Origin of the sequence: Corynebacterium halotolerans, assembly GCF_050107895.1 — a bacterium.
Taxonomy (GTDB): domain Bacteria; phylum Actinomycetota; class Actinomycetes; order Mycobacteriales; family Mycobacteriaceae; genus Corynebacterium; species Corynebacterium halotolerans_B.
On record NZ_JBNILW010000013.1, the window covers coordinates 57,672 to 106,193 of the forward strand.

The 48,522-nt window shown below is 67.2% G+C and carries 44 protein-coding genes and 6 tRNA genes (1 of these 50 cut by a window edge); 18 read left to right on the forward strand and 32 right to left on the reverse strand.

Annotated elements, in window-relative coordinates:
- On the reverse strand, window positions 1–989 hold the 5' portion of the coding sequence (rpsA, locus tag ACQCVD_RS12335; RefSeq protein ID WP_426824066.1) for a 30S ribosomal protein S1. Its footprint begins 475 nt before the window's first position; 989 of the gene's 1,464 nt are visible here — the first part of the coding sequence; it begins with the start codon at window positions 987–989; the stop codon falls past the left edge of the window.
- Window positions 990–1,189: 200 nt separating this feature from the next.
- Between rpsA and ACQCVD_RS12340 the strand changes: the two genes are divergently transcribed.
- Genes ACQCVD_RS12340 through ACQCVD_RS12350 form a run of 3 tightly spaced genes read left to right on the forward strand, consistent with a single transcriptional unit; the run spans window position 1,190 to window position 3,161 of the window.
- A complete protein-coding gene (locus ACQCVD_RS12340; RefSeq protein WP_426824067.1) occupies window positions 1,190–1,945 on the forward strand; it encodes a class I SAM-dependent methyltransferase in 756 nt (251 codons plus the stop codon).
- Window positions 1,946–1,964: 19 nt separating this feature from the next.
- Window positions 1,965–2,783, forward strand: a complete 819-nt coding sequence (locus ACQCVD_RS12345; protein ID WP_426824068.1) for a hypothetical protein — start codon at window positions 1,965–1,967, stop codon at window positions 2,781–2,783.
- A gap of 18 nt (window positions 2,784–2,801) precedes the next feature.
- Complete coding sequence (locus ACQCVD_RS12350) at window positions 2,802–3,161, forward strand: hypothetical protein (protein ID WP_426824069.1); 360 nt, start codon at window positions 2,802–2,804, stop codon at window positions 3,159–3,161.
- Between the two features lies 1 nt (window position 3,162).
- Here ACQCVD_RS12350 and ACQCVD_RS12355 read toward each other — a convergent pair whose 3' ends face one another.
- From ACQCVD_RS12355 to ACQCVD_RS12365, 3 genes are all read right to left on the reverse strand, one after another.
- A complete protein-coding gene (locus ACQCVD_RS12355) occupies window positions 3,163–4,206 on the reverse strand; it encodes a winged helix DNA-binding domain-containing protein (RefSeq protein WP_426824070.1) in 1,044 nt (347 codons plus the stop codon).
- Window positions 4,206–6,836: a DNA polymerase I gene (polA, locus tag ACQCVD_RS12360; protein ID WP_426824110.1), complete on the reverse strand. Its 2,631-nt coding sequence runs from the start codon at window positions 6,834–6,836 to the stop codon at window positions 4,206–4,208. Before polA ends, ACQCVD_RS12355 begins: the two co-directional genes overlap by 1 nt.
- 124 nt (window positions 6,837–6,960) lie before the next feature.
- Window positions 6,961–7,818, reverse strand: a complete 858-nt coding sequence (locus ACQCVD_RS12365) for an SDR family NAD(P)-dependent oxidoreductase (protein ID WP_426824071.1) — start codon at window positions 7,816–7,818, stop codon at window positions 6,961–6,963.
- A 127-nt stretch (window positions 7,819–7,945) separates the two neighbouring features.
- Between ACQCVD_RS12365 and ACQCVD_RS12370 the strand changes: the two genes are divergently transcribed.
- From ACQCVD_RS12370 to ACQCVD_RS12410, 9 genes are all read left to right on the forward strand, one after another.
- Window positions 7,946–8,019 (forward strand) — tRNA-Leu (locus tag ACQCVD_RS12370).
- 544 nt (window positions 8,020–8,563) lie between these two features.
- The gene (locus tag ACQCVD_RS12375) at window positions 8,564–9,574 is read left to right on the forward strand and encodes a pyridoxal-phosphate dependent enzyme (protein WP_426824072.1); all 1,011 of its coding nucleotides are present in this window, start codon (window positions 8,564–8,566) and stop codon (window positions 9,572–9,574) included.
- A gap of 63 nt (window positions 9,575–9,637) precedes the next feature.
- Window positions 9,638–12,577: an FAD/NAD(P)-binding protein gene (locus ACQCVD_RS12380; protein ID WP_426824073.1), complete on the forward strand. Its 2,940-nt coding sequence runs from the start codon at window positions 9,638–9,640 to the stop codon at window positions 12,575–12,577.
- Between the two features lie 102 nt (window positions 12,578–12,679).
- The gene (locus ACQCVD_RS12385) at window positions 12,680–12,940 is read left to right on the forward strand and encodes a hypothetical protein (RefSeq protein ID WP_426824074.1); all 261 of its coding nucleotides are present in this window, start codon (window positions 12,680–12,682) and stop codon (window positions 12,938–12,940) included.
- 203 nt (window positions 12,941–13,143) lie between these two features.
- Entirely contained in the window at window positions 13,144–14,109 is a 966-nt protein-coding gene (locus tag ACQCVD_RS12390) for a DUF368 domain-containing protein (protein WP_426824075.1), read from the forward strand.
- A gap of 83 nt (window positions 14,110–14,192) precedes the next feature.
- Window positions 14,193–15,143, forward strand: coding sequence for an ABC transporter substrate-binding protein (locus ACQCVD_RS12395; protein WP_426824076.1), 951 nt, complete (start codon window positions 14,193–14,195; stop codon window positions 15,141–15,143).
- Window positions 15,144–15,248: 105 nt separating this feature from the next.
- The gene (locus ACQCVD_RS12400; protein WP_426824077.1) at window positions 15,249–15,488 is read left to right on the forward strand and encodes a hypothetical protein; all 240 of its coding nucleotides are present in this window, start codon (window positions 15,249–15,251) and stop codon (window positions 15,486–15,488) included.
- A 193-nt stretch (window positions 15,489–15,681) separates the two neighbouring features.
- Window positions 15,682–16,605 (forward strand): amino acid ABC transporter permease, encoded by a 924-nt coding sequence (locus tag ACQCVD_RS12405; RefSeq protein ID WP_426824078.1) that lies wholly within the window; start codon window positions 15,682–15,684, stop codon window positions 16,603–16,605.
- 3 nt (window positions 16,606–16,608) lie between these two features.
- The gene (locus ACQCVD_RS12410) at window positions 16,609–17,376 is read left to right on the forward strand and encodes an amino acid ABC transporter ATP-binding protein (protein WP_426824079.1); all 768 of its coding nucleotides are present in this window, start codon (window positions 16,609–16,611) and stop codon (window positions 17,374–17,376) included.
- A gap of 87 nt (window positions 17,377–17,463) precedes the next feature.
- Here ACQCVD_RS12410 and ACQCVD_RS12415 read toward each other — a convergent pair whose 3' ends face one another.
- The gene (locus tag ACQCVD_RS12415; protein ID WP_426824080.1) at window positions 17,464–18,954 is read right to left on the reverse strand and encodes an MFS transporter; all 1,491 of its coding nucleotides are present in this window, start codon (window positions 18,952–18,954) and stop codon (window positions 17,464–17,466) included.
- A 54-nt stretch (window positions 18,955–19,008) separates the two neighbouring features.
- On the opposite strand from ACQCVD_RS12415, the gene ACQCVD_RS12420 reads away from it, so the two are divergent.
- A complete protein-coding gene (locus ACQCVD_RS12420) occupies window positions 19,009–19,482 on the forward strand; it encodes a MarR family winged helix-turn-helix transcriptional regulator (protein ID WP_426824081.1) in 474 nt (157 codons plus the stop codon).
- Between the two features lie 29 nt (window positions 19,483–19,511).
- Here ACQCVD_RS12420 and ACQCVD_RS12425 read toward each other — a convergent pair whose 3' ends face one another.
- The 11 genes from ACQCVD_RS12425 to ACQCVD_RS12475 form a co-directional block, all read right to left on the reverse strand.
- Window positions 19,512–20,261, reverse strand: a complete 750-nt coding sequence (locus ACQCVD_RS12425; protein WP_426824082.1) for a sulfite exporter TauE/SafE family protein — start codon at window positions 20,259–20,261, stop codon at window positions 19,512–19,514.
- A 46-nt stretch (window positions 20,262–20,307) separates the two neighbouring features.
- On the reverse strand, window positions 20,308–20,793 hold the full coding sequence (coaD, locus tag ACQCVD_RS12430; RefSeq protein WP_426824083.1) for a pantetheine-phosphate adenylyltransferase: 486 nt from the start codon (window positions 20,791–20,793) through the stop codon (window positions 20,308–20,310).
- Entirely contained in the window at window positions 20,790–21,377 is a 588-nt protein-coding gene (gene rsmD / locus ACQCVD_RS12435; protein ID WP_426824084.1) for a 16S rRNA (guanine(966)-N(2))-methyltransferase RsmD, read from the reverse strand. Before rsmD ends, coaD begins: the two co-directional genes overlap by 4 nt.
- A gap of 5 nt (window positions 21,378–21,382) precedes the next feature.
- Complete coding sequence (locus tag ACQCVD_RS12440; RefSeq protein ID WP_426824085.1) at window positions 21,383–21,595, reverse strand: acetyl-CoA carboxylase biotin carboxyl carrier protein subunit; 213 nt, start codon at window positions 21,593–21,595, stop codon at window positions 21,383–21,385.
- A gap of 43 nt (window positions 21,596–21,638) precedes the next feature.
- On the reverse strand, window positions 21,639–23,768 hold the full coding sequence (locus ACQCVD_RS12445) for an ATP-dependent DNA helicase RecG (protein WP_426824087.1): 2,130 nt from the start codon (window positions 23,766–23,768) through the stop codon (window positions 21,639–21,641).
- Between the two features lie 4 nt (window positions 23,769–23,772).
- Window positions 23,773–25,329 (reverse strand): DAK2 domain-containing protein, encoded by a 1,557-nt coding sequence (locus ACQCVD_RS12450; protein ID WP_426824088.1) that lies wholly within the window; start codon window positions 25,327–25,329, stop codon window positions 23,773–23,775.
- 11 nt (window positions 25,330–25,340) lie between these two features.
- Window positions 25,341–26,012 carry a uracil-DNA glycosylase gene (locus tag ACQCVD_RS12455; protein WP_426824089.1) on the reverse strand — a complete coding sequence of 224 codons (672 nt, stop codon included), beginning with the start codon at window positions 26,010–26,012 and terminating at the stop codon, window positions 25,341–25,343.
- Window positions 26,013–26,056: 44 nt separating this feature from the next.
- A complete protein-coding gene (locus ACQCVD_RS12460) occupies window positions 26,057–27,529 on the reverse strand; it encodes an alpha/beta fold hydrolase (protein WP_426824090.1) in 1,473 nt (490 codons plus the stop codon).
- Window positions 27,530–28,009: 480 nt separating this feature from the next.
- Entirely contained in the window at window positions 28,010–28,645 is a 636-nt protein-coding gene (locus ACQCVD_RS12465; protein ID WP_426824091.1) for a response regulator, read from the reverse strand.
- Window positions 28,646–28,660: 15 nt separating this feature from the next.
- Window positions 28,661–29,785 (reverse strand): sensor histidine kinase, encoded by a 1,125-nt coding sequence (locus ACQCVD_RS12470; RefSeq protein WP_426824092.1) that lies wholly within the window; start codon window positions 29,783–29,785, stop codon window positions 28,661–28,663.
- Window positions 29,786–29,940: 155 nt separating this feature from the next.
- Window positions 29,941–30,894 carry a thiamine-phosphate kinase gene (locus ACQCVD_RS12475; protein WP_426824093.1) on the reverse strand — a complete coding sequence of 318 codons (954 nt, stop codon included), beginning with the start codon at window positions 30,892–30,894 and terminating at the stop codon, window positions 29,941–29,943.
- Between the two features lie 41 nt (window positions 30,895–30,935).
- On the opposite strand from ACQCVD_RS12475, the gene ACQCVD_RS12480 reads away from it, so the two are divergent.
- Entirely contained in the window at window positions 30,936–31,901 is a 966-nt protein-coding gene (locus ACQCVD_RS12480; protein ID WP_426824094.1) for a DUF3515 domain-containing protein, read from the forward strand.
- 209 nt (window positions 31,902–32,110) lie between these two features.
- Here the strand turns inward: ACQCVD_RS12480 and ACQCVD_RS12485 are convergent, their stop codons facing one another.
- Window positions 32,111–33,193: a D-alanine--D-alanine ligase family protein gene (locus tag ACQCVD_RS12485; protein WP_426824095.1), complete on the reverse strand. Its 1,083-nt coding sequence runs from the start codon at window positions 33,191–33,193 to the stop codon at window positions 32,111–32,113.
- Window positions 33,194–33,251: 58 nt separating this feature from the next.
- Window positions 33,252–34,232 (reverse strand): NAD(P)H-dependent glycerol-3-phosphate dehydrogenase, encoded by a 981-nt coding sequence (locus tag ACQCVD_RS12490; RefSeq protein ID WP_426824111.1) that lies wholly within the window; start codon window positions 34,230–34,232, stop codon window positions 33,252–33,254.
- Between the two features lie 205 nt (window positions 34,233–34,437).
- On the opposite strand from ACQCVD_RS12490, the gene ACQCVD_RS12495 reads away from it, so the two are divergent.
- Window positions 34,438–35,436 (forward strand): bifunctional NUDIX hydrolase/histidine phosphatase family protein, encoded by a 999-nt coding sequence (locus tag ACQCVD_RS12495; protein ID WP_426824096.1) that lies wholly within the window; start codon window positions 34,438–34,440, stop codon window positions 35,434–35,436.
- A gap of 66 nt (window positions 35,437–35,502) precedes the next feature.
- On the opposite strand, the gene leuD is transcribed toward ACQCVD_RS12495, so the two are convergent.
- Window positions 35,503–36,102: a 3-isopropylmalate dehydratase small subunit gene (gene leuD, locus ACQCVD_RS12500; protein ID WP_426824097.1), complete on the reverse strand. Its 600-nt coding sequence runs from the start codon at window positions 36,100–36,102 to the stop codon at window positions 35,503–35,505.
- A gap of 13 nt (window positions 36,103–36,115) precedes the next feature.
- Window positions 36,116–37,561, reverse strand: a complete 1,446-nt coding sequence (gene leuC, locus ACQCVD_RS12505; RefSeq protein ID WP_426824098.1) for a 3-isopropylmalate dehydratase large subunit — start codon at window positions 37,559–37,561, stop codon at window positions 36,116–36,118.
- Window positions 37,562–37,638: 77 nt separating this feature from the next.
- On the opposite strand from leuC, the gene ACQCVD_RS12510 reads away from it, so the two are divergent.
- Window positions 37,639–38,352, forward strand: a complete 714-nt coding sequence (locus ACQCVD_RS12510; protein WP_426824099.1) for an IclR family transcriptional regulator — start codon at window positions 37,639–37,641, stop codon at window positions 38,350–38,352.
- 60 nt (window positions 38,353–38,412) lie between these two features.
- Here ACQCVD_RS12510 and ACQCVD_RS12515 read toward each other — a convergent pair whose 3' ends face one another.
- The 9 genes from ACQCVD_RS12515 to ACQCVD_RS12555 all read right to left on the reverse strand — a co-directional run bounded on the left by ACQCVD_RS12515 (window position 38,413) and on the right by ACQCVD_RS12555 (window position 44,134).
- Entirely contained in the window at window positions 38,413–39,246 is an 834-nt protein-coding gene (locus ACQCVD_RS12515; RefSeq protein ID WP_426824100.1) for a phosphosulfolactate synthase, read from the reverse strand.
- A gap of 14 nt (window positions 39,247–39,260) precedes the next feature.
- Window positions 39,261–40,640: an MmgE/PrpD family protein gene (locus ACQCVD_RS12520; protein WP_426824101.1), complete on the reverse strand. Its 1,380-nt coding sequence runs from the start codon at window positions 40,638–40,640 to the stop codon at window positions 39,261–39,263.
- A 244-nt stretch (window positions 40,641–40,884) separates the two neighbouring features.
- Window positions 40,885–40,957, reverse strand: a tRNA-Glu gene (locus tag ACQCVD_RS12525).
- Window positions 40,958–41,946: 989 nt separating this feature from the next.
- Complete coding sequence (locus tag ACQCVD_RS12530; RefSeq protein WP_426824102.1) at window positions 41,947–42,279, reverse strand: hypothetical protein; 333 nt, start codon at window positions 42,277–42,279, stop codon at window positions 41,947–41,949.
- Window positions 42,276–43,448 (reverse strand): TRAFAC clade GTPase domain-containing protein, encoded by a 1,173-nt coding sequence (locus ACQCVD_RS12535; protein ID WP_426824103.1) that lies wholly within the window; start codon window positions 43,446–43,448, stop codon window positions 42,276–42,278. The genes ACQCVD_RS12530 and ACQCVD_RS12535 overlap by 4 nt, the downstream gene beginning before the upstream one ends.
- 91 nt (window positions 43,449–43,539) lie before the next feature.
- Window positions 43,540–43,612 (reverse strand) — tRNA-Glu (locus tag ACQCVD_RS12540).
- A 20-nt stretch (window positions 43,613–43,632) separates the two neighbouring features.
- Window positions 43,633–43,704 (reverse strand) — tRNA-Gln (locus ACQCVD_RS12545).
- 265 nt (window positions 43,705–43,969) lie between these two features.
- Window positions 43,970–44,042: transfer RNA gene (locus tag ACQCVD_RS12550), tRNA-Glu, on the reverse strand.
- Between the two features lie 20 nt (window positions 44,043–44,062).
- Window positions 44,063–44,134: transfer RNA gene (locus tag ACQCVD_RS12555), tRNA-Gln, on the reverse strand.
- A gap of 291 nt (window positions 44,135–44,425) precedes the next feature.
- On the opposite strand from ACQCVD_RS12555, the gene ACQCVD_RS12560 reads away from it, so the two are divergent.
- Together ACQCVD_RS12560 and ACQCVD_RS12565 are read left to right on the forward strand one after the other, a co-directional pair.
- Window positions 44,426–44,890 carry a DUF2975 domain-containing protein gene (locus tag ACQCVD_RS12560; protein WP_426824104.1) on the forward strand — a complete coding sequence of 155 codons (465 nt, stop codon included), beginning with the start codon at window positions 44,426–44,428 and terminating at the stop codon, window positions 44,888–44,890.
- Window positions 44,891–45,106 carry a helix-turn-helix domain-containing protein gene (locus tag ACQCVD_RS12565; RefSeq protein ID WP_426824105.1) on the forward strand — a complete coding sequence of 72 codons (216 nt, stop codon included), beginning with the start codon at window positions 44,891–44,893 and terminating at the stop codon, window positions 45,104–45,106.
- Between the two features lie 80 nt (window positions 45,107–45,186).
- Here ACQCVD_RS12565 and gltX read toward each other — a convergent pair whose 3' ends face one another.
- The 3 genes from gltX to ACQCVD_RS12580 all read right to left on the reverse strand — a co-directional run bounded on the left by gltX (window position 45,187) and on the right by ACQCVD_RS12580 (window position 48,364).
- Entirely contained in the window at window positions 45,187–46,677 is a 1,491-nt protein-coding gene (gene gltX, locus ACQCVD_RS12570) for a glutamate--tRNA ligase (RefSeq protein WP_426824106.1), read from the reverse strand.
- A 25-nt stretch (window positions 46,678–46,702) separates the two neighbouring features.
- Complete coding sequence (locus tag ACQCVD_RS12575; protein ID WP_426824107.1) at window positions 46,703–47,752, reverse strand: alpha/beta hydrolase family esterase; 1,050 nt, start codon at window positions 47,750–47,752, stop codon at window positions 46,703–46,705.
- Between the two features lie 99 nt (window positions 47,753–47,851).
- Complete coding sequence (locus tag ACQCVD_RS12580; RefSeq protein ID WP_426824108.1) at window positions 47,852–48,364, reverse strand: alpha/beta hydrolase family esterase; 513 nt, start codon at window positions 48,362–48,364, stop codon at window positions 47,852–47,854.
- Window positions 48,365–48,522 lie beyond the last annotated feature (158 nt).

Genomic DNA, 48,522 nt, shown 5'->3' on the forward strand with positions numbered 1-48,522 from the left:
TCCACGTGGCGCTGAGCCAGCTCGGAGATGTGGACCAGGCCCTCGATGCCCTCCTCGACGCGGACGAAGGCGCCGAACGGGACGAGCTTGGTGACCTTGCCCGGGACGATCTGGCCCACAGCGTGGGTGCGGGCGAAGACGCGCCACGGATCCTCCTGGGTCGCCTTCAGCGACAGGGAGACACGCTCGCGGTCGAGATCGACGTCGAGCACCTCGACGGTGACCTCGTCACCGACGGTGACGACCTCAGACGGGTGATCGATGTGCTTCCAGGACAGCTCGGAGACGTGAACCAGTCCGTCGACACCGCCGAGATCGACGAAGGCGCCGAAGTTGACGATGGAGGACACGATGCCCTTGCGGACCTGGCCCTTCTGCAGCTGGTGCAGGAACTCGGAGCGGACCTCGGACTGGGTCTGCTCGAGGTGGGCACGGCGGGACAGCACGACGTTGTTGCGGTGCTTGTCCAGCTCGATGATCTTGGCCTCGAGCTCCTGGCCGATGTAGGGCTCCAGGTCGCGGACGCGGCGCATCTCGACCAGGGAAGCCGGCAGGAAGCCACGGAGACCGATGTCGAGGATGAGGCCGCCCTTGACGACCTCGATGACGGTACCGGTGACCGGCTCGTCGTTCTCCTTGAGCTGCTCGATGTGGCCCCAGGCGCGCTCGTACTGGGCGCGCTTCTTCGACAGGATCAGACGGCCTTCCTTGTCCTCCTTGGTGAGGACAAGCGCGTCGATCTCGTCGCCGACCTGGACGACCTCATCGGGGTCGACGTCGTGCTTGATGGAGAGCTCGCGGGAGGGGATGACACCCTCGGTCTTGTATCCGATGTCGAGCAGGACCTCGTCGCGGTCGACCTTGACGATGGTGCCTTCGACGATGTCGCCGTCGTTGAAGTACTTGATCGTCTGGTCAACTGCGGCGAGGAAGTCCTCAGCGGAGCCGATGTCATTGACGGCTACCTGAGGTGCGTTGTTGGTGGGCATATGTGTTTGTGCTCCGAAAAATGGGCTAGGAGGTCGAAAACGGACAGGAACGTATCTCTCGTGATCCCGACGTGGCTGGAAAACGATCTCACTCCGGTGCGGGCCGGTCCCTCCTATTTAGACCTGACTCACGCCAGCGCATAGACACGCTCCCCCAAGAGTAGTGTGTTTGCTCTCTCGCGGCAAATAGACTATCGCCCATGACCACATCAGAAACAGCAGTTTCCGTTTCCCGGGCCAACCGGGAGTTCTGGGACGGCGACGCCGAGCGCTACCACGCAGATCACCGCACCTATTTGGACGGCTTCCACTGGTGCCCGGAAATGCTGTCGGAGGGTGAGGCGAGGTTGCTCGGTGACGTCCGGGACGCCACCGTGCTGGAACTCGGTTGCGGTTCCGCGCCCTGCGCCCGCTGGTTGTCGGGCGACGGAGTGGGATATGTCTCGGCCTTCGACCTGTCGGCCGGCATGCTGCGGCGGGCCGGAACCGGGCACGACGTCGGGCTGGTGCAGGCGGACGCGATGGCGCTTCCCTACCGGGGCAGTGTCTTCGACGTCGCCTTCTCCGCGTTTGGCGCGATTCCTTTCGTCCGGGACATCGACGCCCTGTTCCGGGATGTGGCCCGGGTGCTGGCGCCCGGCGGCCGCTTCGTCTACTCCGTGAACCATCCCATGCGCTGGATCTTCGTGGATGACCCCGCGTCCTTCGCCGTGTTCACCAGCTACTTCGAGGAGGGGTACCTCGAATATGACGACGCCGGTGCCCCGACCTACGCCGAGTTCCAGCACAAGCTCGGCGATCACGTGCGTGCCTTGGTCGGGGCAGGCTTCACCCTCGATGACGTGCTGGAGCCGGAGTGGCCGGAGGATCTCACCGAAACCTGGGGCCAGTGGTCGCCGGAACGCGGCCGGATCTTCCCGGGAACGGCGATCTTCTCCGCGCACCTGCCCGCCTAGCTGCGCTATCCTTCCCACTATGCGCATGCTCACGGACGTCAGTCGGGGTCAGTGGCTCATTGACCGCGCGGGAAAGTGGGCCACGGTTTCCGGCGTCGCCGGCACCGGGTTCGAGGCTTATGCACGCATTCTGCATCCGATTCCGGTGAGCCGCTGGGACGAAGAAAACCGGCGCATCTCCGAGGAAGCCACCTGGTCATGGAAACAGGTGGCAGAAAGGCTCGGACGAAGGCTTCACTCGCGGACCGAATGGATGGAACTGACCGACGGGGAATCGCTGCTCAACAGGCCGGACGCTGACGGATGGCGGATCGGACAGTCACTGGAGGGCTGGTTCGACCCGGAACTGCTGGCCCGGCTCACAGTGCACCTGCGCGAAGCCACGGCCACCCCGGATGACCTGACCCTGGCGTTCTGGGAGGGCTTCGCACAGTTCTCCGGCGCGGTCACCTACCTCACCCTCACCGGCGATGACGGCGGCGCCGGTCGCCGCGACGCGCTGGCGCGGCTGTCCCCGGAATTCCGGGAGATCTACGACAGCCGTATCCGGATGCACTACCCCGGACGCGATTTCCTCTTGGCGGGCTCCGACCTCGACGAACTGAGTGACCCAGCATGGCCCTACGCGGCGGGGATCGGTTGGAGTGGCGGCCGCTTCCCCGGGCCTTCCCCGCAGCTGATCTGGCCGGCGGACCATGCCTGGGTGGTCGCCTCCGAGATCGACTGGGATTTCACGATTCTCGCGGGACCGCGGGAGCTTATCGACGCCGTCCTCGCCGACCCGGTCTTCGAGGTCTTCAGGGCCTACCCCAACCGCCACCCCACTGAGCCGCGCTGAGCACTACTGTCATGTTCCATGACCCGTATACCGGAACACTGGCTCCCCCACCGTCGGGAGGACGGTGAATTGATCGGCTGGATCGACCTGGACACCCGGGCCCCGATGATCCTGCCGATCAACCGTCTCGGCCGGGCGCTGCCACCCGTGGCGCACTGGCCGGAGGCCGAGGCTGCCCTCGAGGAGATCGGACTGCGCTTCCTGATGGAGAAATTCGACTACACCGATCCCGCTGGCGCGGTCCACGTGGTGCGCATCCGGCACATCTACGATGACCGGATCATCGTCACCACCGCACAGTCCGACGCCGTGGGCGACGTGGGCGAGGAATACGTTCTTCCCTTCCCCGCTCCGGATTCGCTGAGATCACGACGTTGATTCAGCTGTTGCGGTGGAAGGGGAAGTCCCGGAACCGCCGGCGGATCCCGGCCGCCGCGTAGTCGGGGACACCGCTGTAGTCATCGACAGTCAACCGGCCACCCGCCTGGCGCCAAGCGCCACGGACCACCCCGTCCACCACCACCGCCTTGCGGAAAACCCCCATGTTCTTGGGCACGAGCTGTTCGTGGACCACGCTGGTCATGGCGAACAGCCGGTCGCGGTAACCGAGGATGAATTCATCGAAGGCCGGCAACAGGTGCGGATGCCGGAGGGCGCGGCCCGCGGCGGCCACCTCCCCGGCCAGCCCCACCCGGGCCCACATCCCGTCACCGAGGTCCACCAGATCCTCCGGTAACCGCGTGAAGGCCCGTCGGATCTCCGCCTTGGGAAGCTTCGACCACCAGGCGAAATCCTCCGCCGTGGCCGGTCCCCGCGTGCGGAGATAACGGGTGGCCAATTCCGGGACGGCGGCGTCGCGGTCGCCGTTGAACCGCTCCGCGAGCCCCGGTCCGAGCAACCCGGCCGCCGGGGTGATCAACTGCCGGCTCCCCGCGTACACCGCCATTCCGGTGATCATCAGCAGATAGCGGACCCGGTAGAAGGTGGATGACGTCGCCCCCGGGACCACCCGCACCACCAGGTCGCGGAACTCCGCCTGGGTCAGTCCACCCGGGGCGTCGGCAAGCAGCTGGGCGATGGTGTCCACCGCCGCCGCATCGGCGCCTGCCGTGGCGCAGTTGCGCCGGGCGCGTTCCCGGACCTGGCCGGAGCATAGTTCGGTGAGCCAGGTCATGTCCGCCGCCGCGCCGAGGAAGACCGTCCCGCGCATCGGGTAGGCGCGCACCAGTTCGCCGTCCGCCAGCGACCGGTGCACGTCGGCCATCCGGTTCTGCTGCAGGCGCAGTGCCACCGAGGAGAACACGGTGGGTTCCTGCCCCTGCATCAGGCCGAAATCCCGGACCGTCTCAACTGCCGTGGCATAGGGCCTGGTCACCAGGCCCTGGGCGACCAGCCGGGCACGGGCCAGCGGCCGGTCCGGCATCAGTGTGCCGCCTCGTCCCAGTTCTGGCCGTCACCGGCGGAGACCTCCAGCGGAACGGCCAGGGTGATGGCGCCGTCCATCTCCCGTTCCACGATCTCGCGGACCTGTTCCAGCTCACCGGCGGCGATCTCGACGACGAGTTCATCGTGGACCTGCAGGAGAACGCGTGACTTCACCTTGGCTTTGCGTAGCTCGCGGTCGACGCGGATCATGGCGACCTTGATGATGTCCGCGGCCGTGCCCTGGATCGGGGCGTTGAGCGCGGCGCGCTCGGCGTTCTCGCGGGCGACCCGATTGTCCGAGGTCAGCTCCGGCAGGTAGCGGCGGCGGCCGAAGAGTGTGGCGGTGTAGCCGGCCTTGCGGGCCTCGTCCACGACCTCGGACAGGTAGCGCTTGACCCCGCCGAAGCGTTCAAAATAGCTCTCCATGGTCTCCTTGGCCTCCGCCGGGGAGATGTTGAGCTGCTGGGACAGGCCAAAGGCGGAGAGCCCGTAGACCAGGCCGTAGGACATGGCCTTGACGCGTCGACGCAATTCCGGGGTCACCCCGTCGATGGGGACGTCGAAGACCTTGGAGCCGACGTAGTTGTGCAGGTCCTCGCCCTCCTGGTACGCCTCGATCAGGCCGGGATCGCCGGACAGGTGCGCCATCACACGCATCTCGATCTGGGAGTAGTCGGCGGTCAGCAGGGTCTCATAGCCCTCACCGACGGTGAACGCCGAGCGGATCTTGCGGCCGGCGAGGGTGCGCACCGGGATGTTCTGCAGGTTCGGGTCAGTCGAGCTGAGCCGGCCGGTGGAGGCGACGGTCTGGTTAAAGGTGGTGTGGATGCGTCCGTCACCGTTGACCGTCTTGATCAGCCCCTCCAGCGTGGACTTCATCTTCTGGTACTCGCGGTGGGCCAGCAGGTGGTCGAGGAAGGGGTGCGGATTCTTCACCGCCAGCGCCTCGACCTCCTTGGCGGCCGTGGAGTAGCCGGTCTTGGTCTTCTTGGTCTTGGGCAGTCCCAGGGTCTCGAACAGCACCACCTGCAGTTGCTTGGGGCTGGAGAGGTTGAGCTCGGGATCTCCCGACAGTTCGCGGGCGGCCTCCTCCTCTTCTGCCACGGCGGCCACGAAGGCGGACAGCTGTTCCTCGAGGGTAGCCACGTCCACGTTGATGCCGGAGGCCTCCATGCGCGCGAGAATGCTGACCAGGGGCAGCTCCAGGTCGGCGTAGAGCTCGTAGCTGCTGATTTCCTGGAGCTGTTTCGTCAGTTCCTCGGCCAGTTCCAGGACGGCCACTGCCCGGTCGATCAGGTGGCGGGAGGTCTCGCCGCTGTCGAGCAGGGCGAGTTGGCCGGTGCCGGACTCGGTGGGGTCGGACAGCTGCCGCTGCAGGTGGCGCTGGTAGACGTCCTTGAGTTCATAGGTGCGCTGCCCGGGGCGGAGCAGGTAGGCGGCGATCGCGGTGTCGTGGGCGATGCCGTTGAGTTCGAAACCCCGCGCGCGGAGCATGTGGAAGGTGGCCTTGGCCTCGTGGAGGAATTTCGGATCCGCCGCTGCCAGCCACTCGGCGAGCACCTTTTCCTCCGCGGCGTCGATTTCCGCGAGGTCGAGGGCGAAGGCGTGGCGCTCGGGGTCAACCAGGGCAATGGCCTCCGCGTCGCCGGTGGCGGGCGTGCCGACGCCGTCCACGGCCACCGCCAGGCCGGCGGCCCGGCGCGGGGCCAGCCAGTCGGCCAGCGCGCCGGTGTCCACGGTGACCTCGGCTGCGGGCTCCGGGACGGCGGACGCGCCGGTGTCGTCGGTGCGGACGGCCGCCAGGACGCGTTCGCGCAGGTTCGTCCCGAACTGCAGATCATCGAAACGCTCGGCGATGCCCGGAACGTCGGCTTCGCGGAAGGTCAGTTCGTCCGGGCCGACGGGCAGCTCCATGTCGGTGACCATCTGGGTCAGTTCACGGTTGAGTTTGACCTGGTCCAGCCGTTCCCGGAAGTTGTTGCCGGCCTTGCCCTTGATCTCGTCGGCGTGGGCCAGCAGGTTGTCCAGACTGCCGTACTGGACGATCCACTTGGTGGCGGTCTTCTCGCCGACGCCGGGGATGTTGGGCAGGTTGTCCGAGGGGTCTCCACGCAGGGCCGCGAAGTCGGGGTACTGCTCCGGGGTCAGTCCGTACTTCTCCTCCACGGCCGCCGGGGTGAAGCGGTGCAGGGTGGACACGCCGCGCATCGGGTAGAGCACGGTGGTGTGGGCGTCGACCAGCTGGAGGTAGTCACGGTCGCCGGTGACGATGACCGTCTCGTAGCGCAGGGGGCGGGCGGCTGTGGTCAGGGTGGCGATGATGTCATCGGCCTCGTAGTTCTCCTGCTCCAGGGTGGTGATGCCGAGGGTGTGCAGCACTTCCTTGATCAGGCCGACCTGGCCCTTGAATTCCTCCGGGGTGGCCTCCCGTTGCGCCTTGTAGTCCGGAAACATCTCCGTGCGGAAGGTCTTGCGGCCGACATCGAAGGCGACGGCAACGTGGCTGGGCTGCTGCTCACTGATGATGTTCGCCAGCATGGACAGGAAGCCGTAGACGGCGTTGGTGTGCTGTCCGCCGGTCGTGGAGAAGTTCTCGGCCGGCAGGGCGAAGAAGGCTCGGAAGGCCATCGAGTGGCCGTCGATCAGCAGGAGACGGTCCCGCTGTCCGGCGTCGCTGTCGGTCTGGGTCTGATCGGTTTTCTCACTCACACTGCAGAGTCTAGGTGACCGCTCTCGGCCGTCGGAGGCGGACTCAGTGGTCCCGGGGCGTTTCGCCGTGATCGGGCCACCGGACCGCGAGCATCTGGGCGGAAAGCTCCCAGTGCCGCTCGGCGAACCGGCGGTCCCGGGTCTGTGGGTGACTGTCGGCGGGCTTGAGGTTGTCGCCGTAGAAGTGGCCGGACTCCCAGTCCTGCCCGGGCTGTCCGGTGATGAAGTGGAACAGTCTGGCTCCGCCGGTTTCCGGGGAGGCAAGCAGGCGGGACAGGGGTCCCTGGTAAAGCCGGTGCATCATGCCGCTGGTCTGGGTGGCGAAGCTGGTGGCGAGCACGCCCGGGTGGAAGGCCACGGCGTTGAGGCCCCGGTGGTGGAAGCGGGCGTGGAGCTGCTTGGCGAAGACGATGTTGGCCAGCTTGGCGTTGCCGTAGGCCCGGTTGGGGGTGTAGGCACCCCAGGTGTTCAGGTCGTTGAGGTCGACGTCGCTGAAGATTCTGGCGGCGATGCTGGCGGTGTTGACGACGGTTGCTCCGCTGGCCAGGAGGGGTTCGATGAGCAGGTTCGTCAGGAGGTAGGGGGCGAGGTGGTTGACCTGGAAGGTCTTTTCGAATCCGTCCTCGGTGCGGATGGGGCCGTCGAAGATGCCGCCCGCGTTATTGGCCAGGACGTCGATGCGCGGGCAGGACGCGGTGAGGGTGTGCGCCAGGCGGCGTACGTCCTCCAACCGGGAGAAGTCCGCCAGGTGGTATTCCGCGCCCAGCCGCTGCGCCACGGCCCGGGTTTTGTCCGGGGACCGTCCGACGAGCACCAGCCGGTCCTCGGTGGCGGCGGCCAGCATATCGGCTGCTGCCGCTCCGATGCCGTCGCTGGCGCCGGTGACGATGATGGTGCGCACGGCATTTCCTCCCTCGGAGTGGGGCCCGGTGGGCGGGGACACTGTCCATCTGATTCTAGCGAGAACAAGGAGTTTCCCGCCCCGGGATTGGTCTTGGGGTTCCCCCCTGGTCTATGATTCTTCCCATGCCCTAGTAGCCCAATTGGCAGAGGCAACGGATTCAAAACCCGTCCAGTGTGGGTTCGAGTCCCACCTGGGGCACATCACTCACCCTCCCGTCGGATCAGTTTTCCGGCGGGAGGGTGTTGCGTTGCCGCACCAGCCCCGGCTGTCGGGGAGGGCCCGCCTCCGCGCCGATCTCCGGAAGCACGGGCTCCGGGGTGTCCCCCGCTGCGGGACAACGCCTCCCCGTGCGACGACCGCGCCTATACACCCACCGGTTACTACGGCGTCGGTGACATGAGGTACCGGTAGGCTCCCGTTCCTTCCGTCCGGCTGCCGCGAAGTTCTGCGGGCAGCCGAGACGGACCAGAAACCGCAGTACCCCGGGGCCGTCTTCGCCGGGGCACAGCCCGAGACCGGCCACGAGCGGACGTCCCCGCCCAGCAGCCGGAGTTCCGGCCTGGGCGGCCGGGCCCCGCCGCACCACCGAATCGAACGGCCGTTCCCCGGCCGCGACCAGCGCAGATTGGTTGCGCCCCTTCACTTTTCCGCACGCTGCGATAACTCTTTCCGGACCCGACAATGACTATGCTGGGCGCTCATCCACTACCGCCACACCGGCCCATCCGCCAGAGGAGGAACCGTGTCCCACGTCGAAACTGATCCCGACACCGGTATCCGAAGCACCATCGGCAACACCCCACTCATCCGCCTCGACCGGCTCCTGCCCCGGCCGGACGTCACCGTCTGGGCGAAGCTCGAGTACTTCAACCCGGGGGGCAGCGCCAAGGACCGGACCGCGAAGGCGCTGATCGACGCAGCGCGACGGACCGGTGAGCTGCGCCCCGGCATGAGCATCATCGAGTCCAGCTCCGGCAACCTGGGAATGGCCCTGGCCAGAGAGGCGTCCCTGGGCGGCTGGCCGTTCCACTGCGTGGTGGACCCCCGCGTCAATCAGCAGGCGGTGGCCACGATGACCGCGCTGGGGGCCAAGGTCCACCACGTCACCGAACCGGATCCGGTGACCGGCGACTGGCTGCAGGCCCGCCGCAGCCGGGTCGCGGAACTGCTGCAGGAGATCCCCGGCTCCCTCAGCCTGGACCAGTACTCGAATCGGGCGGCTTTCGGGGCACACGCGGACGGCACCATGACCGAGGTGGTCGAGCAACTGGGCCATGCGCCCGATCTGCTGTTGGTCGCGATGAGTACGACGGGCACCATCGGCGGCTGTCTCCGGCATCTGCGCCGGATCGGCGCCGCGACCACCACCGTCGGCGTGGACGCGGAGGGCTCGGTGCTCTTCGGCGGCTGCCGCGGCCACCGCAGCCTGCCGGGGTTCGGCGCCGGTGTACTCCCGGAGCTGGCCACCGAGTCCCGCCCCGACGCGGTCGACCGCGTCAGCGACATCGACTCGGTGACGGGTGCGCGGTTGCTCGCCCGTCGGGAGGGCATCCTTCCCGGGGCCTCAGGGGGCGCGGTGGTCACCGCCGCGCTCGCCCGAGCGGCGGACCTCCCGGTCGGTTCGGAGATGGTGCTGATCCTGCACGACGCGGGCGGCGCCTACCTGGACACGGTCTACAACGACGAGTGGACCCGGCAGACCCTCGGCATCGACGGTGCCGAACTCGAAGAGCGGATCAGCACCTTCCCCTGATCCTCCGACGCCCTCCGATCCCTCTCCCGACCTCCCCCTTCAGCCCGGAAAGGCACCATTCCCGTGACCGTTAACGCCCCCACCGATTCCCGTCCGCGTCAGATCGCCATCGTGGGGGGTGGTCCCCGCGGGTTGCAGGCGACGGAACGGCTCCTCCACCATCTCGCGGAGGCGGGCACCGCAGCCGAGATCACCGTCTTCGACCACCGCCCTCTCGGCCACGGCGCGGCCTACGACACCTCACAGCCCGACTCCTGGCTCATCAACGTCACCGCCAGGGCCATCAGCTCCCACCTGGGCGGTTTCAACCAGTGGCGGGAGCGCCGCGGGGAGTCGGCCACCGACCACTTTCCGCCACGGTCGTCAGTCGGCGAATTCTTCGGCGCCAGCTGGCGGGAGCTGACCGCGCACCTGCCGCGCGGGTGCCGGTTCCGGTACGTCAGCCAGGCAGTCAGCGACATCGCGCCCGCGGCGGGAGCGGCCGGAAACCACTGGCGGCTCCGTACCGCCGACGGCCGGCACCGCGAGTTCGCGGAAGTGCTGTTGGCCACCGGCCACGCCACCTCCTGGCCCGGCGCGCTGCCCCCGACCATCGACGGCGTCCCCACCACCCCGGTCTACCCCGCCCACGGGCTGCGGTCTGTGGCGCCCGGTGACACCGTCCTGGTACGGGGGGCGGCACTGAGTTTCCTGGACGCCACCCTCGCGCTGACGGTCGAACGCGGTGGGAGCTTCACCGCGGGGGACTCCGGAGTGCGCTACGTGCCCTCCGGGGAGGAACCGTCCCGCATCCTGCCCGTCAGCCGCAGCAACCGCTTCCTGGTGGTCAAGCCCACCCCCGGTACTTCCCTCACCTGTCTCGACCTCACCGCAGCCACCCGTGCCGGTGACGCCGCCATCCGCCTCGCCGGCTCAACGGCTGACCTCGTCCGGATCCTCGGGGAAACCGCCAGCAGCTACCTGCGCACCGCGGGCGTCCGGGCCCCGGACACCACCGCGATCAGGGCGGTGCTCGACGGCACCGACGCCAGCGGCGATCCGGTCACCGAACTCCGGTGTTCCCTCGCGGTGGCCCAGGGCCAGCGGACTCCGGGAGCGGAATGGGCGGTCGGCGAAGCCTGGCGGCGTCTCTACCCCGCCATCATCTGGCGGACCTCATACGGCGGTCGGGCCGACCTGCCCGGCTTCCACGAGTTGAGCCGCCGCCTGGAACGCGTCGGGTTCGGCCCGCCCCCGGCCACCGTCGAACGGCTGCTCGCCCTGATCGACGCTGGCGTCGTGGATACCTCGCTGATGACCGCGGGGTCCGACGACCTGCCTTGGGCGGTGAGCACCACCGGCGCCGATGTCGTGGTCGATGCCGTGCTCGCGCCCCAGGGCGTCGTTTCCGGCACCCTGGTCGGCGCCCTCGTCGAGCAGGGGCTCGCCGAATTGGAACCCTCCGGCCGCGGGCTGGCGGTCGAACGCGACGGCACCGTGACCGGTCAGGAGCATCTCGCGGTCATCGGCCGGGAGACCGAGGACACGGTGCTCGGCAACGACTCCCTCAACCGTGCCCTGCACGACGTGATCGAACGATGGGCGCGCCGGGTGACAGATGTCCTCGGCGGAGCTGGCGCCGAAACCCTGGAGCGCGGAGTGCACGGTGAGCCACCACTGACCGCACGGCTGGAGCCCTGGGAACGGCAGCTGCTCGGCGATCCGGCCCGCTGCGCCGAGTTGGTGGCGGAGTACGGGTCCCCCGTCAACGTCCTGCACCCGGGACCGATGGAGCGCAATATCGCAGAGCTCGTCGAGGCCGGCGCGGATCTCGGGGTGCCGGTGCAGGTGTTCTTCGCCCGTAAGGCGAACAAGGCGCTCGGCTTCGTCGACCGGGTACGCGATCTCGGTCACGGCGTGGACGTCGCCAGCCACCGGGAGCTCGCACAGGTACTTGACCGCGGGGTAAAACCGGAACGCATCATTCTCAGCGCGGCGATCAAGCCGGACACCCTCCTGGAGCTGGCGGTCAGCACGGGCGTGTGCGTCTCGGTGGATTCGGTGGCCGAGCTCCATCGGGTCGCGGAGATCGCCGCCACCCGGAATCAGCGGGTCCGGGTGGCGCCCCGTCTGGCGCCGGACCCGGCACACCTGCCACCGACGCGCTTCGGGGAGCGCCTGGACACGTGGACGACGGCCCTGCCCCACTGCCCTGCGGGCGTGGATGTGGTGGGCGTCCACGTCCACCTGCACGGCTATTCCGCCACCGACCGGCGGACGGCCCTGGGTGAGGCGCTCCAGCTGGTGGACGCCGCCGCCCGGCACGGTCACCTGCCGCAGTTCGTCGACCTCGGTGGCGGCGTCCCCATGAGCTACCTGGACGATAGACAGCAGTGGGAGACCTTCCTGCGGGAGCGGGAGGCGATGAATGCCGGCGAGCGGGAGCCCTTCACCTGGAAGGCGGATCCCCTGCGGTCCTTCTACCCCTTCCATCAGCAGCCCACGCGCGGCGACTGGCTGCGGGAGCTGCTGGGTGGGCCACTGGCGGGCGGTGAGGAAACCGCCGCCGCCGGACTGATCCGCCGCGGTCTGCACCTGCATCTGGAACCGGGCCGTTCCCTCCTCGACGGTTGCGGCCTGATCCTGACGGAGGTCGCTTTCCGCAAGGAGCGCAGTGACGGCCTCCCGTTGATCGGGGTGGCGATGAACCGAACCCAGTGCCGCACCACCTCCGATGACATTCTGCTGGATCCGGTGCTCGTGCGGCAGCACCCGGCCGATCCGGCCACTGCAGTCTCCGGTTTCCTGGTCGGTGCCTACTGCATCGAGGATGAGCTCATCATCCGCCGACGGCTGAATTTTCCCGGTGGCGTCAAGCCCGGAGACCTGATCGCTATCCCCAACACCGCCGGTTACTTCATGCACATCCTGGAAAGTGCCTCCCACCAGATCCCCCTGGCCCGCAATGTCGTCCTCACTGATCCGGAAGCGTTTGCCGTGCGGCCGGACGATATCGACGGCTGACCGAACCAGCGACCGGCCAGCGGCCACCTTGGGGCGCGCCGCGGCCGGGAAACGGCTATTCTTATCGCGTTCACAGTCTTTTCCACAAGGAGATAATCCGCGATGCGTCGCTTCCTGGTCGCCCTGACCGCCACCGCCACCCTCACCTTCACCGCAGTGCCCGCCGCCGGGGCCGCGGAGGCCCTCGAGAGCCTTCCGGCTGAGGCCAAGCTCGGCAGCTCCGCCATGGAGAACCTGTCCGCCGGGGGCAGCAGCGACGACACCCTGGACGACGTGCTCGACCTGGGCAAGGACTGGCTGCTGGGTGCGGCGCTGGTCACCATCGCGGGTGGTCTGGTGACCCTGGTGAGCACCGTACGCTAGCCCCATCGTCAAGTGGAAAACCTTGACTGGAGATGCCTCTCCCACGTGATAGGCAATAACAGAAGATACGCTCCCGGGGCGCGGGCCGGGCTACCCCTCCCACCCGCCGGCCCGCCGCTTTCGGCCCCCGGCCGAACTCGCTTAGACTGGGCATTCAACTTTTGACCATCTGTATCTTCGTAGGACGGGACCTTCAGGCCACCATGACAGCACCGGATCAACACATCTACCCCAAACGTGCCCGCAATACCCCGATCAGCATCATCCTCAACTTCATCCGGGGCGGGTTGATCGGCATGGCGGAACTCGTCCCGGGCATCTCCGGCGGCACCGTCGCGCTGGTGGTCGGTATCTACGAGCGTGCGCTGGGTGCCGGCAACGGCCTGCTCGACGTCGTGAAGGCGGCCGTCAAGGACCGCTCCCGGTTGAACGCCGCCGCCGCGAAGGTGGACTGGCTGTTCCTGTTGGCGGTCGGCGTCGGCATGGTCCTCATGGTGTTCTCCATGTCCACGTTGTTGTCGAACTTCGTCGAGAACCACCCCGAGGTCTCCCGCGGCCTGTTCCTGGGCATGGTGGCCGTCTCCATCATCGTGCCCGTGGGCATGATGGACCCGAAGGACCTGAAGAAGAAGTTGCCCGCCGTGGTGCCGGTGTTCATCGTCGCCGCGGTCGTGAGTTTCATCGCCACCGGTTTCACCTCCGCCCCGCAGGAGAACCCCTCGCTGATCATCATCTTCCTGGCTGCCGCCGTCGCCGTGTGTGCGTTGGTGTTGCCCGGGGTCTCCGGTTCCTTCTTCCTGCTCGCCGTCGGCCTCTATGCTCCGGTGATGAATTCCCTGTCCAACCGCGAGTGGGACGTGATCGGCGTGTTCATCCTCGGTGCCCTGCTCGGCATCATCCTGTTCATCCGGGGACTCAGCTGGGTGCTGGAGCACCACCGCACCATCACCCTGACCATCATGTCGGGCCTCATGCTGGGTTCGCTGCGGGCGCTGTGGCCGTGGCAGGACGGCGAGGCGGGCCTCCTCTCCCCCTACGGCTCCAGCGGTGAGATCTGGACGGTGATCGGCATGGTCGCCCTCGGTGGAGCGATTGTCGCCGCCTTCATCGTCGCCGAGAAGCTCAGCCCCAAGCAGTCCCTGGTCCGCACCGAGACCGAACCGGCCTGACCCCGCCTTCCCCTGGCACAGCAGCCGCAACCTTCAAGAATCCGGTGTCCGACCGGAGAAGGGTTGCGGCTACACTTTTTCCCATGCATCGATCCCTCTCCCGTCTCCGGCGAATATCCTCCCGCGCCGTGCCGGTGGCGGCCATCCTCGCCACTACCACGCTGCTCGCCTCCTGCGTCACCAACGAGGAGCAGGGCAACCCCGACGGTTGGGAGCCGGTCGTGCCGGCGGAGGTTCCGGAGCTGGCCGCTCTGGTCCCCGACGACATCGCCGCCAAGGGGCATCTGACGATGGGCACCAACCCGCCCTTCGCCCCCTTCGAGTTCAAGGATTCCCAGGGCAACATCATCGGCATGGAGGTCGACATGGGCCGGGCCCTGGCCGGCGTCCTCGGCCTGGACCTGCGCCCCGTGGAACAGGACTTCGCCATGATCCTGCCCGCCGTCTCCTCCGGCACCATCGATTTCGGCGGCTCCGGCTTCACGGACACGGACGAACGCCGGGAGAACTACGACTTCGTCAACTCGCTCTACGCGGGCATCCAGTGGGCGCAGCAACCCGGTGACAACATCGACCCGGACAACGCCTGTGGTTTGACCGTGGCCGTCCAGCGCACCACCGTCTCCGAGACCGACGACGTACGGCCGAAGTCGCAGGAGTGCATCGAAGAAGGCAAGGAGCCCATCGAGGTGCTCGCCTACGACACCTCGGACAACGCCGCCACGGCCCTCGTCCTGGGCCGGGCCGACGCCTTCTCCGCCGACTCCCCGATCACCGCCTGGGCCATCGAGCGTTCCGACGGCCGCATGGAGACCACCGGCGAGATCTTCCAGGCCGCGCCCTACGGCTTCGCCGTGAACAAGAACTCCGAACTAGGCTACGCCCTCGCGCAGGCGATGCAGCATCTGATCGACACCGGTGCCTATACCGAGGTGCTCGCACAGTGGAACATCACTGACGGCCTGCTGGACCGGGCGCTCATCAATGAAGAACCCGTGCCGGCGGCCGAAGACTACCTGGCCCCGGCGCAGTAGCTCCGCTGCGGCGCCAGGCTCGGCTCCATTGTCTTCTCCACCTCCCATCAGAAACCTGCCGCACCGCGCCGCATCTTCCCCACCCTGACCACCGCCGTTGCTCTCATGCTCGTGGTACCGACCGCCCCGCCCAGCCGGTGCCCCGTCTCCTCCCAGCCTGCCCCGCACCTTCCGGAGATGGAGCCGTCCAGCCCACTCGCCGAGGAGCATCTGGCCGCGCTCACCGAAACTCTCGGCGGCAGCGGCAACCCGCAGGAGGACCTGCGGCTGGCACTGCCGGCGGGCCCGGTGATCGGTGTGGCATTGGTGACCGCTGTAGGCACGGTCATCAACCACGTTGTGTGAGCCGCCTGTGGCTCCGGCGGACTCCTCTACTAAAGTGACGTAGGCAGAATCCGCCCCGCAGCCGGCCAGTCACCGGCGATCCGTAGCACCCGCTGCCCCGCAACCGGTGCTGTGCGGATATCCCGGATCCGCCTTCCGCCGCGGATCTGGCGGGCCCGTCTTGAAGTTCCCTGTCGTGGAAGGACCACTCCCCATGAGCTCACCGGCTCCCATCAAGGCCAGGCCGCTGCCCCATCCGGGCCGCTGGATCGCGGCCGCCATCATCCTGGCACTGTTCGCCTGGTTCGTCATCGGCGCTCTGACCAACGAGGCCTACGGTTGGGACACCTACCGCGCCTATCTCTTCGACACCCGCATCGCCACCGCGGCGCTGCACACCCTGGCGCTGACGGTGCTGGCGATGCTCATCGGCGTGGTGCTCGGCGCGATCATGGCCGTGATGCGGATGTCGCCCAACCCGGTGCTCCAGGGGGTGGCGTGGGTCTTCCTCTGGGTCTTCCGGGGTACCCCGGTGTATGTCCAGCTGGTGTTCTGGGGTCTGCTCGGGTCCCTGTATCAGTCCATCAACGTCGGATTCGCCGAGTTCGACCTGCAGGGACTGCTGTCCAACATGTTCTTCCTCGCCGTGATCGGCCTGGGGCTCAACGAGGCCGCCTACATGGCGGAGATCGTCCGCTCCGGCATCCAATCCGTGCCCGAGGGCCAGTTGGAGGCGTCCAAGGCGCTCGGCATGGGCTGGTGGATGACGATGCGGCGCACCGTGATGCCGCAGGCGATGCGCATCATCATCCCGCCGACCGGCAACGAGCTGATCTCGATGCTCAAGACCACCTCACTGGTGGTCGCGGTCCCCTACTCACTGGAGCTCTACGGCCGGTCCATGGACATCGCCAACGCGCTGTTCGATCCGGTGCCGATGCTGCTCGTGGCGGCCACCTGGTACCTGGCCATCACCTCCCTGCTGATGGTCGGCCAGCACTACCTGGAGAAGTACTACGAGCGCGGCGCCACCCGGGAACTGACCGGCCGCCAGCTGGCTGCCCTGGCGGACGCCGAGGGTGCACTGCCCGGCAACGTCACCGTCATCCCCGACAACGACACCCGGAAGGGGTACTAAGCCATGTCCACCCCCATGATCGAGGCCCAGCAGGTCCACAAGAGTTTCGGCCAGCTCCACGTCCTCAAGGGAATTGACCTGACCGTCCAACCGGGTCAGGTCACCTGTCTGATCGGCCCCTCCGGCTCCGGAAAATCCACGATGCTGCGGTGCATCAACCACCTGGAGAAGATCACCGCCGGCCGCCTCTACGTGGACGGCGAGCTGATCGGTTACCGGGAAAAGGAGGGCGTGCTCTACGAGATCTCCGAGAAGGAGGCTGCCCGCCAGCGCGCCGATATCGGCATGGTGTTCCAGTCCTTCAACCTCTTCCCCCACCGGACCGTGCTGGACAACATCATTGAGGCTCCCGTGCACGTCAAGGGCCAGCACCCGAAGGAGGCCACCGCGAAGGCCCGGGAACTGCTGGAGCAGGTGGGTCTGGCCCACAAGGCGGAGGCCTACCCTGTCCAGCTCTCCGGCGGCCAGCAGCAGCGGGTGGCCATCGCCCGCGCAGTGGCCATGGAACCGAAGCTGATGCTCTTCGATGAGCCCACCTCCGCACTGGACCCCGAACTGGTCGGTGAGGTGCTGCGCGTCATGAAGCAGCTGGCCGACGACGGCATGACGATGGTCGTGGTCACCCACGAGATGGGCTTCGCCAAGGAGGTCGCCGATGAGGTGGTCTTCATGGCCGACGGCATGGTCGTGGAATCCGGGGCGCCGGCAGCGGTCCTGGAAAACCCCCGGGAACCACGCACCCGGGAGTTCCTGTCGAACCTGCTGAGCTGATTCTTCCCGGCACCACCGCGACGGCCCGCCGAGGACGCTTCTGGCGTCTCGACGGGCCGTCGTGGTGTTTTCTCAGGGGTGGGCGGATCAGCGCGGTGCTGCGCTGGTAACCACCGGCGTGGCCTGCTCCGGAATGGCGAAGGCGATCACCGCGGCCACCAGGGCACTGCCGCAACCGATCAGCAGGGCGACCAGGAACCCACCCTGGGAGGGCACGCCGTCAGTGACCATGACCGCGAGCACCGCACCCACCACCGCAGCGGAGATGGTGGTTCCCAGCGAACGCATCAGGGCGTTGAAACCGTTCGCGGAGGCCTTCTCCGTGGCCGGCACCGCCGACATGATGAGCGCCGGCATGGAACCGTAGGCAAGCCCGATGCCGCAGCCCACTACGAGCCCGGAGAGCGACAGCAGAACCAGAGTGGTCACGATCACGGCCGCCGACGCGTCCTGCCCTGGCGCACGGTCACCCACGGTAAGCAGCACCACGGCGGCGAGAGCGTAGCCGACCGCGATGACGACGCCGGCCAGGGCCAGGGTGACCCGGGGGCCACGGGTCGCGCTGATCGCTGCCCCACGCCGGGAGATCAGCATCATGCCCAGCCCCATCGGGGCCAGCCACAGTCCCATCTGCAGCATCGTCTGGCCCAGGCCGTAGCCGAGCTCGACGGGCAGTTGCAGCACCTGGGGCAGAATCAGATTCATCGCGTACATGGTGAAGCCGATCAGCACGGAGGCGATGTTGGTCAGCAGCACTACCGGCTGGGCCGCGGTCCGCAGGTCCACCAACGGCGCGCGTCGCGACAGCTCCCAGCTGCCCCAGAGCAGCAGCACGATCACGGCACCGGCGGCGCAGCCGATGGTGACCGGCGAGCCCCAGCCCCAGTCCGCCCCCTTGGAGATGGCCAGCAACAGCGCGATCAGGCCCAGCGACAACCCGAACGCCCCGAAATAGTCGAAGCGGGTACGGGTGGTGGCGGTGCGCAGGGACGGGATGCCGAACCAGATGGCCAGCAGCGCCATCGCGGCGGCCGCTGCGATCACCCAGAAAAGGACGCGCCAGTTGGCGAACTGGGCCACGGCGGCCGCCACGGGCAGGCCGAGCGCACCACCGATGCCCATCGAGGAACTCATCAGCGCGATCGCTGAGCCGGCCCGCTCCCTGGGGAGGAGGTCGTGGATGAGGGAGATCCCCAGTGGGATCAGGCCGGAGGCCAGTCCCTGGAGCCCACGCCCCAGGATCATAGGCAGCACGTCGGTGGAGACCGCACAGATCACAGAACCGACCAGGAACGGGGCCAGGGCCACGAGCATCATCGGCTTCTTGCCGTATATGTCCGCCAGTCGGCCGGCCACCGGTGTGGAGACAGCTCCGGTCAACAAGGTGACCGTGATGATCCACGAGGCGGTGGCCGGAGACGTGCCGAAGATGTCCGGGAGTGCGCCGATGATCGGGACCACCAGCGTCTGGGCCAGGGAGACCGTGATGCCGGTGCCCGCGAGGATTCCCACGATCAGTCGGGGTGGCGGCGAAACCGCCGGTTCCCCCGTGTTGCGGGGGGTGTCAGCTAAAACCATACGTGCATAGTACACATGATGTGTATTATGCACATACTATGGCAGGATGGGTGCATGCCCAAGGACTCCTTCACCGCCCTGGAATACGAGAGCATGATCTTCGGCCGGCACCTGCACGCCTATACCGGCCGCGCCGGTAATTCCCCTGGCACGCTCGACCAGAGCGCCTACGTGCTCCTCACCCTCCTGCAGGTCGAGGGCCCGTCCAGCATCAGTGAACTCGGCCAGGTGACGGGACTGGACGCCTCCACCCTGAACCGGCAGACCAGGGCGCTGGTCACCAAGGGCTTCGCCGAACGCATCCCGGACCCCGGGGGCGGTCTGGCCCGGAAGTTCCGCGCCTCCGAGACCGGGATCGCGTTGCTCGACGAGGAACGTTCAGCCAGCACCCGGAACCTGGCCGGGGTCCTGGCTGACTGGGACGAGGACGAGGTGGACACTTTCGTCGCCTACCTGGTGCGGATGAACCGGGCAGTGGAAGAACGCACCGGTCGGCGGTGGCCCCGACCGCGGCAGCAGCGTCCCTGAGGCCCGGGTTCCGCGGGAAGCCGGACGGATCACCCGGTCACCAGTCCGCCCAGTCCCCGGACCAGCGCGACAACCGCGCCGGCGGTGGCCAGGATCAACGCGAGACGGCGGGCCCGGTGCTTCGCCACCCGACGCGTGAGGATCCCGCCGAGGCTGATGCCCGCCACCATTCCGAGCACCCCGAGCGGCCACACCCACCCGTCCGTGTGCTGGAAGGTCGCTGCCCCGGTGAGTAGTTTCACCGTCACCGACAGCAGGCCAGCCACCAGGAAAATCGGTTGCAGCGTCGCGGAGAAGGAGTTCTGTTCCCAGCGGCTCGCCTGCGCGTAGACGGTCATGGCCGGCCCGGCGATCCCGGCGAGGGTGTTCATGAAGCCGCCGGCCACGCCCGCGAGCAGGGCCGGCCCTCTACCCTGTAGCTGCGGTATGTGGCCGGCGAAGAAGGTGACCACGGCGAGTGCGACCAGGAGCGTGGCCCCGACGATCACCTGGAGCAGGGACGCGGACACCACGGTGATCAGCAGAGCCCCGGGAACGGCACCGAAGATCAGCATGGCCCCGATCAGGGCGAACTTGCGCCAGTCGATCCCCGCCCGCACTGTCCAGGTGAGCAGGGCTGCGTTGAGCACGGCCAGCAGGTTGACCACCAGGATCCCCTCCACCGGCCCCATCACCACGGAGAGCACGGGCCCGGCCACGAGCCCGAGTCCCAGGCCCGACACCCGCTGCAGGCAGGAGCCGATGAGGATGACGAGAACCACGGCAGTCAGGGAGAGCACGGCTACAGCCTAGCTGCGCCCCGGCCACCCAGCGGCTCAGCTCTCGCTAGGGCCGCTGCCGGCGGTACTTTTCCTGCACCGCGGCGGCGACGGTTTCCGGGAGCAGGCCCGAGACGTCGCCGCCGTACCTGGCTACTTCCTTGCACAGACTGGAGGAGACGTAGCCGTATTTTTCGTCGGTGAGCAGGAAGAAGGTGTCCACCCCGGTCAACCGGCGGTTCATCTGCGCCATGGGCAGTTCGTACTCGTAGTCCAGGGAGCTGCGCAGTCCCTTGACCAGGGCCCCGATCTCGTGCGCGGAGGTGTAGTCGACCAGCAACCCGCCCCAGTTGTCCACGCGGAGGTTCGGGATGTCGGAGGTGACCTCCCGGATCAGGTCCTTGCGCTCAGCCACGCTGAACAGTCCCGTCTGCTTGGCGGGGTTCCCGGTCACCAGCACCACGACCTCCTCGAAGTGGGCGGCGGCCCGGGCGAAGATGTCCAGGTGCCCCATGGTCACCGGGTCGAAACTGCCCGGGCAGACTGCCTTCATTCCTGCTCCCCGCTGTTTTCGTGGTAGACGGCCATGTCCATGCGGGCCCTGCCGTAAACGCGTTTCTTCAGCTTCTGGGTCGTCGGGGTGAACTGCGCCGGCCAGTCGGTCTCCGGCGAGTGCACGTGCCGCTCCACCACCACGGCCGCCCCGTCGACCAGGGCGGGGATGAGGGCCTCGAGCATCTCCCGGACGGATTCGTCCGCGAGTTCATAGGGCGGATCGATCAGCGCCATGTCAAAATACTGCCGCGGCGCCTGGGCCAGGTAGGTCGACGCCTTCATCTCGGCGAGCTGTGTGCGGGGGTGCCGGACCACCGCCATGTTCGCCCGGATGATGTTGGCCGCCCCCGCGTTGTTCTCCACGAGCACCACTTCCTCGGCACCGCGGGAGGCGGCCTCCAGGCCGAGCGCCCCGGAACCGGCGAAGAGATCGAGCACGCGGGCGCCCTCAAAGCCGAAGCGGACCTGCAGGGAGGAGAACAACCCCTCCCGGGCGCGGTCGCTGGTCGGTCGGGTACCTGCCTCGGGCACCCCGATCTTGCGGCCCCGGGCCTCCCCCGCGATGATGCGTGTCTTACCCATCTGATTCACCCCTCGTTCAGTTCCAGCAGTTCTTCGCCGCCCACCACATCCGCGAAATCCTCGCGGTGCAGGTGGGCGACCACTCCCGGGCCCGGTGCAAACACCGGGGCCTCCAGTTTGACGGCTTCGACGACGGCCAGTTCCTCACCGGTGTCCACCCGGGCACCGGCTGCCACCCGATAGTGCACGATCCCGGCGAACGGTGCGCAGATCTTCATGGGTTCCAGCTTAACGCAGCCGCGTTCCCCGCCTCCGCACCACTCAGCTCTTCTCCAGGTACTCCTGGTTGTCGACGGCGATGTCAGTGACCAGAACCTCCGCCAGACCACGGTCGTCGGCGACCAGCTGCGCGGCATCGGCGTTCGCCTGTTCAATCAGTTTCAGATCCCGGGTAAAGGACAACAACTTGACCTTCCGTTCAGCGCCGGACTGCCGGGTACCCAGGACGTCGCCTTCCTGACGGGTGAGCAGGTCCAGCTCGGCGAGCTCGAAGCCGTCCGAGGTGCGCGCCACGGCGTCCAGCCGCGCCAGGGACGGGCTCATCGGGTCGTCGAGCAACGTGTGGAACAGGCAGAGGGACTCGTGGCCGCCACGCCCCACCCGGCCACGCAGCTGGTGCAGCTGTGAGACCCCGAAGTTCTCCGCCTCGCGGATCAGCATCACGGTGGCGTTGGGCACGTCGACCCCGACCTCGATCACCGTCGTGGCGACCAGCACGTCAATGCCCCCGGCGGCGAAGTCCGCCATCACGGCGTCCTTGTCCTCACCGCTCATCCGACCGTGCAGCAGGCCGACGCTCAGATCCGGGAAGGTGTAGGTGCGCAGCATCTCGTGGACGGCGAGCACCCCGCCCTCGTTGTCGATGCGGGGGCAGACCACGTAGGCCTGGTGGCCCGCGGCCACTTCCTCGGCGATCCGTTCCCACGCGCGGCCCATCCATTTCGGCCTGACCACCTCGGGCACCAGGGCGGACTGGATGGGCTTGCGCCCACCCGGCAGCTCCCGGAGGGTGGACACGGCCAGGTCCCCGAACACCGTCATGGCGATGGTCCGCGGGATCGGGGTCGCGGTCATCACCAGCAGATGCGGGGTCATCTCGTCCCGGCCCTTGCCCCGGAGCCGGTCGCGCTGTTCCACTCCGAAACGGTGCTGCTCATCCACGACCACCAGCCCGAGGTCGAAGAATTCCACGGTGTCCTGGATCAACGCGTGGGTGCCCACCACGATGTCGGCCTGGCCGGAGACGATGTCCAGCAGGGCCTGCCGTCTGGTGGCCACGCTCATCGATCCGGTCAGCACCACCACCGAGGCCGGCACCCCGGCGGCACCCAGGATGGCGGTCAGGGACCGGGCGTGCTGGACCGCCAGCACCTCGGTGGGGGCGAGCATGGCGCACTGCCGGCCCGCGTCGACGGCCTGGAGCATTCCCAGCAGCGCCACGATCGTCTTGCCCGAACCGACCTCGCCCTGCAGCAGGCGGCTCATCGGGATCGTCCCGGTCAGGTCGGCGGCGATCTCCCCGACCACCTGCCGCTGCCCGGCAGTCAGGGGGAAGGGCAGATTGGCCCGGAGCCGGGCCTGCTGGCCGTCGGCGAGGGGTTGGCAGACCGGAGCCCGGCGGTGCTCGGTGTCGGCGCGGCGCAGCGCCATGACGATGGCCAGGCTGAGTGCCTCGTTGTATTTCATGCGCTCGCGGGCCGGTCCCGGGCCGTCGGGGCCGGGTTCATGGATCCCCCGGACCGCGTCATCGAAGCTGACCAGTCCCTCCGGGGTGAAACCGAGGGGCTCCTCCACCTTCGGCAGCGTGGCCAGCACCTGGTGGATGGCGCCCATCAGCCGCCAGGAGGTCATGCCCTTCTTCGCCGGGTAGACCGCCAGATAGTCCCGTTCGGCGAGCATGGTGTCCACGTCCTCGGCCCCGCCGTAGGCGGCCAGATTGCGCAGACCACCGGTGGCCACCTTCTTCTTCGTCTCGCCCGGCGCGCTGAGCAGCAGGTAGTCGGGGTGGGTGATCTGCGGTTGGTCGCGGAAATAGCCGAGCTTTCCGGAGAACATGGCACGCACCCCGCGCACGAGCTGCTTGGCGGGGAAGGCCGCCTGGAAGAAGGTGGCACCCAGAGTGTTGCGGCCGTCGGAGATGACGATCTTGTGCATGAGCTTGCCGTTTTTGGTGCGCGAGGTCTGTGCCCACGTCACTTCCCCCACGCAGGTGACCATGTCCCCCTCGGCGGCGTCCTCGACGTTGACGCCGGAGCCGTGCCGGGAGTAATCGCGGGCGTAGTGCTCCAGCAGCTCGGCGGCCGTGGTGAACCCGAAGGCCTTCTGGATCGCCCTGGCTTCCTTGGCCGGCAGAATATCCGCCAGTTTCCGTTCGTCCCGCCATCCCAGCATGCGCTCACTCCACCCCGATCTCGGCCAGCTGTTCCATTCCTTCCGCAGGATAGATGATGACCTCGACATCACGGCCCGCGCGTCCCAGCCGGGAGCGCAGTGCCGCCGGGGTCAGCTCTTCGACGACTTCGGGGGTGGCCAGCACGGTGACCTGCTCTCCCCCGCCCTCCAGCAGGCGGCGGGCGGTGTCGGCCAGGGCCTCGGTGATCTCCTCGGCCACCAGGATGATCTCCCCCATGGCCGTGGCGATGATATCGCCCTTGGCGCAGGGCCCGGCCTGGGTCAGCGCGGCCTTGCCCGCCCGGTCCAGCACGGCGGTGCGCATCGCGCCGGCCGCCTCCGCCATGGCGTAGGCGGCCACTCCGAGCGGGGCGTCGGGGTCGTGGACGGCCAGGGCGGCGATCCCGCTGACCAGCCGGCCGGTGGGCACCAGCATCATGGTCTGCTCGAAGGCGTGTCCGGCCTTTTCCACCGACACCAGCTCGCGTCGGCTCAGCAGGCCGTTGGGCAGCAGGATGACCTCTGCCGCGCCGCTCCGGCGGATCTGCGCGACGATCTCGGAGACGGTGTCCCTCCCCGGGGTGACCACCACGGCTCCGGCCTCCCGGTACAGCTCGGCGATCGATCCGTCCGGCGTCACCGCCACCACCACCCGGGGCGGCGGGGCCACCTGCGGGGCCTCCGGCAGCACCTCGAGACGCAGATCGCTGACCTCGCCGGCGGCGAAGGCCGCCTCGATGACTGCCCCCGGCTGGGCGGAATGGATGTGAATGGTCCCGGCCGTGTCACTGGCCCGGGCGATCAGGAGGCTGTCCCCCAGGGGCGCCAGGGTCCGCTCGACCTCGGTCAGGTCCGCCGCCGTGAGATAGAACATCACTTCCAGCGGGAGCACCCGGCCGTGACTTTCCATGCCGGTCGGTGCGCTGGGGGCATCGTCCCCCTCGATCTCGGCAAGGAGCGCCTCCAGCAGCACCACGAAGCCCTGGCCGCCGGCGTCCACCACGCCCGCCTCCCGCAGCACATCCAACTGTGAGGGTGTCTTGGCCAGGGCGCTGCGTGCGGCCCGCACCGCAGCTTCGACGACCGCGTGCAGATCCCCCTCCGTGTCCCGGGCGGCGATCGCCGAGGCCCGCATGACGGTGATGACGGTGCCTTCCACCGGTTCGGAGATCGCGGCGTCCACCAGGTTCACCGCGATCGCCAGGGCGTCGCTTATCGACGCCGCGCCCACGTTGCCGTCCACCGCCGCCTGCGCGATGGCGCGCAGGACCTGGGAGAGCACCACACCGGAGTTGCCGCGGGCCCCGCGCACCGACCCGACGGCCAGCGCCTCGGCCACCCGGACGACGCTGTCACGGCCGGGGTCCCCGGCGGCGTCGAGCTTGTCCGCCTCCGCGAGCGCCGCCTCCATGGTGTGGGCCATGTTCGAGCCGGTGTCCGCGTCCGGTACCGGAAAGACGTTCAGCGCATTGATCTCGGCGCGGCGGGCCGAGAGTTCGGCGACCGCGCGAGACGCCCAGTTGTGCAGCCCGGTGCCGTCGAGCTCGAGGGGAAAGGACATGGCTCCGAATTCTACAGTCGCCAGTCCACCGGCTCTGCGCCCCGGGTGGTCAGGTACTCGTTGGCGCGGGAGAACGGCCGGGACCCGAAGAAGCCGCGGCTGGCCGAGAGCGGCGAGGGGTGCGGGGACTCGATGCACGGGGTGTCCCCCAGGAACCTGCGGGTCGCCTGCGCGTCCCGGCCCCAGAGAATCGCCACCAGGGGAAGATCCCGCTCGGCCAAGGCGCGGATGGCGCACTCCGTGACCTCCTCCCAGCCTTTTCCGCGGTGGGAGGCGGCCTTGCCCGGGCGGACCGTGAGTACCCGGTTCAGCAGTGCGACGCCCTGCCGGGACCAGGCGGTCAGATCGCCGTCGGTGGGTGCGGGAATACCCAGGTCGGAGCTCAACTCCTTGAAGATGTTGCCCAGGCTGCGCGGCAGTGGGCGCACCCCCGGGGTGGTGGAGAAGCTCAGTCCCATGGCGTGCCCCGGCGTGGGGTACGGATCCTGGCCGATGATCAACACCTTGACCTCGTCAAAGGGGTAGGTGAACGCGCGCAGCACGTCCGTGCCGGCCGGCAGGTAGCCGTGACCGTTCTCATTTTCGGCCCGGAGGAAGTCACCGAGACGGTGGATCTGTTCCGCGACCGGTTCCAGCACCGGTTGCCAGCTGGGGTGGACGGGAAGTTCTTGGAGCTCACTCATGGGCACCGATTCTAAGCCACTTCCGGCCCCCGCTGGTGGCACCGCTAGCTCAGGTAGGCGGTGACCTCGTCCGTCACGGTGGCGGTGTCGCCGACCAGCACCCCGTGGCTCCATCCCTCGAGCACGATCTGCTCGCCGCCCATGGTGTGCTGGACCTCATCGATGGCCTCGCCGGTCACGGCGTTGTCGCCGCTGTAGCCCAGAAGCAGCGGTTCTTCCGCGAGTTCCGCGCCGCTGAGGTCGCGGGCGGGGGTGGGCAACGGCCACCCGGCGCAGACCTGTCCGGAGGCGAGGTTGTTCTCGATCAGGCCGATGACGTCGCCGCCGGTGAAGGCGTCCGCGAGCTGTGGCGCCACCAGGTCATGGCGGACCTCGTTGCGGTTCTCATTGCAGACGATGGCCAGTTCCACCATCGGCATGGCCAGGATCTGCCGGCTCAGCCCCTCCAGTTCGGCGTCGTCGGTCGGGATCGCCGCCGGGTCCTCCGCCGGGATGCCGTCGCGCAACCAGCCAGCTGTCTGCGGCCAGGAACTCTCGTCATAGAGGGCACCGTAGATGGTGGCCGTGAACGTCGGCGAGGCCGCCGTCAGGCCGGATTTTCCGGTGCTCAGCGCCTGCCAGGCGCTGGTGGCCCGCCAGGCGGGCTCCAGGACCTGGTTCAGGTGCGGCAGGAGCGCGTCCGAGTGCTCCGCCAGCCCGGCGGGCAGATCGCCGACCCGGGCCGCCGGCGGGGCCACCTCGGCGGCCACGCCGACTTCCTCGTTCACCCGGTCCGACCACCGCTGGTACACCTGCAACGGCGTGGTGCCCAGGTGGTACTCGTCATCGCGGTCCGCGATCCAGCTGAAGTAGGCGTCCAGGGCCGCCCGCCGGTCATCGAGCCGGGAGGCCCCGAGGTTGAACCACCGGTCCGAGGGCGCGACGCTGGAATCGAGGATCATCTTCGCGGTGCGCTCCGGGAAGGCGGTGGCGTACGTCGACATCAGGGCGCCGCCGTAGGACAGGCCGTAGAGGTTGAGCTGCTCCTGCCCCAGGACCTGCCGGGCGACGTCCAGGTCGCGGGCGGTGTTCTCCGTGGTGATCGTGCCGACCAGCCCCGGATCTGCCAGCTCGCACGCCTGATGCACGGCGCCCGCGCCGAACTGGGCGGTCAGCAGTCCCGGCACTCCCTCCACGGTGCAGTCCAGGTCCCCGGCCCAGGCATGGCCCCGCGGTTGCACGGCCACGAGATCGTACTGGCGGCGGACCTGTTCCGGGAACAGCACCTTGCCGTCGTCCGTGCCGGCGGCGAGGTCGGCGTCGCCGGCGAACATTCCCAGGGCGCTGCCACCCGGTCCGCCCGGGTTCCCGGCGATCACGCCCCGGTACTCCGCCCTAGACCCCGTGGCCGGAAGTTTGCTCATGGTGATGTCGATGGTGCCGGCCGAGGGATCGGCGTAATCGCGGGGAACCGGGAACTGGGCGCACAGGGCACCGTCGTCGGTGGCGGAACCCGCCGGGCAGGTGTCCCACTGCACTTCCTGCTACGTGGGCGCGGCAGTGGCCGCGGGGACGGTGAGCAGGGCGGCTGCGGTCACCGCACTGAGAAGGGTGGCACCGGAGGCGAAACGACGTGTGGCAATGGACATGGAGGTATCAGGTATTCCTTTCTGCTCCCGGTTCCGGGAGGGTGGGACGGGTGTTCTCGCACGGGTTTTCGTTCGCCACGGCGCAGGAGGCTGGCGGCGGGCACGGCAGCCACCGGACGGTGACCGGCCGTCGGGTGCCCCTCCGGTGCCTCCGGTGCCGTAGTCCGGGCACCGTCCCCGGACCGGACCGTCCTTGGCCCCGGTGCGGGCGTGTTCCGGAACCCTGCTGAGCTGCTGACATGGCCCCGGCGGGCCACGGCGGCGACGGACCTGCGGCAAAAGTAATGCTAATCCGATGCCGGGTACCCACCTACCGGGCGGCGGGTGTCCACCTGGATCCGGGGTGTCCTTTAGTACCCTCCCGACCAGTCAGTGCTCCCGGGTGGCCACCACCAGTTCCAGCCGGCTCTTGACGTCATAGCGTCGCATCAGCCGCGCCACCGACTTCTTCACGGTGGTTTCCGCGACCCCGAGTTCGCGGGCGATCTCCGCGTTGCTCCGACCGGTCTGCAGGAGCGCCAGCACCCGTTGTTCGCTCCCCGGCAGCGCCACGGTCGCCGGCCCGAAACAGTTGGTGACGTACTTGCGGAGCGATGTCGCGGACTGCGGCGAAATGGTGGTCCCGCCCGCCGCGGCGGTGCGGACCGCCCCCACGATCTCCTCCGGCCGTGCGCTCTTGAGCACGAAGCCGAAGGCACCGGCGCTGAGCATGCCGAGCATCGCCCGGTCATCGTCGAAGGTGGTCAGTCCGACCACCCGGCTCTGCAGTGCCCGGTCGGACATCTCCTGGGTCAGGCCGATGCCGTCCAGTCGGGGCATCCGCACGTCGCTGAGCACGACGTCGACGGCCACCCGCTCCAGCACGGCGAGTGCCTCCAGTCCGTCACCGGCCGTCGCGATGACCGTGATCTCCGGGTGCTGCTGCAGATACGTCGTCACCGTCTCCCGGAAGAACTGCTCGTCATCGACCACCAGCACCGAAATCGCCGGTTGTGCGCCACTCATCAACGGTTCATCTCCTTATCTCGTGTCCGCGGGCATGGTCAGCGTGACACTCCAGGAGTCCGGTGTCACCTGGAAGTCGGCGTCCCCGCCGACGGTCCGCATCCTGGCGGTGATGCTGCCCATCCCCAACCCGCCGTTGCCGGGCACTGCTTTCGCAGCGGCGGGGGCACGGGCGTTGCGCACGGTCACGGTGAGCCATTCATCTTCTTCCCGCACCAGGATCCGGACCTTCGCGCCGGTCGGGGCGTGTTTGACCAGATTCGAGGTCACCTCGTTGAAGGCGAGGGCGAACGCGATCTCCACCTCCCGGCGCAACCGGCGCAGCGGATCCACCTCCCGACATGAGATCCGGTACCCTGCCGCCTCGAGCAGTTCCACCGCGGTGCGCACGGACGCCCCCACCGTCGAGGTGTTCCACGCACCGAGGGCACCATCGGCGTCGCCCGACTGGTCCTGCACGAGGTGATCCACCAGCTGCCGTAGGTCATCCAGGGCGGTGCGGCCGGAGTCGGAGATCGCGTCGAGTTTCCGCCGGATCTCCGGATCCCCCACCTCCAGCCGGGCCAGCTCCGCCTGCATCGCCATCACGGTCAGCGAGCGGGCCAGGCTGTCGTGGAGGTAGTGTGCGATGTTGGTCTGCAGGCTGCGCTGTAGTTCCTGCTGGGCGTGCTGCAGGTGGCGGCGTTCCCCCAGCATCCGCAGCCGGATCCGGCCGACCACCACCGCGGTGCCGAAGCACAGCGATTCGACGGCGATCGCCATCAGCAGATCGCGTGGGAAACCGTCGATCGTGAGGTAGTAGGCGAGGACCAGAAATTCCGTCACCAGGATGGCGGCAATGGCCGGTCGGCGGCGGGCCACCGCGAACTCGACCGCGAGATAGATGAGGAAACCGCTGAGGAGGAAGTAGTCGGCGATGCCGGCCGCCCACAAACCGGCGGCGATCGCCAACGGCACCACCGCGAGTGGTGGCGCATACTTCAGCAGCACGAGCACGCTGTAGAACACCGCGAGCGACAGCATGCTCCCGAACGTCGCCGTATCGAAGCCGATCAGGGACAGAACCCAGATCACGAGACCGACGAGCAGTTCCGCCCCGCCGTTGATGGCCCCCAGCCGGAAGTCTCTGATTCCCCGCACCTGCACCTGCCCCTGTGTCCCGCCCGTGAATGCCTGGCCCAGTACGCCGCAGCCACGATGTCGACCACATATCCTAAGGTACGGGCGGGATACCGCCGGGGGCGGCCCCGGAGCGAGGGTGTACTTTAGTGCCCCGTTCGCGGAGAACGGGACGGCTAGAAACTCACCCAGCCGGTGCCGTATTCCGGTGGGGTGCCGTCGATGGTGACACCGCTGCCGCGCAGCACCCTGCCGATCGGCCGGAAACCGGAGGGGACATCCTCCGCCGTCGTGGCCATCAGCGTATGGTCCTCACCGCCGGTGAGCACCCACTCCCACGGATCGATGCCGAGAAGTTCCCCGGCCTTGACCATCAGGTGGTGCGGGGCGATCGCGTCCCGGTGCAGGTCAATGTTCACCCCGGAGCGCTTCGCCATGGTGGTCAGGTCAACGATGAGGCCGTCGGAGTTGTCCGTCATCGCGGTGGCTCCCGTCGCCCGGGCGATCATGCCGCGGCCCGGGGCCAGGTGCGGGGTACGGTGGGCGGCCACCAGTTCGGTGAATTCAGCCGGAACGTCCCGCCCGTAACGCTGCAGCAGGGCCAGGCCGGCCGCCGAATCACCGATCCGGCCGCTGACCACCACCCGCTGCCCCACCTTGGCCCGGTTCAGGGTCAACTCCGGCAGCGAACCGCCCAGCGAGCCGATGGCGGTCACCGAGACCACCAGCTTGTCGCCGGCGGTGAGATCACCACCGACGAGCTCCGCGGAGAACTGGTCCAGCCGCCCGGCGACGCCGCGGGCCAGTCCCCGCAGCACGTCCAGCGGCGTGTGCGGTGGTGCAGAGATGGCCAGTAACGCGGCGACCGGCCGGGCCCCCATGGCCTGAATATCCGCGAAATTCTGGACGATGGCCTTGTGACCGACCTCCTCCGGGGAGGACCACTCCAGGTTGAAATGTCTGCCCTCGATCAACATGTCGACCGTGGCCACCGCCCGGGAGTTGGGCGTGGCGTGACTGAGCACGGCGGCGTCGTCACCGTTGCGGGTGGACGGGGCGACCGCGAGTATCTCGGCGATGGCCGCGTGTTCGCCAACCTCCCCGATCGTTGGTCCAGCACTGGTGGACACAGATTCCTTCCTTCCCGCCGCCACAGATAGGCTGTGTGGACATGAGAGCCAACAACTCCCCCCAATTTAACCGCACCCCGATTTTCATCGCCCTTGGGCTGGCTTTGTTGCTGGTGCTCGGCGTGCTCGGGGGCGCCCGTTGGGTCGCCGGCCAGTCCAGCCAGGGGCCGGTGCAGATGGCGGAGCTGCCCGGCGGAAACGCGGACCACCCGGCCTGCGCTCCGCTGCTCGAGGAGCTGCCCGAGGAGGTGGCCGGCTTCCAGCGCGCCGAAGTGGCTGAACCAGCGCCGGCCGGGGCGGCTGCCTGGGTGGCGGGAGAAGCCGATGAACTGACGCTGCGCTGTGGCGTGGACCTGCCCTTCCAGTACACCGCCCTCTCGGAAACCACCGAGGTGGACGGTACCGAGTGGCTGCACGTGGTCGATCCCTCGACCGGCGACGCCCTGCAGACCTGGTACACCGTCAACCGCTCCCCGGCCGTGGCCGTCACGGTCTATCAGATTGATCCGGAAACCTCGGATGCCGGAGCGGCCCCCGCCGAGGACCTCGCCGAGGCAATGGCCACCCTGCCCGAGGAGCGCCAGGAACCGAATCCGGCTCCCCTGGCAGGCCTCGAGTCCGCCGCTGACGCGAACGCCCGCTGCGGGGACCTGATGGGCAACCTGCCGGAGAGCTTCGGCACCGATCCGGAATACCGCCGTATCTCAACCGCCGACACCGGGCTGCCGGCCGACACCACGGCCGCCTGGGGCGCCCCGGGCGTGGAGCCGGTGGTGCTCCGGTGTGGCGTGACCCCACCCGAGAACTATGAGGTGGGCATCCGGCTCAACCAGATCAATGAGATCCCCTGGTTCGAGGACACCACCCTGGCCAACGGCACCACCTCCTCAACCTGGTTCGCCCTCGGCCGTGACACCGATATCGCCGTGAGCGTGCCGCAGGCTTCGGGTAACTCCGCAGTGGTGACGCTGGGCGATGCGATTGCCGAGCACACCGGGGAGCAGTGACCTGGCGGTGTAACCGCCGGCTCACGGATGGCGCCCCCGGGAATCCCAGGTTCCCGGGGGCGCTGCTACGTCTCCTCCGGACGGGCGGAGGAGCGAAGCGGATCTGACTCTGCCTCCGGGGCGCCGAATCCCGCCACAGGTCCGGCGTCTCCCCTGCTCAGCCGCACCGGACAACCCCTCCGGGCAACCCTTCGGACGGACTCAGGTCCCTAACGGTGAATGGTCAGCCCCCGCTGCACCAGAGTGTCCAGGAGATCCGCGTAGCTCAGCCCGGAAGCGGCGAACACCTGCGGGTACATGGAGATCGGGGTGAAACCCGGCATGGTGTTGATCTCGTTGAGCACGGGGCCGGCCGCGGTGACGAAGAAGTCCACGCGCGCCAGTCCCTCGCAGTTCAACGCCCGGAATGCCGTGACAGCCAGGTCCTGCAGCTGTTGCGTCAGTTCGGGGCCGAAGGGAGCGGGCACGGTGGCGGTGACCACGTCATCCAGGTACTTCGTCTCGAAGCCGTAGAAACCCTCCTCGGAGTTCCCGGTGTTTTCCAGTCGGGCCGGCACCGAAGCCACCACTCGCCCATCCGGGTACTCCACCACACCGACCTCCACCTCGGCGCCCACGAGTTCCGCCTCGACGATCACCTTGGAGTCATGCTGCCGGGCCAGTTCGACTGCCCCGGCAAGTTCCGCCCAGGTGTCGACCTTCGAGATGCCGATCGAGGAACCACCGCGGGCGGGTTTGACAAACACGGGCAGCCCCAGCCGCTCACGGTCGTCTTCCCCCAGTTCACGGCCGTCGCGCAGCACCACTTCATCGGTGACGGGCAACCCCACCGCGACCATCAGCTTCTTGGTGAACTCCTTGTCCATTCCGGCCGCGGAGGAGAGTACCCCCGTACCCACGTAGGGGACGCCCGAAAGCTCGAACAGCCCCTGAATGGTGCCGTCCTCACCGAAGGTGCCGTGCAGGACGGGGAAAATCACGTCCGCGGTCGCGTGCACCGTGCCGTCAGCCAGGTAGAACTGGCCGCGGGTCTCCGGGGACACCGACAGGCGCAGCTCTTCGCGCTGCTCGACGACCGGGAGCACGCGGTCGACGGTCCGCAGTTTCTCCGGGTCGGGCTCCCCGACCGTCCAGGTACCCGCCTCGGTGATGCCGACCGGGATGACCTCGTATTTCTCCGGGTTCAGGTGACTCATCACGGCACCTGCGGAGACACAGGAGACAGAGTGCTCGGGGCTGCGGCCACCGTAGATGACGGCTACCCGGGTTCGCTGCGAATCGGTGTTGCTCACAACCCGGCAGCTTACCGGTTCCGGCTCCCGGATCCGGGAGCCGCCCCGGCCGTCCGGGTTATTCCGCCTTCTTGGAGCGCCCCATCAGTGCACGAACCATCGGTTCCACGGCCATGCCTTCGTGGCACACCGCGTAGACGGCCTGGGTGATCGGCATCTCCACCTGGTTCTCCCGGGCCAGCTGCCAGATCGAGCTGGAGGAGATCACGCCCTCGGCGACCTGGCCGTGGGTGGCCTTCTTCGCCTCCTCCAGGGTGCCGCCCTCTCCCAACCGCACGCCGAAGCTGCGGTTGCGTGAGAGCGTGGACGTGCAGGTGGCCACCAGGTCACCCAGTCCCGCGAGGCCGGCGAAGGTGCGTTCCTCCGCCCCCAGGGCCACCCCCAACCGCGTGATCTCCGCCAGGCCCCGGGTGATCACCGTGGCCAGGGTGTTGTCGCCCAGCCCCCGGCCGGCCGCCATGCCGCACGCCAGGGCGATGACGTTCTTGCAGGCACCCCCGACCTCGGCGCCGACGACGTCGGTGTTGGTGTAGGGCCGCAGGTAGGAGGTGGACACGGCCGCCTGCACCAGTTTGGCCCGGTTCTCGTCACGGCCGGCGATGACGGTGGCGGCCGGCTGCTCCTCCGCGATCTCCCGGGCCAGGTTCGGCCCGGAGAGCACGACGACGCGGTCGGGATCCACCCCGGTCAGCTCCGCGATGACCTCGCTCATGCGCAGGTGCGTCTGCCGTTCCACGCCCTTGGAGATGGACACCAGGGTCGCATCCGGGGGCAGGAGCTCCCGCCAGGCCTCGAGGTTCTCCCGCATCGTCTGCGAGGGCACCGCGAACACCACGATCTCCGCATGGGTCAGGGCAGCGGCGGCGTCGGTGGTGGCGGTGATGGCTTCCGGCAGGGCGATCCCCGCCAGGTAGTCGGCGTTTTCCCGGGTCGTGGCGATCGCTTCGGCAAGTTCCGCACGGCGGGCCCACAGGGTCACCCGGTTACCGGCGTCAGCGAACACCTTCGCCAACGTCGTTCCCCAGGATCCTGCCCCCATCACTGAAACGTTGACCACGACTGTCCGCCCTCCACCGGATTGACCTGCACGACTAACTCAGAAGGGATTGTACGGAAAACCCCTCCCGGCGTTGAGCGCGGGGTTGCTCCTGCCCCGCTCGCCGACGCCGCGGTGCAACGCTCCCCGTGGGTTGCCGCGGTGTCGCGCGGTGCACGGACCGGGATTGTGCGCGAAGATGGACATCATGGCAAAGGCTACGCACGAAACGGACAAGGACAACGACTGCGGTCTGGCGGTGACCGGCCGACACCAGGTCATTCCCGTCGACCCTGCCGGCGAATTCAGGAAGACCACGCTGGCGGCGGGAGCGGTGTTGTGGCGCGGCGACGTGGCTGATCCGGCAACCGTGGAGGTGGCGGTTATTCACCGCCCGTCCTATGACGACTGGTCCCTGGCCAAGGGCAAGGTCGACCCCGGCGAATCGCTGCCGACCACGGCTGCCCGCGAAATCCTCGAGGAAACCGGCTACGAGATCCAGCTGGGCAAGCTGCTGGGTAAGGTGCACTACCCCGTGATGGGGCGCACCAAGGTGGTCTACTACTGGACCGGCAAGGTGCTGGGCGGGCAGTTCACCCCCAATGAAGAGGTAGACGAACTGCGGTGGACCTCCATCGAGGAGGCCAAGGAATTGCTCAGCTACGGGGTCGACCGCGCCGTGTTGGACAAGGCCGCCAAACGTTTCACCCTGCCCGCCACCAGCCGCATCCTCTACGTCCGTCACGGTCGGGCCCACCAGCGCCGCAACTGGGAGGGCGATGACAACATCCGCCCGCTGGACAAGAAGGGGCGTCGTCAGTCGGAGATGCTGGTGCCGATGCTGCTGCCCTTCAAGCCGGAGCGGATCTACTCGGCGCTCCCCGACCGGTGCCAGGCCACCGCCGCTCCCCTGGCCGACGAACTCAACCTGGACGTCGAGGTGGATCTGCTCTTCGGCGATGACGGCTGGCTGGAGCACATGACGGCTGCCCAGCGCCGGTTCACCGAGGTCATTGCTGAAGGCGGGGTGTCCGTGGTGGTCGGACAGGGCACCGTCATCCCGGACATGATCGCCTGGCTCTCCGCCAGGGGACGGCTACCGCTGGAGGAGATCAAGGCGAAGAAGGGCAGTGCCTGGGTGCTCAGCTTCACCGACGGTGAACTGACCGGGGCGGATTACCTGGCCAGTCCCCTGCCGGTGAAGTGACCGCACGACCGCAGGGGCGGCCATCCGGTCCTGGCTCTCCGGACAACCAGGGGCCGAGACGGGAACCTAGCTGTCGGCGCCGATCGTCGGTTTGAACGCCGGACGTGTTTTCTCGTAGGCGGTGATCTCCTCCTCGTGGCGCAGGGTCAGGCCGATGTCATCGAGCCCTTCCATCAGGCGCCAGCGGGTGTAGTCGTCCACGTCGAAGGTGTAGGTGTTCGTGCCCGCGGTGACGGTGCGCGACTCCAGGTCGACCGTCAGCTCCAGGCCGGGCTCCTGCTCCATCTGCTTCCACAGCAGTTCAATGTCGGCCTGATCCAGCTGCGCGGCCAACAGGCCGGACTTGCCGGAGTTGCCGCGGAAGATATCGGCGAAGCGGGAGGCGAAGACCACCTTGAAGCCGTAGTCCATCAGTGCCCAGACGGCGTGCTCCCGCGAGGAGCCGGTGCCGAAGTCGGGCCCCGCAACCAGGATCGAGCCGTTGGTGTAGGTGGCCTGGTTGAGAATGAAGTCCGGATCATTCTTCCGCCACTGGGCGAAGAGGGCGTCCTCGAATCCGGTCCGGGTGACCCGCTTGAGGTAGACGGCGGGGATGATCTGGTCGGTGTCGACATTCGACCGGGTCAGCGGCACGCCGACACCGGTGTGGGTGGTGAACTTTTCCACTTGTCTTCGCTCCTTAGTTGCTGGCGGCCAGGTCGGCCGGGGACGACAGGGTGCCGCGGACCGCGGTGGCGGCGGCGACGGCCGGGGACACCAGGTGGGTGCGCCCGCCCGGGCCCTGCCGGCCCTCGAAGTTGCGGTTGGAGGTGGAGGCGGAACGCTCGCCCGACTTGAGCTGGTCCGGGTTCATGCCCAGGCACATCGAGCAGCCTGCGGTACGCCACTCGGCCCCGGCCTCGATGAAGACCCGGTCCAGCCCCTCCTTCTCCGCCTGCTCCTTGACCATGGTGGAACTGGGGACGACCATCATCCGCAGATTGTCGGCGACCTTGCGGCCCTTGAGGATCTCGGCCGCGATCTGCAGGTCCTCGATCCGGGCGTTGGTGCACGACCCCAGGAACACGGTGTCGATGGCGATCTCGCGCAGCGGGGTGCCCGGCGTCAGGTCCATGTAGGTCAGCGCCTTTTCGGCCGCCGCCTTGTCGTTGTCGTTGGTGAAGTCCTCCGGATCGGGCACGCTGGCGCTCAGCGGCAGCCCCTGCCCCGGGTTGGTGCCCCAGGTGATGAACGGGGTCAGCGCGGATCCGTCGATCTCGACGACGGTGTCGAACTCCGCGCCGTCGTCGGTGGCCAGCGTCCTCCAGTACTCCACCGCGGCGTCCCAGTCGGCGCCCTTCGGGGCGAACTCGCGGCCCGCGACGTAGTCGAAGGTGGTCTCGTCCGGGGCGATCATGCCGGCCCGGGCGCCGGCCTCGATGGACATGTTGCAGATGGTCATCCGGGCTTCCATGGACAGCTTCCGGATGGCCTCGCCGCGGTACTCGATGATGTGGCCCTGGCCGCCGCCGGTGCCGATCTTGGCGATGATCGCCAGGATCAGGTCCTTGGCGGACACGCCGTCCTGCAGCTCCCCGGAGACCTCGATGGCCATGGTCTTGAAGGGCTTGAGCGACAGCGTCTGGGTGGCCATGACGTGCTCGACCTCGGAGGTGCCGATGCCCATCGCGATGGATCCGAAGGCGCCGTGGGTGGAGGTGTGGGAGTCACCGCAGACGATGGTCATGCCCGGCTGGGTGGCCCCCAGCTGCGGGCCGACCGTGTGGACGATGCCCTGCTTGACATCGCCCATGGGATGCAGCCGGACGCCGAACTCCGCGCAGTTCTTGCGCAGGGTCTCCACCTGCAGCCGCGAGACCTGGTCATTGATCTCCAGCAGGCTGCCGGTCTTGATCCCCTCGGTGGGCACGTTGTGGTCCTCGGTGGCCAGGTGCAGGTCGGGCCGGCGGATCGTGCGGCCGGCCTGACGCAGACCATCGAAGGCCTGGGGGCTGGTCACCTCGTGCAGCAGCTGCAGGTCGATGTAGAGCAGGTCGGGTTCGCCGCCCTCACCCTTGGACACGACGTGGTCGTTCCACACCTTTTCCGCCAGGGTGAGCTTCTGGGACTGTTCAGGCGCTGTCATGGGGAGTCACCTCTTTCTGTCCGTTCCGCGGGAAACCGGGCTGAGAATCCCATGGAATGAGATGTTAGTATCGTTGTATGGGACAGTATAGCGCATCTACTTCCGGCATCAAGGTTCTTGACCGCGTCGTGGCGATCATGATGTCCGTCGCCGACCATCCGCGGTCGCTGGCGGAACTGTGCACGGACACCGAACTACCGCGGGCCACGGTCCACCGCCTGGCCACGGCCCTGGAAACCCACCGGATCCTGGCCCGCACCTCTGACGGTCGCTGGTCGATCGGCTCCGCACTGGCCACCCTGGGGGCCGGGGCGAAGAACAAGCTCATCGACGCCGCGACCCCCGTCATGGCCGCACTGATGCACCGCACCGGGGAATCCGTGCAGCTCTACCAGGCCAGCGACACCACCCGCACCTGCATCGCGGCACAGGAGCCGCCGTCCGGGCTGCAGAATACCGTGCCCGTGGGTTCACAGATGCGGCTGACCGCCGGCTCCGCGGCCAAGGTGTTCCTGGCGCACTCCTCCCCCGAGCTCCGCGACGCCCTGCTCCCCGACGCCTCCTTCACCGCCGACGACCTCGACCGGGTGCGCGCCCAGGGCTGGTCGGAATCGGTCAGCGAGCGCGAGGTGGGACTGGCCAGCCTGTCTGCTCCAGTGTTCAACACCGCTGGCCTGTTCCTGGCGGTGCTCTCCATCTCCGGCCCGGCGGAACGGCTCGGTCCCGGGCCGGGGGCGAAATGGGCCGAGGACCTCGTGGAGGCCGCCCGGCGGCTCAGCATGGCGCTGTAGCAGGACACCGGGCCCCGCGCCGGATGGATGGTGCGGGGCCCGGCCTGGGCTTCGCAGCCGTTAGGCGGGATTGATCACCCGTCCCCAGGTGGACTTGTTGCCCCAGATGTTCTGGCGCAGCCCCTCCAGCTGCAGGATCTGGGAGTGGTCGACAAAGAGGTTGACCTCGTTGCCGTAGTTCTTGACGTACCACTCGAAGACCGGGCCGTCGGCGGCCTCGAACATCACGTTCTCCAGTCCCAGGCCGTTGATGATGGCGGCCGCGGCGCCGGTGTTCCACTCGGTGACGTTCTCGGTGATGCCCTCGGACTCGATCATGATGATCGAGGCGCCGGCGTCCAAGGCCCGCTTGCCGCGGTCGACCAGGTCCCCGATGTCCTTCTTGGACTCCGCCGCCAGTTCCGCCTCGCCGGAGTCACCGCCGGAGCCGATCTGGATGCCCAGCTCGGGCTTGGCCTTCAAGCCGGCCTTGGTGACCTTCTCCACCAGCCGTTCCAGACCTGAGGTCGGCAGCATGATGAAACCGGTCGAGATCTCGATGACGTCGAAACCGACCTCCTTGGCCTCCTTCAGGTACTGGTCCACGGCGTCGTCACCGTAGCGCAGAACGGTCTCGATCCAACCGCCGGAGGAGACGTAGGCGCCGTTCTCATGGGCGATGTCGGAGAACTTGCGCACCTGCTCCCGCGGCAGCAGCGCGAAGGAGCCGCCGGCCCACTTGATGCCGTCGACCCAGGGGCCCGCCACGTCGAAGATGTCCTGCAGGTGCCGGGTACCGAAGGTGTCGTAGTACGGTGCCCGGATCTCGGTCATGCCGTAGGTGCGCGGCTTGGCCGGGCGGTGTGCCCGCGGCACAAAGTTGAAGGCAACGTCAAAGTCAATCTGATTTCCCATGGTGAGAATCCTTTCTACTCGTTTCGTGTGGTGCTGACCCGGCTGAGCGCCGTGGTCAGCGTGCTGATCTTGTCGACGCCGTCCAGGTGGTGGACCAGCTCTGCGAGCTCATCCCGCAGCGCCCGGTCCGTGAACGGGGTGACCAGGGTGTCGAACTTCGCCCGGGCGCCGGCCCAGTCCAGGGGCCGGGTGTGGAAGCCATCGTAGGCGGATTCGGTGACGGTGAATTCCGTGCCGTCGTCCAGGGCCACGGTCAGCTCCGCTGGCATCTCGGCCGGGAAGCGGGTGGAGAGCCCCTCATCCGGGGTGATGCTGATCTTGTCCATCAGCCCCTGGACGTCACCGGCGGTGATGCGCTCCGGGGCGTAGTGCGCCGGAGTCAGTTCGCCGTCCAGCAGGACCACGGCCAGCATCCAGGGCAGGGAGTGGTCCGCCTCTTCCTTCGTCCGGACGGTGCGCTTGTCCCCCTCCTCTCCGCCACCGATGATGTTGTAGGCCACGTCGAAGGTCTTCAACCGCACCGCCGCGATCCGGTCCACGTCAAAGCCCGGGCGGCGGCGGATCTCCTGGGCGGCGTCGAGTGCCGATTGTGAGTGGATCTCGGCGTTGTGCTTCTTGATGATGGTGCCGGCCACCGCTTCCAGGTTCTCCTGCGACCAGTCGATGTCGAAGTCGCCGGAGACAGTGTCCTTGAAGCCCTTGTTGCCCTCGAAGACCTCTTCCGGGCCGGTGATCCCGCGGGACGCCAGCAGGGCGTAGAACGTGCCCTCCTTGGACACGTGCGGGTACGCCAGCCCCTTCCAGTTGCTGAGGTTGCCGGTGCGGGTCACCCGTAGCGCCACATTGGCGGTGGCGGTCATGGCAGCCGCGTTCGCGATCTGGTCCTCGTCCAACCCGAGCGCCTTCGCTGCGGCCGCGCCGGCGGCGAACGCGCCCTGGGTGGTGTGGTCGAAACCGCGGTCACGGACCGGAGCGACGTCGGAAAGCCGCGTGTGGACCTGGTACGCCGCGGCGAAGGCGGCCAGGAAATCAGCGCCGGAGGCCTCGCTGGTTTCCGCAGCAGCCAGGACGGCACCCATATTGTCCGAGGGGTGGTTGGTCTCCCCCTTCGCCAGGTAGGCGTCCATGAAGTCGAGGTAGCGACTCAGCGCTGAATTGTAGAAGGCGGCGCGGTCCGCGGGGATCTTCCCGCCGCCGATCATCGTGGCCTGCTCGGCACCGCCGAGTTCCTCGAGCAGTTGCCGGATCGCCTGCATGGGTTCCGCGTCCTGGGCGGCAATCGCCACCCCGAGGGTGTCCAGTACACGGATCTTCAGTTGTTCCAGAGCCGCTGGGCTCATGTCCGCCACAGTCGCCCGGTCCACGAACCGGGCGAGGTTCTGTATCTCTGTCATGCCTCACCATTTCCCTTTCCAGGGCGGCACAGCCATTGTCGCCCTACCGATGTATTAGGTTTGGCTAACCTCCAGTATAAGCGTACTGTTTTGGTTGTCAAGGGTCGGGCAGAATCGGGAAAGTTCAAGGTCAGCTAAGGGGCGGCACACTTCTTGGCGCTTAACCCCTCCCGCCGCCCACCCCGGCAGGATATGAAAAAGAGCCTTCCAAAGTCACTGTGACTTCGGAAGGCTCTTTGAGCTGTACCCCGTACGGGATTCGAACCCGTGCCGCCGCCGTGAGAGGGCGGTGTCCTGGGCCTCTAGACGAACGGGGCGCATCGGACGCGAGCGATTACTCGCTCGTGGTCTGGAGAAAACAATAAACTACGCGCCGAAGATTCAACAAATCGCCTGCTCACCACATTTCAGGACTGCGACGGGACGAGCTGCGACACACGGGCATGGGCACAGGAGAAGCCCGCCCCCGGGAAGTGAGGGGCGGGTTCTTGCTGGGCCGGACCTGGACGGCTTGCATGTCCTGGCGATCTGCTTCCACCTCTTTCCGGCGCCTGGTGCGGAGGTTTCGTTGATTCAAGTAGATATTCCTTGAATCACGTCCGCTTGGACCCTGAGGGGGATTAATGTGCCGGGTGTGGGTTATCGGGGGTTGAAGCCGTGAGGTCCGGGTGACACTCTCGATACGTCATCTACTCGGTTAGCTCCTGCTTCACGCATTACTTGCGCTTGGAAGTCGGGATTATGGCGATGCCCGCTGCCGGGAGGACGCCTACGAGGTGTCCGGAAGTTGAAATAGTTCCACTTGCCGTCATTCGCTCTCCAATCCGTCGATTCCAGTAACCCGGAGACTTCCAGATGGCCGGTAGCTAGTCGGTCAAACTCCACGGTACCGATGGAGTTTCTGCTGTGGATTTCTCCGTTACCTGAAGCATAAGTTGACTCCACCGGTTGTTAAAGCGGTTTGCCGGAAAATGAACGTAACATGTCAGATTACTCCACCCCCGCCGATCGATCGCATGTGGTGGAAGTCACGATACATTGGAGAGTGCGGGGGTGATTTTTGCAGTGAACCAGCAAAAGACCACCACCTCCGGACCGGAAGATGATGGCCTGTATCCGCCCCGTGCGTCTAGGAGACGACAGGGCCCTTTTCGCCCACAACCTCTTGAACGCTACCACAGTGCGGGGCGTTGATCCTGAGAATCGGGCACCTGGATTGCGGTGACGGCAACACCGGAGCTCCCAGCTGGAACTGTGCGTGCCTGTTGATCCTGTTGAGGGCGAACCACTTCCCTCGCCACCCACCTCAGGGGTCGAGGGCGACATCCCAGAGTCTGGCGTAATTATCGGCCACCCGATTCCAGACCAGCCCCCTGCCCTCCGCCACCGAGGAGATTTTCCCTGCCGAATTCCCGGTCAGGACGAAATCATGCACGATGGCCCGGCCGGCTGCATCCTTCCGGCCCTCGGGGTCAGGGAAGCGCAGAGCGATTCTTCCGTTCCGCCGACGACACGCTTCGGGTTCCTCACCCACGCCACTGAAGGTTTCCTCATAGAGCGGGAGGGGGTCGACCCCCTCCTCAGCGATGAGAAAGCGGAAACCCCAGTGCCGTCCTCGGGTGGCCCACAGAAGAATCACTGCACGCTCCTCAGCAGGATCTGGTCTTTCTCCGCCTTTTCCAGATCCATCTTGAATCCGGTCAAAGTTGCGGTGAGGTATTTCTGCTCGGACAAGGCCTGGTCGTTGAGCGCCCGGAGCTTCTTACCTCCCAGCTGAAACGCCTGATCCAGACGGTCCTTCGGCAGAAGTGTCCCGACGATACCGGCCACCCTCCCGAGCGGACCGGGGAGGAACTTCGCCCCGAGCAGGACCGCGGCCACTGCCCCGGCACTAAATGCTCCGGCGCCCAATAGAGCCTCCGCGACTTTGCCGGGCAGCTGCTTCGCCCTGGCCCACTTCACGTGTCTCTCGAACGGCAGCATGGCAGCCAGCGGCAGAATAAGATTGACCCCAATGCGCTCATCTACTGCGATTTTTCCAGGTTCGAACTTCGCCGAGGACAGCAGCATGAAATCCTCCCCGACTGACAAGGCCTCATCTCCCACGACGAATTCCCCGAGAACCTCACGGAGGGAACCGATTTCTCCGGCCACTTTTCTGATCAGGAGGTCACGGAAATTGATGACGTCCATCTCCGGGATCAGGTCGGCCTTCGACAGCGCGATCACCCAGATCCGGGGAAACTCCACCAGCGGTTTTCCGTCCTCAAGCAGGTCATCCTTCAGCGAGAGCAAGCTATTTCTAAAGTTCCCCAACAGGGATTTCAGGTAACGTTCCTCTTCACCTGCATGGTCGACCAGCTTCTGCCCGTCCACCAACAGCAGCGCGACGTCGGAGCCCAGCAGCGACCTGAAGGTGTCCACCCTGCGCTCGGCCTCCGTTGGGCCACTGACCTCCTGATGGAACCATTCTCCGGGATAATCGTGCCAGACCAGCCGTAGGGCCTGGAATGGACTCCCCTTCAGGTCCCTGGAGTTGCCGGCATCCTTCAGTTTGATGGAGAAGGAGTGCGAGGTAGCGGAAAATTTATTGGCTGCCGGAACCCGGGATTCGTCCCTCATGCCGAGATAGTTCTGGTGCAGCCGCGTCCCTTCCCCCACATCATCGGCCACCACATGGAAAAGATTGTTCCGGAGTGCCCGCGGCTCTTGCGCCGCCCCATAAAAGGACGAAATCAGGACGGTTTTACCACTGCCGCTTTCGCCGAATACTGCGATGTGCTGGTCAAGTGTTTTAACGGGTTTCACACCCAGATCCTACGTGAGAAGAACCACTTCACTCAGGACACGCAGAAGACCATCACCTTCTGGTCGGAAGGTGATGGTCTTCTGCGTGTTGTACCCCGTACGGGATTCGAACCCGTGCCGCCGCCGTGAGAGGGCGGTGTCCTGGGCCTCTAGACGAACGGGGCGTAAGCGAATTTCTCCGCAGCTGGCCTACCAGGACTCGAACCTAGAATGACGGTACCAGAAACCGTTGTGTTGCCGATTACACCATAGGCCATTGATCACAGGCTTGAGAACGAATCTCTGCGCTGTTCAACGAGGAATACTATAACCACAACGCTGGCATTCGACCAAATCGCGAGGAGAAAAGGATCCTGCAGCGCTGGGATGATCCCGCCATCTAGTCCAGGCCCCGGTGCCCGTATCGGCCCCCGCGAAAGCCCACATTCCCTCCCGGACCTCAGCCCCGGACTTTTCTCCCCTGTCGACAGAAATGAGAATAACCTCCCGAAGTTCTTCAACTTCGGGAGGTTATTGTGTTGTACCCCGTACGGGATTCGAACCCGTGCCGCCGCCGTGAGAGGGCGGTGTCCTGGGCCTCTAGACGAACGGGGCGTAAGCGAATTTCTCCGCAGCTGGCCTACCAGGACTCGAACCTAGAATGACGGTACCAGAAACCGTTGTGTTGCCGATTACACCATAGGCCAATCTCGAATCAGCTTTTCAGGCTTTCGCCTGCGCTGCTCGACTCGCAACACTATAACCACAATTGCTCTGCCGCGCCAAATCTGCAGCTCACCGCACCCTGGATCGGAACTCACCCCGCCCATCAATGTCGGAGGGGACTCGGTCCCCAGCCGGCAGCCCCCACCACCGCCTGCAGATCGGATACCAGGCCAGAAGAATGTCGGCACGGACATTCTCCCGACCTGGGGATGATGAAAAATATATCGAATTTCGATATACTCATATTGACATTCGATATGAAAGGGGTTGTCATGCCTCAGAAAATCATCGCGTTACTGCGCGGCATCCTGATCGTGGGACTTCTCGGTTGCCTGGGAATCCAGGCCCTACTGACCGCCATGCTCTTCCTGGATCCGGCAGACAGTTACCGCGGCGCACGTATCGCCGCCGTCTCCGTCATCGTCATCGGCTTCGTGTGCGTTGAGGTGGCGTTGGCGTGTGTCTGGCAGCTGCTGACGCTGGTCCGACGCGGGAAGGTCTTTTCTCCCCTCGCCTTCCGCTGGGTGGACGTGATCATCGGCGCGATCACCGTGGCGGCGGTGCTCGTCCTCATCCTCGGCTACATCGTCGGGGAGGTTGACGATGACCCGGGCGTCATTCTGATCGGCGCGGTACTGGCCCTGCTCGTGGCCGGCGTGGCGCTGATCGTCTACGTCCAGCGCATGCTGCTCGTGCAGGCCGCAGGCTTTTCCGCCGAACTGGACGCGGTGATCTGAGTGGGAGTCGTGGTCGACATCGATGTCATGCTCGCCCGCCGGAAGATGACCGTCGCGGCACTCGCCGAGGATGTGGGCATCACCCCGGCCAACCTCTCGGTGCTCAAGAACGGGCACGCCAAGGCGGTGCGCTTCTCCACCCTCGCCGGGCTGTGCCGGGCCCTGGAATGCCAACCGGGAGATCTGCTCCGCTGGGAACCCGATGAACCGGAGTGACGGTAGGACGAAAAACGACGAGGGCCGGGTGCAGCTGTGTCAGCTGCACCCCGGCCCTCAGTCAGGCCCGCGCAGGAAACCTACTGCTGCTCTCCCGCCGGCACGTAGGGAGTCACCGCACGGGCTGCACGCAGCCGCTTCATGGTGGATTCACGGCCCAGCAGCTCCATGGACTCGAACAGCGGCGGGGACACGGCCTCGCCGGAGGTGGCCACCCGCAGGGCGCCGAAGGCGACGCGCGGCTTGAGTCCCAGGTCGTCGATGAGCGCCTTGTTCAGCGCGGCCTCGATGTTGGGGGTCGTCCACTCCCCGGCCGCCTCCAGAGCGGCGATACCGGCGTCCAGCGGCTCGATCGCGGCTTCCTTGAGGTTCTTCTTCGCGGCCTTTTCATTGAGCACCAGGTCCTCATCGGCGGTGACCAGGAACTTCAGCAGGTTCCAGGCCTCACCGAGAGTCTTGATGCGGGTCTGCACCAGCTCAGCGGCAACCTGGAACTTGTCAGCCGGGTAATCCGCCGGGAACTCGGTGTACTCGCTCAGGTAGTCACGCAGCCGGTCCTCGAACACGGCCGGCTCCAGCAACCGGATGTGGTCGGCGTTGATGGCCGTGAGCTTCTTCTCGTCGAAGCGGGCCGGGTTGCCCAATACGTCCTTGATGTCGAAGTTCTCGATCAGCTGGTCGACCGTGAAGATGTCCTCGTCGCCCGACAGTGACCAACCCAGCAGCGCCAGGTAGTTGAGCATCCCCTCGGGAATGATCCCGGCGTCCCGGTGGATGAACAGGTTGGACTGCGGGTCGCGCTTGGACAGCTTCTTGTTGCCCTGGCCCATCACGAAGGGCATGTGCCCGAACTCCGGGACGAAATCGGTGATACCGATGCGGATCAGAGCCTCGTAGAGGGCGATCTGGCGCGGCGTCGACGGCAGGAGGTCCTCGCCCCGCAGGACGTGGGTGATCTGCATCAGCGCGTCGTCGACGGGGTTGACCAGGGTGTAGAGCGGTTCGCCGTTGGAGCGGGCGACCACGAAGTCCGGCTGGGTCTCCGCCTTGAACTCGACCTCTCCGCGGACCAGGTCGGTCCAGGTCCAGTTTTTCTCGGGCATCCGCAGGCGCCAGACCGGCTTACGGCCCTGCGCCTCAAAGGCGTCGATCTGCTCCTGGGTCAGGTTCCGGTCGTAGTTGTCGTAGCCCAGCTTGGGGTCACGGCCGGCGGCCTTGTGCCGCTCCTCCACCTCTTCCGCCGAGGAGTAGGCCGGGTAGACCTCCCCCGCCTCGATCAGCTGGTTCAGCACGTCCGCGTAGATGTCCTTGCGCTGGCTCTGCCGGTAGGGCTCGTGCGGCCCGCCCTTCTCGACGCCCTCGTCCCAGTCCAGGCCGAGCCAGTGCAGGCCGTCGATGATCGCCTGGTAGGAATCCTCGGAGTCCCGGGCGGCGTCGGTGTCCTCGATGCGGAAGACCAGCGTGCCGCCGGTATGACGGGCATAGGCCCAGTTGAACAGGGCGGTGCGGACCAGACCGACGTGCGGGGTGCCGGTGGGCGACGGGCAGAATCGTACGCGAACTTCAGACATGCCCACTATCGTAGACCAGCGCCGTTCAGTTCCTCACGGCACGCTGGGCGGAGAGAAACGCCCAGGCCTCGTCCGGGGTGGACGGGTCGATGTACCAGTCGTGGAAACCGCCGTTGACCCGGATGTGTTCGGTGGGGACGGTGCAGTCCCGGAGCACCAGCCGGTCGGCGTTGTCCCCCACCGGGGTGGAGTCGGTGGCGTCCGGGGTACAGCCGTTGCGCTGAGCCAGCTGCCGCACCATGTCCTCGACCGGCAGATAGGGTGTGTCGTGGAGAATGCCGCCGTTGTAGTTGAGTAGCTCATCCTCCGTGCCGTGCATGATCTGGGTGGCCACGGGTGCGGATTGGCAACCGTCGTCGATCTCCTCGTACAGAGCAGCCGACACCGCCGACACGCCGGCCACCAGGTCGGGGGCGTGGCAGGCCAGCTCGAGCGCCATGCCGCCGCCGTTGGACATCCCGGCAGCGTATATCCGTTCGCGGTCCACGGGCAGGGCAGTCTCCAACTGGGCGATGATCGCCCGCAGGAAACTGATGTCCTCTTCTTCAGTGGTCTCCGAGTACGGGGCCCCGGCCCAGGCGTTGGCCACCCCGGCCGGATAGACCACCACGGCCTCGTGGCCGGCAGCGGCGTCGAAACCGGCGTAGCTCAGGAAGTTCTCCGGCGGGTCGGTCCACCCGCCCATCGCCAGCAGCACCGGGAGCGGTTCCTCCGGGGTGACGGTGTCCGACGTGGAATAGAGATAGCGCCGCTCCTGCCCGTCCGGCATGGTCAGCGTGATCCGGTCGGTGCTCCCGGGGCTGGCCGATTCCAGCGCGGGCACGAACTCGGCGAGCTCCGCATCGCTGAGTCCCACCGTGGATGGTGCCGGCGGCTCGGAGGGGTCAGAGGTGGCCGTCAGCCCCGTCTCCGGCACCGCGGTGGTTTCTGCTGCCTGCGGTACGGCGGGGTCCTGGCCGGAACCGGTCCCCCGGGCCTCGTCCCCGTGCAGGACCGCGAACGTCAGCCCGGCCCCGGTGAGCGCCGCGACGGCGACGATGGTGATGCCCTTTGCCGAAACATGGAAGGTGTTCACTCTCGTGCACGATAGCGGGAAACGGGACATTTGTCTGCCCCATTGTCAACCCTTTTTCTTCCCTCGCCAGCCTCCCGGGCTCCGGCGACGTCGCCCGGGTCAGCTCGCCAGCCGTGAGAAGAAGTCCCACGCCTGGAAGGACGCGTAGTGCGGCCACCCGTGTCCGTCGTTCTCGGAGACCACGAACTCCGTGGGTGCCACACAGTCCTGGTAGACGTGGGCGGTGACCTCGTGGGCGACGGGCCGGGTCACGGTCCGGGCGCTGCAGCCGTTGATCTCCGCCCAGCTCTCCGACAACTGCCGGGCGCCCATGTAGTGGGCGCCGTGGGCCGTCCCACCATCGATCCAGGACAGGCCATCGTTGCTGGAGTGCTCAATCATCACCGGCACCGGGTCCCCGGCGCACTGCCCGGTCTTCGGGGTGCCGGGGTCATAGTAGATGCCCGAGGCGGCGGACACGCCGGCCACCAGGTCGGGGGCGAAACAGGCCAGCGACAGGGCGAAACCGCCGCCGTTGGAGTGGCCGATGGCGAAGATCCGCTCCCGGTCCACCAGATGGTCCTGTTCGATGCGGTCGATGATGGCCCGGGTGTAGGCGATGTCCTCTTCCATCGTGGTCGTCGAATAGGGGCGCCGGCAAACGGGCTCTTCACGATTTAGAGTGCGTTGATCCTGGCCTGCAGCTGCCCGGAGTGAATGAGTGACCGCAAGATGTAGTGGTCGAGGTTCTTGAACCCGAGTGCGATGCCGCGCAAGTGCTCGAGCCTGCC

Bases quoted from the DNA above. Each gene is read 5' to 3' on its own strand.
- ACQCVD_RS12340 (WP_426824067.1), top strand. From the start codon at position 1,190: ATGACCACATCAGAAACAGCAGTTTCCGTTTCCCGGGCCAACCGGGAG.
- ACQCVD_RS12345 (WP_426824068.1), top strand. From the start codon at position 1,965: ATGCGCATGCTCACGGACGTCAGTCGGGGTCAGTGGCTCATTGACCGC.
- ACQCVD_RS12350 (WP_426824069.1), top strand. From the start codon at position 2,802: ATGACCCGTATACCGGAACACTGGCTCCCCCACCGTCGGGAGGACGGT.
- ACQCVD_RS12355 (WP_426824070.1), bottom strand. From the start codon at position 4,206: ATGCCGGACCGGCCGCTGGCCCGTGCCCGGCTGGTCGCCCAGGGCCTG.
- polA (WP_426824110.1), bottom strand. From the start codon at position 6,836: ATGGCCTTCCGAGCCTTCTTCGCCCTGCCGGCCGAGAACTTCTCCACG.
- ACQCVD_RS12385 (WP_426824074.1), top strand. From the start codon at position 12,680: ATGCGTCGCTTCCTGGTCGCCCTGACCGCCACCGCCACCCTCACCTTC.
- ACQCVD_RS12390 (WP_426824075.1), top strand. From the start codon at position 13,144: ATGACAGCACCGGATCAACACATCTACCCCAAACGTGCCCGCAATACC.
- ACQCVD_RS12395 (WP_426824076.1), top strand. From the start codon at position 14,193: ATGCATCGATCCCTCTCCCGTCTCCGGCGAATATCCTCCCGCGCCGTG.
- ACQCVD_RS12400 (WP_426824077.1), top strand. From the start codon at position 15,249: ATGCTCGTGGTACCGACCGCCCCGCCCAGCCGGTGCCCCGTCTCCTCC.
- ACQCVD_RS12405 (WP_426824078.1), top strand. From the start codon at position 15,682: ATGAGCTCACCGGCTCCCATCAAGGCCAGGCCGCTGCCCCATCCGGGC.
- ACQCVD_RS12410 (WP_426824079.1), top strand. From the start codon at position 16,609: ATGTCCACCCCCATGATCGAGGCCCAGCAGGTCCACAAGAGTTTCGGC.
- ACQCVD_RS12415 (WP_426824080.1), bottom strand. From the start codon at position 18,954: ATGGTTTTAGCTGACACCCCCCGCAACACGGGGGAACCGGCGGTTTCG.
- ACQCVD_RS12420 (WP_426824081.1), top strand. From the start codon at position 19,009: ATGCCCAAGGACTCCTTCACCGCCCTGGAATACGAGAGCATGATCTTC.
- coaD (WP_426824083.1), bottom strand. From the start codon at position 20,793: ATGAAGGCAGTCTGCCCGGGCAGTTTCGACCCGGTGACCATGGGGCAC.
- rsmD (WP_426824084.1), bottom strand. From the start codon at position 21,377: ATGGGTAAGACACGCATCATCGCGGGGGAGGCCCGGGGCCGCAAGATC.
- ACQCVD_RS12440 (WP_426824085.1), bottom strand. From the start codon at position 21,595: ATGAAGATCTGCGCACCGTTCGCCGGGATCGTGCACTATCGGGTGGCA.
- ACQCVD_RS12445 (WP_426824087.1), bottom strand. From the start codon at position 23,768: ATGCTGGGATGGCGGGACGAACGGAAACTGGCGGATATTCTGCCGGCC.
- ACQCVD_RS12450 (WP_426824088.1), bottom strand. From the start codon at position 25,329: ATGTCCTTTCCCCTCGAGCTCGACGGCACCGGGCTGCACAACTGGGCG.
- ACQCVD_RS12455 (WP_426824089.1), bottom strand. From the start codon at position 26,012: ATGAGTGAGCTCCAAGAACTTCCCGTCCACCCCAGCTGGCAACCGGTG.
- ACQCVD_RS12465 (WP_426824091.1), bottom strand. From the start codon at position 28,645: ATGAGTGGCGCACAACCGGCGATTTCGGTGCTGGTGGTCGATGACGAG.
- ACQCVD_RS12480 (WP_426824094.1), top strand. From the start codon at position 30,936: ATGAGAGCCAACAACTCCCCCCAATTTAACCGCACCCCGATTTTCATC.
- ACQCVD_RS12490 (WP_426824111.1), bottom strand. From the start codon at position 34,232: ATGGGGGCAGGATCCTGGGGAACGACGTTGGCGAAGGTGTTCGCTGAC.
- ACQCVD_RS12495 (WP_426824096.1), top strand. From the start codon at position 34,438: ATGGCAAAGGCTACGCACGAAACGGACAAGGACAACGACTGCGGTCTG.
- leuC (WP_426824098.1), bottom strand. From the start codon at position 37,561: ATGACAGCGCCTGAACAGTCCCAGAAGCTCACCCTGGCGGAAAAGGTG.
- ACQCVD_RS12510 (WP_426824099.1), top strand. From the start codon at position 37,639: ATGGGACAGTATAGCGCATCTACTTCCGGCATCAAGGTTCTTGACCGC.
- ACQCVD_RS12515 (WP_426824100.1), bottom strand. From the start codon at position 39,246: ATGGGAAATCAGATTGACTTTGACGTTGCCTTCAACTTTGTGCCGCGG.
- ACQCVD_RS12520 (WP_426824101.1), bottom strand. From the start codon at position 40,640: ATGACAGAGATACAGAACCTCGCCCGGTTCGTGGACCGGGCGACTGTG.
- ACQCVD_RS12560 (WP_426824104.1), top strand. From the start codon at position 44,426: ATGCCTCAGAAAATCATCGCGTTACTGCGCGGCATCCTGATCGTGGGA.
- gltX (WP_426824106.1), bottom strand. From the start codon at position 46,677: ATGTCTGAAGTTCGCGTACGATTCTGCCCGTCGCCCACCGGCACCCCG.
- ACQCVD_RS12580 (WP_426824108.1), bottom strand. From the start codon at position 48,364: ATGGAAGAGGACATCGCCTACACCCGGGCCATCATCGACCGCATCGAA.